Origin of the sequence: Streptomyces sp. NPDC007157 (assembly GCF_040634235.1) — a bacterium.
Lineage (GTDB): Bacteria > Actinomycetota > Actinomycetes > Streptomycetales > Streptomycetaceae > Streptomyces.
The window spans coordinates 234,330-289,592 of record NZ_JBEYFE010000010.1 but is presented as its reverse complement, the minus strand read 5'-3'; the positions used below and the strand labels follow the sequence as shown (position 1 = coordinate 289,592).

General features: G+C 71.0%; 52 protein-coding genes, 1 tRNA gene, 1 pseudogene and 1 riboswitch (2 of these 55 running past the window's edge). Of the genes and pseudogenes, 29 read left to right on the top strand and 25 right to left on the bottom strand.

Going from position 1 to position 55,263, the window contains the following annotated elements:
- Together ABZ642_RS20950 and ABZ642_RS20945 are read left to right on the top strand one after the other, a co-directional pair.
- Positions 1–241: the 3' portion of an ATP-binding protein gene (locus tag ABZ642_RS20950; protein ID WP_360485858.1), read on the top strand. Its footprint begins 1,016 nt before the window's first position; 241 of the gene's 1,257 nt are visible here — the last part of the coding sequence; its start codon lies off the left edge, out of view; its stop codon occupies positions 239–241.
- Positions 238–918, top strand: a complete 681-nt coding sequence (locus ABZ642_RS20945) for a response regulator transcription factor (RefSeq protein ID WP_010358452.1) — start codon at positions 238–240, stop codon at positions 916–918. Before ABZ642_RS20950 ends, ABZ642_RS20945 begins: the two co-directional genes overlap by 4 nt.
- 124 nt (positions 919–1,042) lie before the next feature.
- Here ABZ642_RS20945 and ABZ642_RS20940 read toward each other — a convergent pair whose 3' ends face one another.
- Positions 1,043–1,708, bottom strand: a complete 666-nt coding sequence (locus tag ABZ642_RS20940) for a DUF461 domain-containing protein (RefSeq protein WP_360485855.1) — start codon at positions 1,706–1,708, stop codon at positions 1,043–1,045.
- A 601-nt stretch (positions 1,709–2,309) separates the two neighbouring features.
- Between ABZ642_RS20940 and ABZ642_RS20935 the strand changes: the two genes are divergently transcribed.
- The 6 genes from ABZ642_RS20935 (at position 2,310) to ABZ642_RS20910 (ending at position 8,771) form a co-directional block, all read left to right on the top strand.
- The gene (locus ABZ642_RS20935; RefSeq protein WP_003953493.1) at positions 2,310–2,792 is read left to right on the top strand and encodes a CarD family transcriptional regulator; all 483 of its coding nucleotides are present in this window, start codon (positions 2,310–2,312) and stop codon (positions 2,790–2,792) included.
- 265 nt (positions 2,793–3,057) lie between these two features.
- Positions 3,058–3,810 carry a 2-C-methyl-D-erythritol 4-phosphate cytidylyltransferase gene (gene ispD, locus ABZ642_RS20930; RefSeq protein WP_360485852.1) on the top strand — a complete coding sequence of 251 codons (753 nt, stop codon included), beginning with the start codon at positions 3,058–3,060 and terminating at the stop codon, positions 3,808–3,810.
- Positions 3,800–4,294: a 2-C-methyl-D-erythritol 2,4-cyclodiphosphate synthase gene (gene ispF / locus ABZ642_RS20925; RefSeq protein ID WP_360485849.1), complete on the top strand. Its 495-nt coding sequence runs from the start codon at positions 3,800–3,802 to the stop codon at positions 4,292–4,294. The genes ispD and ispF overlap by 11 nt, the downstream gene beginning before the upstream one ends.
- Before the next feature lie 133 nt (positions 4,295–4,427).
- Complete coding sequence (cysS, locus tag ABZ642_RS20920; RefSeq protein ID WP_360485846.1) at positions 4,428–5,825, top strand: cysteine--tRNA ligase; 1,398 nt, start codon at positions 4,428–4,430, stop codon at positions 5,823–5,825.
- Positions 5,826–5,958: 133 nt separating this feature from the next.
- Complete coding sequence (rlmB, locus tag ABZ642_RS20915) at positions 5,959–6,900, top strand: 23S rRNA (guanosine(2251)-2'-O)-methyltransferase RlmB (RefSeq protein WP_360485843.1); 942 nt, start codon at positions 5,959–5,961, stop codon at positions 6,898–6,900.
- A 173-nt stretch (positions 6,901–7,073) separates the two neighbouring features.
- Positions 7,074–8,771 carry a DoxX family protein gene (locus ABZ642_RS20910; protein WP_360485841.1) on the top strand — a complete coding sequence of 566 codons (1,698 nt, stop codon included), beginning with the start codon at positions 7,074–7,076 and terminating at the stop codon, positions 8,769–8,771.
- A 120-nt stretch (positions 8,772–8,891) separates the two neighbouring features.
- Here ABZ642_RS20910 and ABZ642_RS20905 read toward each other — a convergent pair whose 3' ends face one another.
- The 3 genes from ABZ642_RS20905 to ugpC all read right to left on the bottom strand — a co-directional run bounded on the left by ABZ642_RS20905 (position 8,892) and on the right by ugpC (position 11,532).
- Entirely contained in the window at positions 8,892–9,623 is a 732-nt protein-coding gene (locus ABZ642_RS20905) for a nucleotidyltransferase family protein (protein WP_360485838.1), read from the bottom strand.
- An 86-nt stretch (positions 9,624–9,709) separates the two neighbouring features.
- A complete protein-coding gene (locus ABZ642_RS20900) occupies positions 9,710–10,171 on the bottom strand; it encodes a hypothetical protein (RefSeq protein WP_360485835.1) in 462 nt (153 codons plus the stop codon).
- Positions 10,172–10,395: 224 nt separating this feature from the next.
- Positions 10,396–11,532: a sn-glycerol-3-phosphate ABC transporter ATP-binding protein UgpC gene (gene ugpC, locus ABZ642_RS20895; RefSeq protein ID WP_360485832.1), complete on the bottom strand. Its 1,137-nt coding sequence runs from the start codon at positions 11,530–11,532 to the stop codon at positions 10,396–10,398.
- Between the two features lie 219 nt (positions 11,533–11,751).
- Here ugpC and ABZ642_RS20890 point away from each other — a divergent pair.
- Both ABZ642_RS20890 and ABZ642_RS20885 read left to right on the top strand, forming a co-directional pair.
- Positions 11,752–11,825 (top strand) — tRNA-Thr (locus ABZ642_RS20890).
- Positions 11,826–12,046: 221 nt separating this feature from the next.
- On the top strand, positions 12,047–12,859 hold the full coding sequence (locus ABZ642_RS20885; protein WP_360485829.1) for a Crp/Fnr family transcriptional regulator: 813 nt from the start codon (positions 12,047–12,049) through the stop codon (positions 12,857–12,859).
- A gap of 190 nt (positions 12,860–13,049) precedes the next feature.
- Here ABZ642_RS20885 and ABZ642_RS20880 read toward each other — a convergent pair whose 3' ends face one another.
- The 3 genes from ABZ642_RS20880 to ABZ642_RS20870 form a co-directional block, all read right to left on the bottom strand.
- Complete coding sequence (locus tag ABZ642_RS20880; RefSeq protein ID WP_360485826.1) at positions 13,050–14,456, bottom strand: FAD-dependent oxidoreductase; 1,407 nt, start codon at positions 14,454–14,456, stop codon at positions 13,050–13,052.
- 9 nt (positions 14,457–14,465) lie between these two features.
- The gene (locus ABZ642_RS20875) at positions 14,466–15,122 is read right to left on the bottom strand and encodes a rhomboid-like protein (RefSeq protein ID WP_360485823.1); all 657 of its coding nucleotides are present in this window, start codon (positions 15,120–15,122) and stop codon (positions 14,466–14,468) included.
- Positions 15,123–15,223: 101 nt separating this feature from the next.
- Entirely contained in the window at positions 15,224–16,738 is a 1,515-nt protein-coding gene (locus ABZ642_RS20870) for an MFS transporter (protein ID WP_360485820.1), read from the bottom strand.
- A 107-nt stretch (positions 16,739–16,845) separates the two neighbouring features.
- Between ABZ642_RS20870 and ABZ642_RS20865 the strand changes: the two genes are divergently transcribed.
- On the top strand, positions 16,846–17,532 hold the full coding sequence (locus ABZ642_RS20865) for a pentapeptide repeat-containing protein (protein WP_360485817.1): 687 nt from the start codon (positions 16,846–16,848) through the stop codon (positions 17,530–17,532).
- Positions 17,533–17,547: 15 nt separating this feature from the next.
- Here ABZ642_RS20865 and ABZ642_RS20860 read toward each other — a convergent pair whose 3' ends face one another.
- Both ABZ642_RS20860 and ABZ642_RS20855 read right to left on the bottom strand, forming a co-directional pair.
- Entirely contained in the window at positions 17,548–22,605 is a 5,058-nt protein-coding gene (locus ABZ642_RS20860; RefSeq protein WP_360485813.1) for a hypothetical protein, read from the bottom strand.
- Positions 22,606–22,857: 252 nt separating this feature from the next.
- Positions 22,858–23,358, bottom strand: a complete 501-nt coding sequence (locus ABZ642_RS20855) for a hypothetical protein (RefSeq protein ID WP_360485998.1) — start codon at positions 23,356–23,358, stop codon at positions 22,858–22,860.
- A gap of 37 nt (positions 23,359–23,395) precedes the next feature.
- Here ABZ642_RS20855 and ABZ642_RS20850 point away from each other — a divergent pair, with 37 nt between their 5' ends.
- A complete protein-coding gene (locus tag ABZ642_RS20850; RefSeq protein WP_360485810.1) occupies positions 23,396–24,790 on the top strand; it encodes a M1 family metallopeptidase in 1,395 nt (464 codons plus the stop codon).
- Here the strand turns inward: ABZ642_RS20850 and ABZ642_RS20845 are convergent.
- The 3 genes and pseudogenes from ABZ642_RS20845 to ABZ642_RS20835 all read right to left on the bottom strand — a co-directional run bounded on the left by ABZ642_RS20845 (position 24,787) and on the right by ABZ642_RS20835 (position 26,035).
- On the bottom strand, positions 24,787–25,311 hold the full coding sequence (locus ABZ642_RS20845) for a GNAT family N-acetyltransferase (RefSeq protein ID WP_360485808.1): 525 nt from the start codon (positions 25,309–25,311) through the stop codon (positions 24,787–24,789). The two genes, ABZ642_RS20850 and ABZ642_RS20845, sit on opposite strands and share 4 nt — an antisense overlap.
- Before the next feature lie 19 nt (positions 25,312–25,330).
- Positions 25,331–25,582 (bottom strand): annotated as a pseudogene (locus ABZ642_RS20840) (Uma2 family endonuclease); the annotation flags it as partial.
- A gap of 78 nt (positions 25,583–25,660) precedes the next feature.
- The gene (locus tag ABZ642_RS20835; RefSeq protein WP_360485995.1) at positions 25,661–26,035 is read right to left on the bottom strand and encodes an ATP-binding protein; all 375 of its coding nucleotides are present in this window, start codon (positions 26,033–26,035) and stop codon (positions 25,661–25,663) included.
- Positions 26,036–26,227: 192 nt separating this feature from the next.
- Between ABZ642_RS20835 and ABZ642_RS20830 the strand changes: the two genes are divergently transcribed.
- Positions 26,228–27,085: a helix-turn-helix transcriptional regulator gene (locus ABZ642_RS20830; RefSeq protein WP_360485805.1), complete on the top strand. Its 858-nt coding sequence runs from the start codon at positions 26,228–26,230 to the stop codon at positions 27,083–27,085.
- A complete protein-coding gene (locus tag ABZ642_RS20825; protein ID WP_360485802.1) occupies positions 27,082–27,366 on the top strand; it encodes a DUF397 domain-containing protein in 285 nt (94 codons plus the stop codon). The genes ABZ642_RS20830 and ABZ642_RS20825 overlap by 4 nt, the downstream gene beginning before the upstream one ends.
- A 64-nt stretch (positions 27,367–27,430) precedes the next feature.
- Here the strand turns inward: ABZ642_RS20825 and ABZ642_RS20820 are convergent, their stop codons facing one another.
- Positions 27,431–28,006, bottom strand: coding sequence for a TerD family protein (locus tag ABZ642_RS20820; protein WP_351484356.1), 576 nt, complete (start codon positions 28,004–28,006; stop codon positions 27,431–27,433).
- Between the two features lie 181 nt (positions 28,007–28,187).
- Here ABZ642_RS20820 and arfB point away from each other — a divergent pair, with 181 nt between their 5' ends.
- Positions 28,188–28,616 carry an alternative ribosome rescue aminoacyl-tRNA hydrolase ArfB gene (gene arfB / locus ABZ642_RS20815; RefSeq protein ID WP_360485799.1) on the top strand — a complete coding sequence of 143 codons (429 nt, stop codon included), beginning with the start codon at positions 28,188–28,190 and terminating at the stop codon, positions 28,614–28,616.
- Between the two features lie 247 nt (positions 28,617–28,863).
- Here the strand turns inward: arfB and ABZ642_RS20810 are convergent, their stop codons facing one another.
- Positions 28,864–29,436 carry a flavin reductase family protein gene (locus ABZ642_RS20810; RefSeq protein WP_360485796.1) on the bottom strand — a complete coding sequence of 191 codons (573 nt, stop codon included), beginning with the start codon at positions 29,434–29,436 and terminating at the stop codon, positions 28,864–28,866.
- Positions 29,437–29,755: 319 nt separating this feature from the next.
- On the opposite strand from ABZ642_RS20810, the gene cdgB reads away from it, so the two are divergent.
- Positions 29,756–31,405 (top strand): diguanylate cyclase CdgB, encoded by a 1,650-nt coding sequence (gene cdgB / locus ABZ642_RS20805; RefSeq protein ID WP_360485794.1) that lies wholly within the window; start codon positions 29,756–29,758, stop codon positions 31,403–31,405.
- Positions 31,406–31,523: 118 nt separating this feature from the next.
- Complete coding sequence (locus ABZ642_RS20800; protein ID WP_360485791.1) at positions 31,524–32,468, top strand: carbohydrate-binding protein; 945 nt, start codon at positions 31,524–31,526, stop codon at positions 32,466–32,468.
- On the opposite strand, the gene ABZ642_RS20795 is transcribed toward ABZ642_RS20800, so the two are convergent.
- Both ABZ642_RS20795 and ABZ642_RS20790 read right to left on the bottom strand, forming a co-directional pair.
- Positions 32,461–33,396: a 1-phosphofructokinase family hexose kinase gene (locus ABZ642_RS20795; RefSeq protein ID WP_360485788.1), complete on the bottom strand. Its 936-nt coding sequence runs from the start codon at positions 33,394–33,396 to the stop codon at positions 32,461–32,463. The two genes, ABZ642_RS20800 and ABZ642_RS20795, sit on opposite strands and share 8 nt — an antisense overlap.
- A 74-nt stretch (positions 33,397–33,470) precedes the next feature.
- Positions 33,471–34,211, bottom strand: coding sequence for a helix-turn-helix domain-containing protein (locus ABZ642_RS20790; protein WP_360485785.1), 741 nt, complete (start codon positions 34,209–34,211; stop codon positions 33,471–33,473).
- Between the two features lie 231 nt (positions 34,212–34,442).
- Between ABZ642_RS20790 and ABZ642_RS20785 the strand changes: the two genes are divergently transcribed.
- Positions 34,443–35,108, top strand: coding sequence for a DUF4097 family beta strand repeat-containing protein (locus ABZ642_RS20785; protein WP_360485782.1), 666 nt, complete (start codon positions 34,443–34,445; stop codon positions 35,106–35,108).
- 59 nt (positions 35,109–35,167) lie between these two features.
- Entirely contained in the window at positions 35,168–35,986 is an 819-nt protein-coding gene (locus tag ABZ642_RS20780) for an alpha/beta hydrolase (protein ID WP_360485780.1), read from the top strand.
- 61 nt (positions 35,987–36,047) lie between these two features.
- Here the strand turns inward: ABZ642_RS20780 and nagA are convergent, their stop codons facing one another.
- Entirely contained in the window at positions 36,048–37,289 is a 1,242-nt protein-coding gene (gene nagA / locus ABZ642_RS20775) for an N-acetylglucosamine-6-phosphate deacetylase (protein ID WP_360485777.1), read from the bottom strand.
- Positions 37,289–38,230: an ROK family protein gene (locus ABZ642_RS20770; RefSeq protein ID WP_360485774.1), complete on the bottom strand. Its 942-nt coding sequence runs from the start codon at positions 38,228–38,230 to the stop codon at positions 37,289–37,291. Before ABZ642_RS20770 ends, nagA begins: the two co-directional genes overlap by 1 nt.
- 129 nt (positions 38,231–38,359) lie before the next feature.
- On the opposite strand from ABZ642_RS20770, the gene ABZ642_RS20765 reads away from it, so the two are divergent.
- The 3 genes from ABZ642_RS20765 (at position 38,360) to otsB (ending at position 40,855) form a co-directional block, all read left to right on the top strand.
- Positions 38,360–39,622, top strand: a complete 1,263-nt coding sequence (locus tag ABZ642_RS20765; protein ID WP_360485992.1) for an extracellular solute-binding protein — start codon at positions 38,360–38,362, stop codon at positions 39,620–39,622.
- A gap of 17 nt (positions 39,623–39,639) precedes the next feature.
- Entirely contained in the window at positions 39,640–39,873 is a 234-nt protein-coding gene (locus ABZ642_RS20760) for a DUF3263 domain-containing protein (protein WP_360485771.1), read from the top strand.
- A gap of 130 nt (positions 39,874–40,003) precedes the next feature.
- On the top strand, positions 40,004–40,855 hold the full coding sequence (gene otsB, locus ABZ642_RS20755; RefSeq protein WP_360485768.1) for a trehalose-phosphatase: 852 nt from the start codon (positions 40,004–40,006) through the stop codon (positions 40,853–40,855).
- 50 nt (positions 40,856–40,905) lie between these two features.
- On the opposite strand, the gene ABZ642_RS20750 is transcribed toward otsB, so the two are convergent.
- A complete protein-coding gene (locus tag ABZ642_RS20750; RefSeq protein ID WP_360485765.1) occupies positions 40,906–42,330 on the bottom strand; it encodes a trehalose-6-phosphate synthase in 1,425 nt (474 codons plus the stop codon).
- Positions 42,331–42,412: 82 nt separating this feature from the next.
- Positions 42,413–43,357 carry a glucosyl-3-phosphoglycerate synthase gene (locus tag ABZ642_RS20745; RefSeq protein WP_360485762.1) on the bottom strand — a complete coding sequence of 315 codons (945 nt, stop codon included), beginning with the start codon at positions 43,355–43,357 and terminating at the stop codon, positions 42,413–42,415.
- A gap of 157 nt (positions 43,358–43,514) precedes the next feature.
- Positions 43,515–43,677, top strand: a riboswitch (SAM riboswitch).
- An 18-nt stretch (positions 43,678–43,695) separates the two neighbouring features.
- Between ABZ642_RS20745 and thrC the strand changes: the two genes are divergently transcribed.
- The 4 genes from thrC to groL all read left to right on the top strand — a co-directional run bounded on the left by thrC (position 43,696) and on the right by groL (position 47,963).
- Positions 43,696–44,982 carry a threonine synthase gene (thrC, locus tag ABZ642_RS20740; RefSeq protein ID WP_360485759.1) on the top strand — a complete coding sequence of 429 codons (1,287 nt, stop codon included), beginning with the start codon at positions 43,696–43,698 and terminating at the stop codon, positions 44,980–44,982.
- Positions 44,983–45,029: 47 nt separating this feature from the next.
- Entirely contained in the window at positions 45,030–45,305 is a 276-nt protein-coding gene (locus ABZ642_RS20735) for a MoaD/ThiS family protein (RefSeq protein ID WP_351737079.1), read from the top strand.
- Positions 45,306–45,764: 459 nt separating this feature from the next.
- Positions 45,765–45,971 carry a cold-shock protein gene (locus tag ABZ642_RS20730; protein ID WP_019057200.1) on the top strand — a complete coding sequence of 69 codons (207 nt, stop codon included), beginning with the start codon at positions 45,765–45,767 and terminating at the stop codon, positions 45,969–45,971.
- 369 nt (positions 45,972–46,340) lie between these two features.
- The gene (gene groL / locus ABZ642_RS20725) at positions 46,341–47,963 is read left to right on the top strand and encodes a chaperonin GroEL (protein WP_351711336.1); all 1,623 of its coding nucleotides are present in this window, start codon (positions 46,341–46,343) and stop codon (positions 47,961–47,963) included.
- Between the two features lie 113 nt (positions 47,964–48,076).
- Here groL and ABZ642_RS20720 read toward each other — a convergent pair whose 3' ends face one another.
- Positions 48,077–48,202, bottom strand: coding sequence for a hypothetical protein (locus tag ABZ642_RS20720; RefSeq protein WP_360485754.1), 126 nt, complete (start codon positions 48,200–48,202; stop codon positions 48,077–48,079).
- Positions 48,203–48,506: 304 nt separating this feature from the next.
- Here ABZ642_RS20720 and ABZ642_RS20715 point away from each other — a divergent pair, with 304 nt between their 5' ends.
- From ABZ642_RS20715 to ABZ642_RS20705, 3 genes are all read left to right on the top strand, one after another.
- Positions 48,507–49,634, top strand: coding sequence for an NADH:flavin oxidoreductase (locus ABZ642_RS20715; RefSeq protein ID WP_360485751.1), 1,128 nt, complete (start codon positions 48,507–48,509; stop codon positions 49,632–49,634).
- 197 nt (positions 49,635–49,831) lie between these two features.
- A complete protein-coding gene (locus tag ABZ642_RS20710) occupies positions 49,832–50,701 on the top strand; it encodes a metallophosphoesterase (RefSeq protein WP_360485749.1) in 870 nt (289 codons plus the stop codon).
- A 109-nt stretch (positions 50,702–50,810) separates the two neighbouring features.
- Positions 50,811–52,364 carry a carboxylesterase family protein gene (locus ABZ642_RS20705; RefSeq protein WP_360485746.1) on the top strand — a complete coding sequence of 518 codons (1,554 nt, stop codon included), beginning with the start codon at positions 50,811–50,813 and terminating at the stop codon, positions 52,362–52,364.
- Positions 52,365–52,380: 16 nt separating this feature from the next.
- On the opposite strand, the gene ABZ642_RS20700 is transcribed toward ABZ642_RS20705, so the two are convergent.
- The 4 genes from ABZ642_RS20700 to ABZ642_RS20685 all read right to left on the bottom strand — a co-directional run.
- Positions 52,381–52,959: a hypothetical protein gene (locus tag ABZ642_RS20700; RefSeq protein ID WP_360485743.1), complete on the bottom strand. Its 579-nt coding sequence runs from the start codon at positions 52,957–52,959 to the stop codon at positions 52,381–52,383.
- 44 nt (positions 52,960–53,003) lie between these two features.
- The gene (locus tag ABZ642_RS20695) at positions 53,004–53,867 is read right to left on the bottom strand and encodes a helix-turn-helix transcriptional regulator (RefSeq protein WP_360485740.1); all 864 of its coding nucleotides are present in this window, start codon (positions 53,865–53,867) and stop codon (positions 53,004–53,006) included.
- A 75-nt stretch (positions 53,868–53,942) separates the two neighbouring features.
- The gene (locus ABZ642_RS20690) at positions 53,943–54,884 is read right to left on the bottom strand and encodes an alpha/beta hydrolase (RefSeq protein WP_360485737.1); all 942 of its coding nucleotides are present in this window, start codon (positions 54,882–54,884) and stop codon (positions 53,943–53,945) included.
- Between the two features lie 43 nt (positions 54,885–54,927).
- Positions 54,928–55,263 carry the 3' portion of a cupin domain-containing protein gene (locus ABZ642_RS20685; protein ID WP_360485989.1) on the bottom strand. Its footprint extends 126 nt past the window's final position, so the window shows 336 of its 462 coding nt (coding positions 127–462); its start codon lies beyond the right edge, outside the window; it ends in the stop codon at positions 54,928–54,930.

The following is a 55,263-nucleotide window of genomic DNA, read 5'->3' as shown; positions in this document are numbered from 1 at the left end:
GGCCACCGGCGGTACCGGTCTCGGTCTCGCCATCGTCAAACACGTGGTCGCCTCGCACGGCGGGGAGGTCACGGTGTGGAGCGCCGAAGGTCAGGGCTCCACGTTCACCCTCAGGTTGCCGGAGGCGGGCGCGGCTCGTGACCGCGCCTCGCAGCACCCCGACCCCGACCTCGATGACGAGGCCGGTACCACCGAGTCATCCCCGTACGAACCGCTTCCCGCCCCGGAGGTCCTTCCGTGACCCGAGTGCTCGTCGTCGAGGACGAGGAGTCCTTCTCCGACGCCCTGTCGTACATGCTCCGCAAGGAGGGCTTCGAGGTCGCAGTGGCGGCCACGGGTCCCGACGGTCTCGACGAGTTCGAGCGCAACGGCGCCGACCTCGTCCTCCTCGACCTGATGCTGCCCGGCCTGCCGGGCACCGAGGTCTGCCGTCAGCTGCGCGGCCGGTCCAACGTCCCCGTCATCATGGTGACGGCCAAGGACAGTGAGATCGACAAGGTTGTCGGGCTGGAAATAGGAGCCGACGACTATGTCACCAAACCCTTCTCCTCCCGCGAACTGGTCGCCCGTATCCGGGCCGTCCTGCGCCGTCGCGGGGAGCCGGAGGAGGTCACCCCGGCCGCCCTCGAGGCCGGTCCGGTCCGCATGGACGTCGACCGCCACGTGGTGACGGTCTCCGGCTCCAAGGTCGACCTCCCCCTCAAGGAGTTCGACCTGCTGGAGATGCTGCTCCGCAACGCGGGCCGCGTCCTCACCCGGATGCAGCTCATCGACCGGGTCTGGGGTGCCGACTACGTCGGTGACACCAAGACCCTCGACGTCCACGTCAAGCGCCTGCGCGCCAAGATCGAGCCGGACCCGGGCGCGCCCAGGTACCTGGTGACGGTCCGCGGCCTCGGCTACAAGTTCGAGCCGTAAACCGCTGACCTGGTCCTACGACCGCACGGCTGAGCCACGGTCGTGACCGTACGGCCGACGCGAGAAGGGCGGCCCCCTCGGGGGTACCGCCCTTCTCGCGTTCGCCGTACGGCCGTACGACTGCTCAGCCCGCGTTCGCCGACTCCGACGCCGAGTCGCTCGGGGTGGCGCTCTCGGACGCCTTGTTCTTGCCCTTGGCGCTCTCGCTCGCCGTGGCGCCCGCCGCCGGGGAGCCGGAGGTCGAGGAGGAGGCGGACGAGGACGCGGAGGCCGACGGGACCGCGCTCGGGCCCCAGCCCGTGAAGAAGCTCTCGGCGGGCACGACGAACGCGCGCAGGCTCACGTCACCCGCCTTGCTGAAGGTGAACGTGACCTTCTGCGCGTTGCCGTCCTTCACCGCCTCGCGGCTGCTGGCCAGCACCGCGGAGGCGTTGCCCTTGCCGCCCAGGATCAGCCGGCCGCCGCCCGGGATGGTCAGCGGCTGGGACTTGGTGGCGTGCAGTTCGGCGGTCTTGTTGGTGCCGGCGACGACGATCGACTGCAGCGTCTCGGGCTCGGTGCCGGTGTTGAAGATGGTCGCGGTGACCACGGCCGGGCCGGTCGAGGTGAGGTCGGGCTGGGTGATCACGGTCGCGTTCTGGACCTTGATGTCGCCGACACTCGTCGCGGCGTTGTCCGGCTTGATCTCCAGCGTCTGGGAGTTGTTGCCGGCACCGCATGCGGCGAGCGAGGCGACGGAGACGGCGATGGCGGAGGCGGCGAGGGCGCCGCGTCGAAGGCTGCTGCTCACGGCGGCGGCTACTCCTTGAACGCACGGGCGGCTCCTATAAAGCCGCCCTAAGTGTCTGTCAGCGGCCTTAGGTTACCGAGCCGTTCCCGCGTGGCCGCACCCGACCCTCCCCAAGCCCCTCGCTTCTCTTGAGCAGCTGCGTCCCCAGGCCCCCACAAGTGACTCCTCGGTCACTTTGGGGGGCGCTCGTCAGGCATTCACATAACTGGCTCGCAACACCGCGCGCAAAATTTCCGTGAAGGAATGCGCGACCGTCGGGGAAATTGATCACGTACCGTTCGGTCGGACGCCCGTGATCAATTCCGGAAACGCCTCCGATCCGGCATCGGCAGCCGAACGGAGTAGCGGAAGTCGTACACTTGGAAGTGGACATATGGGGACGTTCAGCCACTTGGGCGGCCGTCCGGAGGTGTGTAACGTACGCGTTTCACCTCGCCCGAAGAGCCGCTCCGACCTGCGAATACCTGGTTCCGGACGGCCCGCGCAGCACGTTCCTGTTGCTGTTGTCAACCCCCGAGATATGCTCTGACCTGCGAAAACGCCATTCAGAACCGCCGGTTTCCGTGTTACCCTGGATAGCCACGGAAGGGGTACCTGTCACATGACGTTCAAGGTTGGCGACACCGTGGTCTATCCCCATCACGGGGCCGCGCTGATCGAGGCTATCGAAACTCGCCAGATCAAAGGCGTGGACAAGACCTACTTGGTGCTGAAGGTCGCCCAGGGTGACCTGACGGTACGTGTGCCAGCGGACAATGCGGAGTTCGTCGGCGTGCGTGATGTGGTCGGTCAGGACGGGCTGGACCGGGTCTTCGAGGTGCTGCGCGCGCCGTACGCCGAGGAGCCCACGAACTGGTCCCGTCGTTACAAGGCAAACCTGGAGAAGCTCGCCTCCGGCGATGTCATCAAGGTCGCGGAAGTCGTGCGTGACCTGTGGCGTCGTGAGCGCGAGCGCGGACTCTCCGCCGGCGAGAAGCGGATGCTCGCCAAGGCCCGCCAGATCCTGGTGAGCGAGCTCGCCCTCGCGGAGAACACGAACGAGGACAAGGCCGAGGCTCTGCTCGACGAGGTCCTCGCGTCCTGACGCCGTCCAGCTCGGCACACCGAAACTCCGCACACTGAAATGCCGCGGTGCCCGATGACACACCTGTCGCCGGGCGCTGCGGCATGTCCGTGCCCGGAACTCGCGCTCTCGGAGCCCCGCCCCGGCGGAAACCCCCGATACTAGGCGTGCCGGGCCCGGGCTGCTGGCTCGACCAGTGTCACGGAAGGGTCCGGTCAAGGCGTCGCGCCCGGCACTTCCCAGGCCATACCCACGCCAGGCCCGCACACAAACCTGACAGGAACCGATGTCTGACGATTCGCGTCCTTCGCGTACGGAACTGCGTACCGCCGCCGTGATTCCCGCCGCCGGCCGGGGCGTACGGCTCGGTCCGGGCGCCCCCAAGGCGCTGCGCACGCTGAACGGCACACCCATGCTCATCCACGCGGTGCGCGCGCTGGCCGCCTCCCGCGCGGTCTCCCTGGTCGTCGTCGTGGCCCCGTCCGACGGCGCGCCCGAGGTCAAGTCACTCCTCGACGCGCACGCGCTGCCCGACCGCACCGACTTCCTCGTCGTCCCGGGCGGCGACTCCCGCCAGGAGTCCGTCAAGCTCGGCCTGGACGCGCTGCCCCCCGACTACGACATCGTCCTCGTCCACGACGCGGCCCGCCCGCTGGTCCCCGTCGACACGGTCGACGCCGTGATCCAGGCGGTCCGCGACGGCGCCCACGCGGTCGTCCCCGCCCTTCCGCTCGCCGACACGGTCAAGGAGGTCGAGCCGGCGACGGTCCAGGGCGACCCCGAGCCGGTCGTCGCCACCCCGCAGCGCGCCCGCCTGCGCGCGGTCCAGACCCCCCAGGGCTTCGACCGGACGACGCTGGTCCGCGCCCACGAGACGGTCACCGACAACGTCACCGACGACGCCAGCATGGTCGAACAACTCGGCGAAAGGGTCGTGGTCGTCCCCGGCCACGAGGAGGCCTTCAAGGTCACCCGCCCCCTCGACCTGGTCCTCGCGGAGGCGGTCCTGGCCCGCAGGAGGCTCAACGATGGCTTCTGAGCCGCCGCTGCTTCCCCGGGTGGGGATCGGCACCGACATCCACGCCTTCGAGGAGGGCCGCGAGCTGTGGTGCGCCGGCCTGAAGTGGGAGGGCGAGGGCCCGGGCCTGGCCGGCCACTCGGACGCGGACGTGGTCGCGCACGCCGCGTGCAACGCGCTGTTCTCGGCGGCGGGCCTGGGCGACCTCGGTCAGCACTTCGGCACGGGGCGCCCGGAGTGGTCGGGCGCGTCGGGCATCACGCTGTTGACCGAGGCGGCCCGGATCGTCCGCGACGCCGGATTCCTGATCGGGAACATCGCTGTACAGGTGGTAGGACCGCGCCCGAAGATCGGCAAGCGCCGCGACGAGGCGGAGAAGATCCTCTCGGCCGCGGCCGGGGCTCCGGTTTCGGTTTCGGGGGCCACAACGGACGGCCTGGGATTTCCGGGCAGAGGAGAAGGGCTCATGGCGGTGGCAACGGCCTTGGTGGTCCAGTCGGCGTGACCGGACCGACCTTCTCTCAGGGGCGCGGGGCGGTATCTCCTGTGCGGCTCCGCCGCGGGGCACGACAAGCCCCAACGCACCCGCACCGGACAACGGTCCCACCCAGTCCCGTCGGCCCACTACCCTAGGTCCCGTGACAATTCGCCTGTACGACACCAACGCCCGGCAGATCCGTGACTTCGCCCCGCTCGCGCCGGGCTGTGTCTCGATCTACCTCTGTGGTGCCACCGTGCAGGCGGCACCGCACATCGGCCATATCCGCTCCGGCCTGAACTTCGACATCATGCGCCGCTGGTTCGAATACCGCGGCTACGCCGTGACGTTCATCCGGAACGTCACGGACATCGACGACAAGATCATCACCAAGTCCGCCGACCAGGGCCGCCCCTGGTGGGCGATCGGCTACGAGAACGAGCGCGCGTTCAACGACGGCTACACCGCGCTCGGCTGCCTCCCGCCGACGTACGAGCCCCGCGCGACCGGGCACGTGCCGGAGATGATCGAGATGATGCGCGGGCTGATCGAGCGCGGGCACGCCTACGAGGCCGACGGCAACGTCTACTTCGACGTGCGCTCCTACCCGGACTACCTCCAGCTCTCCAACCAGGAGCTGGACAACCTCCGCCAGCCGGAGGGCGAGGGCGAGACCGGTAAGCGGGACCAGCGGGACTTCGCGCTGTGGAAGGCCGTGAAGCCGGGCGAGCCCAGCTGGGAGACGCCGTGGGGCCGCGGCCGGCCCGGCTGGCACCTGGAGTGCTCGGCGATGGCCCACAAGTACCTGGGCGAGGCCTTCGACATCCACGGCGGCGGCCTCGACCTGATCTTCCCGCACCACGAGAACGAGATCGCCCAGGCCAAGGCCTACGGCGACGAATTCGCCCAGTACTGGGTGCACAACGCCTGGGTCACCATGAGCGGCGAGAAGATGTCGAAGTCCCTCGGGAACTCGGTCCTCGTCTCCGAGATGGTCAAGGCGTGGCGCCCGATCGTGCTCCGCTACTACCTCGGCACCCCGCACTACCGCTCGATGATCGAGTACAGCGAGGAGTCGCTGCGCGAGGCCGAGGCGGCGTTCGGGCGGATCGAGGGGTTCGTGCAGCGCGTGGTGGAGCTGGCCGGGGGAGCCGTCGAGCCCTCGTCCGAGGTCCCGCCGGCCTTCGCCGAGGCCATGGACGACGACCTGGGCGTCCCGCAGGCACTGGCCGTCGTGCACACCACCGTCCGGCAGGGCAACAGCGCGCTGGCCGCCGACGACAAGGAAGCCGCCGTCGCCCGGCTCGCCGAGGTCCGCGCCATGCTCGGCGTGCTCGGCCTCGACCCGCTCGACGCGCACTGGTCCGGCGGGGCCGAGAAGGGCGAGGACCTGCACGGGGTCGTCGACAGTCTCGTACGACTCGTCCTCGACCAGCGTGAGTCGGCCCGCGGCCGCAAGGACTGGGCGACCGCCGACGCCATCCGTGACCAGCTCAACCAGTCCGGTCTCGCGATCGAGGACAGCCCCCAGGGCCCCCGCTGGACCCTCAAGTCCTGACCACCGGTCAATCAAGATCGACTGTGCCGCCCGGCCCCCCGGGCGGCACACTGCATAAGACGTACGACACCGCATCAGTACGACGCCGAATGAGACGTACGTACGAAACGAAGCTTACGGAGACGGGTAACCCATGGCAGCCAACAACCGCCGCATGTCCGGCAAGAAGGGCGCGCAGATCGGCAGTGGCGGCCAGCGGCGCCGAGGCCTGGAGGGCAAGGGTCCGACCCCGCCCGCCGAGATGCGCAAGGGACACAAGAAGAACCGCGTCGCCAACGCCAAGACGAAGCAGACGGTACGCCGTCCCACGCCGCGCGGCCGGGGCGGCAAGGGCACCTCCGAGCTGGTCGTCGGCCGCAACCCGGTCGTCGAGGCGCTGCGCGAGGGCGTTCCCGCGTCCACCCTCTACGTCCAGCAGTTCATCGACAACGACGAGCGCGTCCGCGAGGCCCTCCAGCTCGCCGCCGAGCGCGGTGGCATCAACCTCATGGAGGCGCCACGCCCCGAGCTGGACCGTATGACGAACGGCCTGAACCACCAGGGCCTGGTACTCCAGGTCCCGCCGTACGAGTACGCGCACCCCGAGGACCTGGCGGAGGCCGCGTACGACGGGGGCGAGGACCCGCTGATCGTCGCCCTGGACGGGGTCACCGACCCGCGCAACCTCGGCGCGGTCGTCCGCTCCGTCTCCGCCTTCGGCGGCCACGGCGTGGTCGTGCCCGAGCGGCGCGCGGCCGGTATGACGGCGGGCGCCTGGAAGACGTCGGCCGGTGCGGCGGCCCGCACGCCGGTGGCCCGTGCCACGAACCTCACCCGGGCCCTGGAGGCGTACAAGAAGGCCGGCATCGTGATCGTCGGCCTGGCGGCCGACGGCGAGCACGCGATCGGCGACCTGGAGGCGCTCTCCGGTCCCGTCGTCATCGTCGTGGGCAGCGAGGGCAAGGGCCTGTCCCGGCTGGTCGGCGAGACCTGCGACTACCGGGTGCGGATCCCGATGCCGGGCGGCGCCGAGTCGCTCAACGCCGGTGTGGCGGCCGGGATCGTCCTGTACGAGGCGGCCCGGCGGCGGGGCTGACCGTGCGGTAAGGGGTGTTCCGGCGGCGGTACGGGATGGCGTGCCGCCGGGGGCGAACAGACGTCCGCGGCCTCACCTGTGCGGGGTAATTCCGGCGTCCTGCACATCCTTGACGGGGTCCGGACACTTCGGGGCGGTCAAAGCAGTGTCCTAACTCCACGTCACTCGGTTAGATGAGTGTGGACACCAGAACACCCCGCACACCCACGGGGGACCGCTCGCCGGGATTCCGCTCCGGATTCACTTCCGGGCCCGACGACGCTCCCGCGCTGAGCATGGTGAAGGTGCCGAGCGATCCGGCGCAGGTCATCGTCAACCACGCGAGTTTCCGCGTGCAGTTGGGCGTATCGACACGGCGTGCCCAATCTCCCCGGGTCGCACGGCACCTGAGCGCCACCGAGGACACCGCGCGCATCCCGGTCGCCGGCACGGCGGGCAGAGCGGGGGCGGCGACCGGCCGCCGCCGCCCGGTCGTGTGGAGCGGCAAGTCCGCGCCCGACGACACCGGAGCCCACCGGCTGCTCCAGGCCGTTCGCGGCGGCAGCGTCCGGTACGCCGAGGAGCCCGTCGAACCGGCCGGCGCGACCCAGGTCATCCCGCGCGTCGACGACGGCTACGCCCATCTCGATCAGACCGTCGAGACCCCGATGGTCGGCCATCCGCGCTCCCCGGTCTCGGGCGAGACCCGGCTGCTGCCGCCCATGCGGTCAGCGGGCAGCGCCTACGACGAACCGGGTTACGGCGGACCGGCCTACGGCGAGCAGACCTACGACGAGCAGGCCTACGGCGAACGGGCCTACGCCGACGACGAGTTCGAGGACTTCGAGGAGCCGCCGTCGACCAGGCGGCACGGCGACGACCCGTCCCGGCACGCCTACTACCCCGGCCGCCGGATGAACCTGGGCGTGGTCCTGCTCCCGCTGCGGATCTTCCTCGGCTTCATCTCCATCTACGCCGGCATGGGCAAGCTGTGCGACCCCGTCTACTTCGACGGCGGCAAACGCGGCTCCATGGTCACCTGGCTCAACACGCTGCATCCCTGGGACGTCGCCGAGCCGCTGCGCCAGTTCGCCCTCCAGCATCCGGTCGGCTCCGGCCTGGTCATCGCCTTCTTCCAGGTGATCGTCGGCGTGCTGACCGTCCTCGGCTGCTGGCAGCGGGTGGCCGCGGTCGTCGGCGCCCTGCTCTCCGCCGCGCTCATCGTCACCGTCAGCTGGAAGACCGTCCCGGCGTACGACGCCCCCGACATCATCTATCTCGCCGCCTGGTCGCCGCTGATCATCGCCGGCGCCCCCGTCTACTCCGTCGACGGCCGCCTCGCGGGCAGCGCCTGGCGACGCCTGGGCCCGCACTCCGACATCTGGGACCTGCGTGCCTTCGTGCTCCGCCGCGGCGCCCTGGTCACGGCCGTCACCATCGGTCTCACCCTCCTTGTCGGCTCCCTGCTGGGCGGCGCGGTCCGCGACTCCAGCCGCGTGGTGGTCCCCGGCCCCGGTGAGGCCCCCCGCAACAACCTCCCGGGCTCCCCGATGCCGGGCGAGTCGGCCAAGCACGACGCGAAGACCCCGTCGGCCCCCACGTCCCCCTCCGGGGGCGCCACGGCGAGCCCTTCGCACGCGGCGACCACTCCGGGCGCCGACCACACCACGAGCGGCGCCACCACCACGACCCCCAGCCAGACCCAGGGCACCACGGGCCAGGCCCCGCCGCATCACACCGCGCCCGCACCGACGACCGCGGGCCCCACGTCCGGCGGCAGCACCTCGGGCGGCACGTCCCCGACGGGCGGCACGGGCACCGGCACCGGAAGCTCCGGCGGCGGCTCGACGTCCACGGGTCAGCCGGGCCTGGTGGGCGGCCTGCTGGGCTAGTACGGCCGCTAGTACGGCCACTTCACGGCCATGGGCCCCACGCCTTGCGGCGTGGGGCCCATGGCCGTTAGAAGAAGAAAGAAGGAGGGCACGGGGCCTCAGCGCGCCCCGAACCGGCCGTCACCGCCCCAGCGCCGCCAGTTCCTTCGCCGCCTCCGTCAGGTCCTTCGCGGTGTCGATCGCCCGCCAGTACGCCCCCTGCGGAATCGGGAACCCGGCCAGCCGCCGGCTCCGCGCAAGGTGCGGGAACGTCGTCCGCTCGTGGTCCCCCCGCTCCGGAAGCATCTCGGCGAACTCCGGCGAGAAGACGTACACACCCGCGTTGATCTCGAACGTCGACGGCGGTGCCTCGATGAAGTCCGTGATGTGCCCGAAGCCGTCCGTCTGCACCGCGCCCCAGGGGATCCGCGGCCGGGCGAGCGCGAGCGTCGCCACCGCGTCCCGCTCCGTGTGGAAGTCGGCCATGTCGCGCAGCGAGAACCGCGTCCAGATGTCGCCGTTCGTGGCGTACCAGGGCCGGTCGCTGTGCGGCAGACGCGCGGCGGCGTACTTGAGGCCGCCGCCCCGGCCCAGCGGCTCGCTCTCCACCACGGTCGTGACGGAGAGGGGCAGGTCGGCCGAGTCCAGCCACTTCTGCAGGACGTCCGCGAGGTGGCCGCAGGAGATCACCACGTCGGTGACGCCCTCCTCGGCGAGCCAGGTCAGCTGGTGGCCGATGATCGGCGTACCCGTACCCGGGATCTCGACCATCGGCTTGGGCCGGTTGTCGGTGTACGGGCGAAGCCGTGAGCCCTGGCCACCGGCCAGGACCACGGCTTGAGTGGGGCGCAACGCGGCGTTCGGATGGGTCATGCCCCGAACTGTACGACGCGCCCCCGGGTCGGCTTCCCGCCGCGGGGCGGCCCTTGGGAACCCCTTACCTGCTTACCGAACGGTGTTCAGCTGTGTGCCGCCAGCACGCCGGAGGCGAAGGACGTGTCACAGACCGGGCGGGCGTACGACTGGGCGCGCGAGGCGCCGTAGATGCGCACCGCGGCCCGGCCCAGCGCACGCGCGATGGACGAGCAGTGCTGGGCCAGCGACGGGTGGCCGTTGACCGCCTGCTGGAGGTGGGTGAGGACCTGGCCCGGGTTCTTGTCCTGGAGCTCGGTCATCAACTGGTCGCGCAGGACGTCCTGGGGGGCCCGCGAGACGGCCTTGGAGGAGACGTCGGCGTCGGTCACGTCGGTCGCGGTGAGCACCGAGTTCCGCGGGCTTCCCGTCCAGTTGACGCGGGTGACGGCGAGGGTCCCGGAGAGCACCAGGACGACGGGCAGGACGAGGGCGAGAGTGCGGCCGATCCGGCGGGCAGGGCCGCCCCGATGGCCGCGTCGCGTCTGAGGGGTGGTGGAGTGCTTCACGCGTGTGAGGGTAGCGTGCGGTAATGATTTGGCGACATTTAGTCACCGGTTCGGGGGATGGAGAAGCGCCCTGTTTCGGGTACGGGGTTGACGTACACGGCTCGAAAACCACCTGCTTGCCGGGGTAAATCGGGACAACGAAAAGGGCCCCGCGGCAGGTCGCGGGGCCCTCGTCGTCAACCTGGGCAAGTTCACCCTGGTCAGAGGTTTCTCTGCTTGATCGGTCAGTCGGAGAGACGCTCGCCCGTGGAGGTCGAGAACACGTGGGTCTCGCCCGGCCGCGGCACGACGTGCAGCGTGGCGCCCTTCTCCGGGACCGCGCGGCCGCTGACGCGGACGACCAGGTCCTTGAGGTCGTCGCCGACCTTGGCGCTGCCGTAGACGTAGCCGTCGGCGCCGAGCTCCTCGACGACGTTCACGGAGACCGCGAGACCCGCCGGGGCGTCCTCGGAGTCCTTGGTGAGGGAGGCCGCGGCCTCGCCGTTGTGCTCGACGATGTCGAAGTGCTCGGGGCGGACGCCGACGGTGACCGTGCGGTCGCCCTTGTCGGCGGCGGCCTGGAGCGCCTCACGGTTGACCGGGACCACGCTGTTGCCGAACTTCACGCCGCCGTCGGTGATCGGGACCTCGACCAGGTTCATGGCGGGGGAGCCGATGAAGCCGGCGACGAAGAGGTTGGCCGGGCGGTCGTACATGTTGCGCGGCGAGTCGACCTGCTGGAGCAGACCGTCCTTGAGCACGGCGACCCGGTCGCCCATCGTCATGGCCTCGACCTGGTCGTGGGTGACGTAGACCGTGGTGATGCCGAGGCGGCGCTGGAGGGACGCGATCTGCGTACGGGTCGAGACACGGAGCTTGGCGTCGAGGTTCGACAGCGGCTCGTCCATGAGGAAGACCTGCGGCTCACGCACGATGGCGCGGCCCATCGCGACACGCTGGCGCTGACCGCCGGAGAGCGCCTTCGGCTTGCGGTCCAGGTACTCGGTGAGGTCGAGGATCTTCGCGGCCTCCTCGACCTTCTGCCGGATCTCCGCCTTGTTGACGCCGGCGATCTTGAGCGCGAAGCCCATGTTGTCGGCGACCGTCATGTGCGGGTAGAGGGCGTAGTTCTGGAACACCATGGCGATGTCCCGGTCCTTGGGCGGCAGGTGCGTGACGTCGCGGTCGCCGATGCGGATGGCGCCGGCGTTGACGTCCTCGAGCCCCGCGAGCATCCGGAGCGAGGTGGACTTGCCGCAACCGGACGGGCCGACCAGGACGAGGAACTCTCCGTCCTCGATCGCGATCTCGAGTCCGTCTACGGCGGGCTTGATGGAACCCGGGTAGATCCGGGTCGCCTTGTCGAACGTGACAGTGGCCATGGCTCAGAGGCCCCCTTCTACCGGCAGGAACGTGCCGGACGATCCGTTGTAGGAAGGTGGTGGTGTAGTCCACGAGAGTGAACTGGCTCAGGACGGTACCTGGCGTTCACCCCGTATGTCAGTACCTGGAGCCCTGTGAACTTCGCGGAAATTTTCGACGGGCACCAGCTGGGAGCTGGGTACACTGCACTGGCACGTGGGCTCTACGCCCGCGCGCAGGCCTCCTTAGCTCAGCCGGCCAGAGCAACGCACTTGTAATGCGTAGGTCGTCGGTTCGAATCCGACAGGGGGCTCCGCAGCAGGCACCGCCCGGTGGGCGGGTGACACATGTCGGCCCCCGCGATCCATGATCGCGGGGGCCGACATGTGCCGTGGGCGAGGTCGGGGTTCCTCCGGGGCACCACCCCCATGGGAACCCCGACAAGCTGTCGCTGGACCGACCAAGGCGCAACGTCAGCTCCACTGAATGTAACGGCCCAACCCGGAGATCCATTCCCTAGCGCTGGGGAATGTCGTGTCCTACCCGCGGGCCGCGCTGCAGCCCATGGTGCTGGGCAGCTCCGTGTATTCCTTCGACGAGGAGACGGGCCGGGTGGGGCACGGCCTGTCCGGTCCACGCGCGCTGCGCGCCCTCATCGACCTCAATCCGTTTCTGGCCGAGTTGTCCCGCACCACCCGGCACGAGTTCGCCGGCGGCCTGGCGACCCGGTCGAGCAGCCGGAACGCCCAGTTACGGGGCTCCGTGGGCGCGGTGGTCCACATCGTGCTGTCGGGCTGTGTGTACGAGGAGTCGTCGTACGGCGAGGACACGACGGTGCGGATCCACGGCACCGGTGCCGTGCTCGGCGTCGCGGAGGTCTTCAACCCCGAGCTGCACGCGCCCACGGCGCGCTGCCTCAACACCACGCTCTCGCTGGCGGTTCCGCTGGCCCGCATGCGCACCATGGCCGAGCACAACGGGCGTATCGCCTCCGCCCTGGGCAAGGTGCTGGCGGACCAACTCGCCGCGGGAGAGCGCGTCTACGGCCGTCGCACCCTGCTCCCCGAGCAACGGCTCGCCGGTCTCTTCGTGTACCTCCTGGACAAATGCGCGGTCCCCTGCGTGAGATACGGCCGGATGGTCGAGGGGCCGTCGCAGAGCGACCTCGCGGACGCCCTCTCGGTCAGCCGGGCCACCGTCGAGAGCGCGCTCAAGGTGCTGCGGGACCGCGAACTCGTGACCACCGGGTACCGCCAGTACCGGTTTCCGGACGAGCGGGAACTGGCCTCGTTCGGGAGGGTCAGGACCCCGTCCCAGACGGTCACGGGGTCGGTGGAGGGTCGCTGACCGACGTTCCTGCCATTTTTTCCGGGCGGGCGCTGATCGATAATTGACTCGGCATCGAGATAACCGCTCATGTAAATGGACTTAATCGAGTCCGACACCGCCTCGGGATATCCCCGAACTGGAAAAAGTTCAGTTCGGGGGGATTTCGAGGCGGCCGTGACTTCCGGCACCCGATTCTCGACACACTGGGTCAGTGCCGTCCCGCCACCCGGTCCGCGATGCGGGCCAGGCGGGACGACTCGGTGCTCGGACGGAGTCGTTCGCGCTGGTCGGCGGTGCGGTAGGTGGCGTACATGCCCTGTACGCCGAGCCAGCGGAAGGGCTCCGGCTCCCACTTGCGGACCTTGTGGTTCACCCACGGCAGCTCCGTCAGTTCGGTGCGGCCGGCCTGGCCGGAGTCGAGCTGGACGAGGTCCCGCAGCGTCCGTCCCGCGAGGTTGGTGGTGGCGACACCGGAGCCGACGTATCCGCCCGCCCAGCCGAGCCCCGTGGAGCGGTCGAGGGTGACGGTCGCGCACCAGTCGCGCGGGACTCCGAGCACCCCGGACCAGGCGTGCTCGATGCCCACCCCCGCGAGCGCGGGAAAGAACCGCACCAGGATCTCGCGGAGGGCCTCGATGGTCGCCTCCTGCGTCCGGCCGTCGTTGTCCGTCCGCGACCCGAAGCGGTACGGCACCCCGCGCCCGCCGAGCGCGATCCGCCCGTCGGCCGTGCGCTGGGCGTACATGTAGGCGTGCGCCATGTCGCCGAGGGTCTCCAGCCCCCGCCATCCCACCGACGCCCACTGCTCCTCGGTCAGCGGCTCGGTGGCGATCATCGAGGAGTTCATCGGCAGCCAGGTGCGTTTCTGCCCCTTGAGGTTCGCGGTGAAGCCCTCGGTGCAGCGCAGGACGTAAGGGGCGCGGACCGTGCCGTAGGGCGTGACGGCGTGCCGGGGCCGGATCTCGGTGACGGGGGTGGACTCGTGGATCCGTACCCCCAGCGCCTCCACGGCGGCCACCAGCCCCTTCACCAGCTTCACCGGGTGCAGCCGGGCCCCGTGCGGGGTCCAGGTCGAGCCGACCGCGTCGGCGACGCGGATCCGCTCCCGGGTCTGTCCGGCGCCGTACAGCTCGCGGTCCTGCTCGCCGTACGACAGCTCGTGCTCGTGGAAGGCCCTGAGCCGGGCCAGCTGGGCCGGGGTGGTGGCCACCTCCAGCACCCCGCCCTTGTGCAGATCGGCGTCGATGCCCTCGGCCGCGGCGACCGCCACCACCTCGTCGACGGTCTGGTTCATGGCCCGCTGCAGCCGTACGGCGGCCTCGTGGCCGTGCAGCGCGGCGTACCGGTCGCGGCCGGCGATGCCGTTGTAGAGCCAGCCGCCGTTGCGGCCGGAGGCGCCGTACCCGCAGAACTTCTGTTCCAGCACGGTGATCCGGAGGAAGGGGGCGGCCTTCTTCAGGTAGTACGCGGTCCACAGTCCGGTGTACCCGCCACCCACGACGACCACGTCCGCGGTGGCGTCACCGTCGAGCGGCTCCCGCACCGCCGGGAGACCGTCGTTCGCGTACCAGAAGGAGACGCCGCCGTTGACGACACTGCTAGCCGAGCTGCTCATGGGCGGACGTTAACCGTTGAGGGTGGCCAGTGTCTCCTTCGGATTCCATGCTTTTCCGCGGCCTCTGACCAGCGGATAGCAGGCGAGACCGATCAGTGTGGCGACGAAGTGGCCGAGGTCGGTGAAGGTGGGCGACTCGGTCAGCGGCAGGCCGTAGACGAGCAGGACGACCGCGACGTACGGATACCGCCAGGGCGTCGCGATCCGGTACGCGAGCACCGCGATCACCCCGGCCAGCGCGTAACTCACCCCGATGTCGAGGGTGTTGACCGCGGAGTGCGGGGCGATGCCGTCGTGGATGCCCTTCAGCAGCGCACCCTCGCTGATCAGCGTGGCCAGCACGTGCGCGGCCACGCACACCAGCAGCCAGCGGGCGGTACCGAGCCAGCGTTCCGCGGGTGCGTGGAAAACGCTGTAGAGGAAGGCGAACGGCACCCAGTGGCCGCCGTCGATCCACATCGCGCTGGCGACCAGCACCCGCACCGGGTTGTCCGACAGCTCGCGGAGGTTGGTGGACCGCTGCCGCAGGAACTGCTGCTCGAACTCCGGTGACATGTGGTGCAGCGCGACGGTCGTCACGAAGAGAATCGCCAGCCAGACGTACGTGCCGGGGGCGCTGCGGACGTACGCCCACGCCTGGCCGCCGAGACCCCGGAAAATTCGCATGAGGCGATTCATGCACGGTCGCGACGTCGTGCGGGTGATTGACATTCCGGCGGGCCGATCGCACGGGCCGCCCGCCGACCGCTCACCCGCCCGCCGACCGCTCACCTGACCGGTTCCGCCACCGGGGCCGGCGTCGCGGCGTCCTGCTTCGGGGGCTTCGCTGTCACCAGCAGGGCCGCGGACAGGCCGGCCAGGAGCATGATGCCGGTCGCCCACCAGATGGCGGTCGTGTAGCCGTGTACGACGGATTCCGGGACCACGGCGGCCCGCTGGGCCGGGCTGTGCAGGTGGGCGGCGAGGTAGGCCGCGCTGCTGCTGGTGGCGATCGTGTTGAGCAGGGCCGTACCGATGGACCCGCCGACCTGCTGCGAGGTGTTGACGGTGGCCGAGGTGACCCCGGAGTCGTGCGGGGCCACGCCCGCCGTCGCGGTGGCGAAGACCGGCATGAAGGTCAGGCCCATGCCGAGGCCTATCAGCACCAGGGCGGGCAGGATCTCGGTGGGGTAGGAGGAGCTGACCGTCATCCGGGTCAGGAGCAGCAGACCGCACGCGGCCAGCAGCATCCCGGGGACCATGAGCAGGCGCGGCGCCACCCGGTACAGCAGGCGCGCGGATATCTGGGTGGAGCCGGTGATGATCGCCAGGGTCAGCGGGAGGAAGCCGAGGCCCGCCCGGACCGGGGAGTAGCCGAGGACGACCTGGAGGTAGTAGGTCAGGAAGAGGAACAGTCCGAACAGGGCGATGGTGGCGAGCGCCATCGTCAGGAAGCAGCCCGCGCGGTTGCGGTCCCTGACGATGTGCGGGGGCAGGAGGGGGCTCGGGGCACGGTTCTGCCACCAGACGAACCCGGCGATCAGGACGACCCCGGCCGCGAACGGGCCGAGGACCAGCGGGTCGACCCAGCCGCGCGGCTCGGCCTCGCTGAAGCCGTAGACGATCGCCACCAGTCCGCCGCAGCCCAGCAGCGCGCCGGGTACGTCGAGCCGGGCGCCGGTGTGGCCCGGACGGTCGCGCAGCAGCGCGGAGGCGCCGAAGACGGCGAGGACGGCGATGGGCACGTTGACGTACAGGCACCAGCGCCAGTTCAGGTACTCGGTGAGCAGCCCGCCGACGACGAACCCGATGGCCGAGCCGCTGCCCGCGAGGGCGCCGTAGACGCCGAAGGCCTTGCCGCGCTCCCGGGGGTCGGTGAAGGTCGTCGTCAGCAGGCTCAGCGCGGAGGGCGCGAGGACGGCGGCGAAGACGCCCTGGAGGGCGCGGGCGCCGAAGAGCATTCCCGGGGTCTGCGCGGCGCCGCCGAACGCGGAGGCGACGGCGAAGCCGGCCAGCCCGACGACGAAGGTGCGTTTGCGGCCGACCAGGTCGGCGATCCGGCCGCCGAGCAGGAGCAGTCCGCCGAAGGCGAGGGTGTAGGCGGTGATCACCCACTGGCGGTTGCCGTCGGACATGCCGAGGGCGCGCTGTGCGGAGGGGAGCGCGATGTTCACGATCGTCGCGTCCAGGACGACCATGAGCTGGGCGAGCGCGATGATCACCAGGCCCCACCAGCGGTGGGGGTCGGCCGCGTCCCTGCCGGGGCTCGTGCCGGGCGTTTCACCCGTTCGGGCGCTGCTCATTCGGAAAGAAGACCATGAATCCGGATGTATCGCATCCCGGGGTGTGTCCAGGCCGGGCCGGTCCGGGCGCGCCCTCCGTTGTCGGTGGCGCCCGGCAAGATGGGGGCATGGCGAGGACAGCGGCCGGTGGGCCCGGCGGTGGCAAGGTGAAGGGCGCGCGGCGGCCGGAGGTACGGCTGCCCGAGCTGGAACCCTGGGGCGGCGGTGAGCTGGAGCCGGACGGGGACTACGACGGGCTGGAGTTCCGGGAGCTGGACTTCGTCGGGCAGGACGGCGCGGGCGCCCGGTTCATGGACTGCGCGCTGACGGGCTGCGCCTTCGACGAGACGGGGCTGCGCCACGCCCGTCTGCTGGACACGGTCCTCACGGGGCCGAGAGGCGTCGGCACCGACCTCGCCGACGCGACCCTGCGCGATGTGGAGCTGGTCGACGCCCGCCTGGGCGGTACCCAGCTGCACGGTTCCGTCCTGGAGCGCGTGGTGATCCGCGGCGGCAAGATCGACTACCTGAATCTGCGCACGGCCAGGCTCAGAGACGTGGTCTTCGAGGGCTGCGTCCTGGTGGAACCGGACTTCGGCGACGCCGTCCTGGAGCGGGTGGAGTTCGTCGACTGCACCCTCAAGGAGGCCGACTTCACGGGGGTGACGATGAAGGACGTCGACCTGCGGGGCGCCGCGTCCCTGGAGGTCGCCAGGGGAGTGGAGCGACTGGCCGGGGCGGTGATCAGCATGTCCCAACTGCTGGATCTGGCCCCGGTGCTGGCCGTGCAGCTGGGGATCCGCGTGGAGGGATGAGGCCGGCCGCCGCGGTCAGTCCGTGGGTGTGGCCGCGGCCGCCTTCCGCAGGCCCAGGTGGTCGTCCGGGTCCTGGAGCCGGTCCTGCTGGGTCGCCAGCATGCGGCGGACCACCGGTTCCGGCATGCGGATCACCACCGGCCGGGGCAGCGTCAGCTCCCGCACGGCGGTGCCGGCACGGCCGGGGCGCACCCGGTTGCTCACCCTGGCCACCACCCGCACGTCCAACGTGAACTGCACCAGGACCGACGCGGACTTGGGCTTGTGCAGCGGCATCGAACCCGACGCGTTCACCGCCGCGTCGGCCGCGCCGCCGCTGCCACCGGCGTTGCCCAGCAGCTGGTTGAGGCGGAACTCGTCGGCGTTGAGCAGTCCGGCGCCCACCAGGCCGCGGGCCGATCTGCCGTGGTCGGCGGAGCTCAGGCCGTCCGTCTGGGTGGGCCGGGGCGCGTCCAGGTGGCTCTGCCCCACCGTCTCGAAGGTCATCTTGTCGCCGACGCCCAGCACCCGCCCGTCCCGCAGCCGCGCGTGCAGGGACGCCCGCAGGTCCTGGCCCGCCGCTCCGGTGGCGTACACCGGCGGCAGCTCCGCCCCGGCGGAGGTCAGCAGCGGCAGCGCCGCGATCAGCCACTCGGTGGAGACCGCCTCGTTCAGGGTGTACGCGGCGGCCTGGCCCTTGGACCGGAAGCGGTCGCCACCGCCCGCCTCCCGGACCGCGGAGCCGACCAGCTCCCGTATCTGCGGGGCGCCTTGGAAGCCGTTCACCTGCGCCTCCATCGGCAGTCGCACGCCTCCGGAGCGCCAGGCGCCGAGCGCGGCCGGGCGCTCGCCGCGCGGGCCGGGAGCGGGCGCCACCGGCTGGTGGCGCGGCGCGCTCAGCCGGCCGAGGGCGGCCAGGTCCTTCTCCAGGACGCGGTGGGTCAGCGCCTGGCGGCCCAGGGAGACCAGCGCCACCCGGCGGTCGCCGCGGTGCAGTTCGAGGGTCGCCTCGATCGGCACCCGCATCTTCGACGACTTCGCGGTCTTCGCCTCCGCGACCGTCTTCATGCCGAGCTGGCCGCGGCCCGCCGTACCGGAACGCCGCGAGCCGCCCGAGCCGGCGCCGAGCCCCGCCGCACCGCCCATGCTCTTCAGCTGCCCGACGCCGCCGTCCGGTCTGCCGGAGCCGGCGAGGATCCCCTCCACGCCGGTCGCCACGCCCTCGTCGTGGGAGGTGGCCTGCTGGGCGGCGGCCGCGGTGATGTACTCCAGGTCCCGGCCGTCGTCCGCCGCACCGTCGTAACCGCCGTCGCCCAGGCGGTTGACCTTGAACACCGCCCAGTAGGGGGTCTTGCGGCCGTCGAACAGCTCGACGGTGACCCCGCCGTCCATGGCGCCGGAGAGCAGCCCGGCGCTGCCGTCGCGGTCCAGGACGCGCAGCAGCCGTTGCACGTTGTCGTTGCGGTCGGCCAGCTGCCGCCGGGGCAGGAGGTCGTCGGCCAGGCTCTGCTGTCCGCTCTCCGTGAGCCGGGTACGCAGCCGGGCCAGCAGCGGCACGAAGTTCGGCAGGTTCTCGATCATGCCGAAGCCGAGGGGCAGCGCGCGGTCGAAGGACGGGCCGGTGGTGCGCGGCGGCGCGGACGTGGAGGAGCCGGCCGTGTCCGTCGTCCCTGTGGCGCGGGTCCCTTCGCGGGCCTCGCGCTCGGCGCCCGCGCGGGAACTCTCCGCCGGTCGTCGCTCCTGCCGGGTGGACGGCGGTGTCGTCATCGGCGCCGGTTCGGCGTCGAGCCTCAGCTGTCTGCGGATCGATGCCGGCAGCTGCGCCTCCGTCAGCCACACCGCCGCCTCGGCCGGCAGGGTGCGGGCGGCCGTCGCCACGTAGGGGCCGCCGCCGGTCACCTTGACCTCGGCGACCATGGTGACGAGCAGGTCGCACCGGACCAGATAGAGCGGCGCCTTCTTCGGGGTGTGGGCGTTGCGCTCGACCGTGCCGGACAGTGCCGCGGACCGGGCGTCGCCCTCGCCGGTGGTGCGGCTCCCGGACAGGCCCTGGCCCAGGCGCCACTCGGGGCCGTTCTCCGAGCCGGTGGCGCCGACCTGCCAGGTGCTGGTGGTGCTCCGCCCCTCCTGGCCGGCGGCCTGGTGACCGCCGAGCACGAAGGTCTCCGTGCCGGGACCGGCGCCCCGGTGCAGGAACTTCGGGTTGGCCAGGGTGAGCCGGGTGCCCACGGCCCCGTTCAGCGCGGCGAGCCGTCGCGGATGGCGCAGGTTCTTCACCACCCACCCGGAGGACGCGGCCTGCCGCAGCGCCGCCGTGATGGCCTGCGGCCCGAACCGCTCCTCGATCGCCAGCCGCGGCGCCAGCCCCTCGGCCCGCAGCGCGGGATCCTCGCGGACGCCCTTGTTGCCGGCGGCGGCCCGGGACAGCAGCTGGAAGGCGAGGTCCCGGACGGCCTGTCCGTCGCCGACCGTCTCCACCAGCTGCCAGTCCCGCAGCGCCTGTCCGGTGGACGGCCGGGGCACGAGCGTGGCCAGGTCGCCGATGCCCTCGGCGGTGACGGCGTGGTCGGGCCGGGGGGCCTGCGCCCGCCGCCGGTCGCGCACCGCGTCCTGCCGCTGCCTGCCCTCCTCGTCGAGGGTGAACTCCGTCGGGGTGACCAGCCGTACGTCCTGCTCGTCCAGATGCAGTCCGCCCAGCTGTTTCGACTCGGGCGCGTCCCGGCCCGGGGAGCCGGGGGTGAGGGCGCGGCCCAGCTTGCGCTGCCGGGAGGTCATGGTGACGTCGACGTCCAGGCGCAGGGCCGCCCCGAAGGTGCTGGCCTTCTCGGAGCCGTTGGTGAGGACGTCCGTGCGGGTGGTGGGGCCGGCCTGGTTGCGGCGGGTGCCGGCGCGGTGCCTCTCGTAGCGGGCCGAGCCGGTCAGCATGCCGGGGACGATCCTGGCCTGCCCGAGCACGAGACCGCCGATCGAGCGTGAACTGCCGCGTCCGCTCTGCGCGTTGTTGGTGACACCGGAGTGGCTGCGCACCAGCCAGTCGTCGGTGTCGCCGAGGTAGCCGGTCTCGCGGAGCTGCCCCCGGACGCGGAGCTGCACGTCGTGCGCGTGCAGCGTGGTCTTGCGGCGCAGCCGCACCCGGATGCCGGTCGTGGTCAGCTGGTCCTTGTTGACCCGCAGGTTGGTCTCGGACAGGGCGGCCATCAGCTCGCGGTGGTTGCGCCGCTGGAGAGCGGCCTCCTCCTTGTTCGGTGTCGAAGCCACCGCGTCCGTACCGAAGGCGGGCAGGTAGCCGGCCAGCCGGGGGTCGGTCGCGAACAGCTCCTGTACGGCCCGGACCATGGGGCCGGTGTCGAGCCGGCTGAGGGTGACGCTGGAGCCCATGGCGCCGAACGGGAGATGCCGCTCGACGTCGACCTCGTTGCCGTTCTCGTCGGTCCGTCTGGGCTTCTCGATGAACTCCTTGGCCTCGGTGCCGGGCGGCAACGGCAGCCCGAGCGACTGCGCCTCGTCGGCCCGCAGGCTCATCCACACCCGCATCGAGTGGTGGGCGACCCGGGTGCCGGGCCGCAGGATGTTCCCGGCCGAGCGCGGGCCGGTGCCCTCCGCGGTGAACCGGACGGTCGCGAGGTAGAGCACCTTGTCGCCGCGCACCTCCGCGCCCTGGCGGCTGGACACGGTCTGTTCGGCCACCGTGAACCGCGCCTTGCGGGCCGCCGCGACCGGCATGGCCGTGGCTCGCACGACGGCGGCGTTGCCGGCCGCCCCGACGCCGATGGCCGGGCCCAGGCCGCCCATGACGGCCCGCCCCTTGCCCGCGCTCTCGGTGACCGTGTGCTGGGTCTGCTGATGGGTGCGCAGCTGGGTCCCGCCGGTGCCCCAGGCGGGTGACATGCCGGTGATCTCGGCGTGCAGGCGGTAGCTGCCGACGCTGCCGCCGTCCTTGGACGCCAGGTCCTCGCCGGTGACGCCGTCACGCAGCAGCCGGGGCATGTCCTCCAGGACGGTCGCCGTCGAGGTCGCCTCGTGGAGCCGGGCGCGGCCGGGTGCGCCGGGCGCGGTGAGCGAGGGGTGCAGGACGCCGGCGACCGTGTCGAAGAGCCCGCCGCCGCCCTGGTGCGGGGCCGCGCTGTCGGTCACCGCGACCGGGGCCATGGAGTCGGCGAGCGAGACCCGCCGGGCGGTGTCCGCCTGGAGGGGCCCCGGAGCGGCGGGCGCCGCGGTACCGGCCGGGACGAGGTGCTCGGTGGGCACGCGCTGGGTGAGGGTGCCCGAGCCGTGGAAGGTCTGCGCGTGCTGTGCCGCGTGCGGGGCGCCCTGCTTCTTGATCCGTACGCCGTACCGCACCTTGCGCGGTGCCTCCACCGAGCCCTTCTCGCTGCGCAGGACCCGCGGTTCGGCCACGTTGCGCTGGCTGCGGGACTCCCGTGAGGACTGCCAGGGCTGCGCGTTGGCCAGGCCGGCGCCGCCCAGCCACAGCCCCGGTACGACGGGCGCGAGCCCGAAGGCCATGCCGCCCAGGCCCTTGCTCGACCCGCCGCTCGCGGTGGCCGCGACGGTGGTGGCGGTGTTGTGCTGGACGTCGACCTTGGTGTCCTTGCCCTCGGCCTCGTCGATCGCGGCGAGCGGCGCTCCGTCCGGGTCCGGCACGGTGTTCGCGAGCAGGTCCGCGGGATGGAAGACCGGCGGCCGGTCGTCGGGGGCGCGGGAGACGGTGACGGTGACGTCGAACCACTCCTTGCCGGTCCTGCCCGGCACGGCGAAGGCGCGGCCCTGCCCGTAGAACGACTCGGGGCGCCCGGCGAGCTCGGCGGCGATGTCGGCGACCGTGCCGTCGCCGTGCCCGACCACGGCGGCCACCGCGTTCCGTACGAACTCGTGCCCGGTCAGCCCGTACGCCGTGGACAGCCCGGCGGCCTGGAAGTCCATCAGGTACGGCGGCAGCACCAGCCCCGACTCGGTGCGTTCCTCCTCGACGGTGGCCACCGGCGCCACCGGCCGGCTGCGTACCGCCGACGGCCGCAGGACGCCCTTCCCCTTCGCGTCCCGCAGCGCCTGCGTGGTGGCCGCGTTCCCCGCTTTCCCCTGGAGGGCGAGCATCGCGTGTTCCGTGGGTCCGACAGACGTGGTGGGCCCGGCAGGCACGGTCGAGCCGAGGGGCTTGGCGGTGACCGGTACCGGTGCCGGGGGAGAGGCGTTTTTTCCGCTGTCGCCTGCCTGTCGCTGCGTCCGCACGGAGTCAACGTAAAGGCGGCCGGGTCGGGCGGAACGCCTTCCGCCTCACTTGTCATTCCCGCCTGGCTGGTCGGTCAACTGCCGTACATCCGGACGTCGTTCAACCGTCAGGGAAGGCTACGACACCCGCGGGAAACGGGCCTGGAGCGTCCAGATCGCCGGGTTGTCGGCCAGCCCCTCGTGCATGTCGGTCAGGTCGGCGAGGAGATCGTGCAGGAAGTCCCGTGCCTCCCGGCGCAGTTCGGCGTGGGAGAAGGTGAGCGGAGGCTCCTCGGCCGGCATCCAGTCCGCCTCGACGTCCACCCAGCCGAAGCGGCGCTCGAAGAGCATGCGGTCGGTGGACTCGGTGAAGTCGAGTTCCGCGTGCTGGGGCCGGGCGGCCCGGGACCCCGCCGGGTCGCGGTCGATCCGCTCCACGATGTCGCACAGCGCCCACGCGAAGTCGAGCACCGGCACCCATCCCCAGGCTGTGGACAACTCCCGGTCCGCCTTGGTGTCCGCGAGGTAGACGTCCCCGCAGAACAGGTCGTGGCGCAGCGCGTGGACGTCCACCCGCCGATAGTCGGTCTGGGGCGGGTCCGGGAACCGGTTGGAGAGGGCATAGCCGATGTCGAGCACGTCGTCGATGGTGTCATGGCGTCCTACGATCACGTGCGTGCCCCGATCCGTGCCCGCGCTCCCCGCCGCCCTCCCCGCCGCACTGCTCTGCCTCGCGCTGACCGCGTGCGACGGCGGGGTGCACGGCACCCCGGGCGGCGCGGGCGTCCACGACCCGTACTTCCCGAGGGCGGGCAACGGCGGCTACGACGTGAGCCACTACGCCCTGGACCTCGGCTACGACCCCGGCACCGGCCGCCTCACCGGCACCGCCGTGATCACCGCCCGCGCCGGCCGGGACCTGTCCGCCTTCGACCTCGACCTCCGAGGACTGCACGTCGACAAGGTCACCGTCGAGGGCAAGGAGGCCCGCTGGAACCGGGCCGGGCAGGAGCTGACCGTCCGCCCGCACGACGACCTGGACAAGGGCGAGACCTTCGCCGCGACCGTGCGCTACTCGGGCCGCCCCGAGACGATCACCGACCCCGACGGCTCGAAGGAGGGCTGGCTGCGCACCGCGGACGGCGCGCTCGGCCTCGGCGAGCCGGTCGGCGCCATGGCCTGGTTCCCCGGCAACAACCACCCCTCCGACAAGGCGTCGTACGACATCACGGTCACCGTCCCGAAGGGCCTCCAGGCCGTCTCCAACGGGGAGTTGAAGAGCGAGACGACGAAGAACGGCCGTACGACCTTCGCCTGGCACACCGCCGAGCCGATGGCGAGCTACGTCGCCACGGTCGCCGTCGGCCACTACACGGTGACCCGCTCCACCCTCTCCGACGGCCTGCCGGTGTACACGGCCGTCGACCCGACGCAGGTGAAGGCGAGCCGGGCGGTGCTGGCGAAGCTCCCCGAGATCATCGAGTGGGAGGCGTACAACTTCGGCCCCTACCCCTTCTCCTCCACCGGCGCGATCGTGGACCGACCGGAGGACTCCGGGTACGCCCTGGAGACCCAGGACCGGCCCGTCTTCCCCGGCGCCCCGGACACCGCGACCCTCGTCCACGAACTCGCCCACCAGTGGTACGGCGACTCCGTCACCCCGAGGTCCTGGCGGGACATGTGGCTCAACGAGGGCTTCGCGACCTACGCGGAGTGGCTGTGGGACGAGGACCACGGCGGCCCGAGCGCCCAGCAGACCTTCGACAAGGTCTACGCGGGTTCCGGGGACAGCGGCCTGTGGGCGTTCCCGCCGGCCGATCCGTCGAGCGCCGCGCACATCTCGGGGCCGCCCGTGTACGACCGCGGCGCGATGGTCCTGCAGAAGATCCGCCAGAAGGTCGGCGACGACACGTTCTACGACATCATCCAGGGCTGGGCCGCCACCCGCCGCCACGGCAACGCGGACACGGCCGAGTTCACCGCGTACGTGGAGAAGAAAGCGCCCGGCAAGGACTTCTCCGCCATCTGGAAGGACTGGCTGTACGGCGACGGCAAGCCGGCCCGCCCCTAGGAACCCGGGCCCAGTTCCTTGCGCAGCACCGCGCAGGGCCGCCCGAGCTGCCGGTCCTGGCGATGCCCGATCACCTCGTAACCGAGGGCCGTCCAGAAGGCGAGCCCCTTCGGGTTGTTCTCCAGCACGGCGAGCCGTAGGGCGTCCCGCCCCGCCACCCGGAACCGCTCCTCGACGCCCTCCGCGATCCGCCGCCCGTACCCGCGCGCCCGCGCCCCCGCGTCGACCATCAGCAGTCCGATCCACGGATCCGGGTCGTCCGGATCAGGGTGCCGGGCCAGCGTGATCACCACTCCCACCAGCCGTCCTTCGGCCCGCGCCAGCAGCACCTCGACGTCCGGATTCACCAACTCGTCGGCCAGCGCACCGGCCACCTGCTCCGGCCGGATGTCGTCCGGATCCGGAAAGTCCCCGCTGAGCGCCTGGAACTCCCGGTCGGAGGCATACAGCGCGGTCAGCTCGGTGAGCAGCGGAGCCGGGATGTCGTGGTCGGGGGTGAGGGGGAGCGGGGCGAGGATCATGCGGGCAACCTATCCGGCCCTACCGGCCCCGAGGCGGGTAGCGGGGCAGGCCGTCCGTCGCGATGGTCCAGTCGCCGATCGTCACGTCCTCGCCGTAGACGAAGTCCTTGCGGGTCGCGTAGCGGGGGCCGTCGGGGGTGGGGTGGATGCCGGTGAGGACGGCGCCCGTGCCGGTGCGGGGGTCGAAGACGGCGTAGACGGGGATGCCGATCAGGGGATAGTCGCGCATCTTGGAGATTCAGTCGTTGTCCGGGTTGGAGCGTGAGACGACTGCTCCTCGTATGTGCCCAGGGGCAAGGATCGTCGCCTTCATGCTAGGTGTCCTCCGGGAGATCGGTTCGGCTCCGGGCTACGGCGGCACCCCGATCTCGGCCCACACCGTCTTGCGCGGCGACAGCCCGGGTGCCACGCCCCACTTGTCGGCCAGCGCCTCCACGAGGACGAGACCCCGGCCCGACTCGGCGTCCGGTGCGGGGAGTTGGGTGTGCGGCGTGTGGTCACCCCGCGTGTCCGTGACCTCGATCCGCAGGGTGTCCCCCACGACGTAGAGCGTGAGCCCGAAGTCGCGTCCCGATACCCGCCCGTGCGTCGCCGCGTTCGCCGCCAGCTCGGCCACGATCTGCCTCGCCGGATCCAACGGCAGCCCCCAGGCGCGCAGTTGCTCGGCGGCCAGCAGTCGCGCGAGACGGGCGCCCCGAGGCGTGGACGAGAGCCGCAGGCTCATGTTGCGGACGGGGGTGGAGATTTCATCGTTCACGTCACTCAGCGTGGCCGAGCACGCATACCGTGACCAGTGACGAAGCCCTTGCGTACGGTGACTGTCCGGTGCTTGTCCAGTGCTGTCCTGGCTGTCGGGGGCGGTCGTACGGGTAGGGGCGGTCGCGGGTACGGGCGTACGGCACAAAGGGGTTGAGGGATGAGCGTGGACAGCGGCGAGGTGACCGAGCCGGGCTGGGAGGTCGACCCGGACGACGACTGGGGTGTGGCGGTCATCGCCACGGTCGGGCGTCAGCTGAAGCTGCGGCGGGAGGCGGTGGGGATGCGCGCCGCCGAGTTCGGGGAGGTGGTCGGCTACGGCGAGGACATGGTCTACAAGGTCGAGGGCGGGAAGCGGATCCCCCGGCAGGAATACCTGAACCGGGCGGACGAGGTCCTGGACGCGGGTGGGCAGGTCTCCGCGATGTGGGAGGACGTGAAGAAGGTCCGGTACCCGAAGAAGGTACGGGAGCTGGCCAAGTTGGAGGGGCAGGCTGTTGAGATCGGGGTGTATGTGTGCCACAGCATCAGCGGGCTGCTGCAGACTCCTGAGCATGCGCGAGCTGTCATCTCGGCCGCCCAGCCGCCCTATTCACCGGACGACGTGGAGCGGATGGTGACTGCCCGTCTGGCTCGGCAGTCGGTCTTCGAACGCGAACCGGCTCCGTCCATCCACTTCGTGCTGGAAGAGGCGCCGCTGCGTCGTCCCATCGGAGGCACAATGGTGTGGCGACGGCAGCTAGAACATCTGTTGGAGGTGGCTCGGCTGCACAACGTCATGCTTCAGGTGATGCCGTTGAAGTCCGAGGTCCACTCCGGTCTGGACGGACGGATCGAACTGCTGAAGTTCCCGGATGGTACGGCGGTGGGACGCTCCGACGGCGCCTTCAACGGCCGTCCGACATCGGACCCGAAAGAGCTCCGCGTCCTTGAGCTGCAATATGGCACCATCCGGGCACAGGCTCTCTCACCAGGGGAGTCGCTGGCCCTGATCAAGCAACTGCTGGGAGAAACATGACTCGCAAGGCCCCCTTCGGGGACGCCTCCGAACTGGCGTGGTTCAAGAGCAGCTACAGCGACGGCAACAACGGTGAGTCCTGCGTCGAAGTCGCCCTGGCCTGGTTCAAGAGCAGCTACAGCAGCGGCAATGACGGCGAATCCTGCCTCGAAATAGCCCCCACCCCCACCACCATCCACATCCGCGACTCCAAGTACCGCACCACCCCCGGCCCCCGGCTCGCCCTCGCCCCCTCCGCCTGGGCGGCCTTCGTGTCGTACGCGTCAGCGCCTGTGAAGTGAGCGAAAGCCGGGAGCCCCCGGCCGCAACCAGACGGCCAGGGGCTCCCGCACAGCGCAGCGTCGGTCAGACGTTGACGCCGAAGTCCTGGGCGATACCGACCAGGCCGGACGCGTAGCCCTGGCCCACCGCGCGGAACTTCCACTCCGCGCCGTTGCGGTACAGCTCGCCGAAGACCATCGCCGTCTCGGTGGCCGCGTCCTCGGAGAGGTCGTAGCGGGCGATCTCGGCGCCGCCGGCCTGGTTGACGATGCGGATGTAGGCGTTGCGGACCTGGCCGAAGTTCTGCGAGCGGGTCTCCGCGTCGTAGATCGAGACCGGGAAGACGATCTTGTCGATGTCGGCCGGGAGGGCCGCCAGGTTGACGTTGATCGCCTCGTCGTCGCCGGCGCCCTCACCCGTGCGGTTGTCGCCCGTGTGGACGATCGTGTTGTCCGGGGTCTGCTTGTTGTTGAAGAAGACGAAGTGGGCGTCGGAGTAGACCTTGCCCTGCGTGTTGACCGCGATCGCCGAGGCGTCGAGGTCGAAGTCCGTGCCGGTGGTGGTGCGGACGTCCCAGCCGAGGCCCACGGTGACGGCGGTCAGGCCTGGAGCCTCCTTGGTGAGCGAGACGTTGCCACCCTTGGACAGGCTTACAGCCATGGTCGGGAGTCCTTTCCCTCGTTTGCGTACGGCCGTGCGGCGTACGGGCTTGAAGCTACAGCTACCCGTATGAACGCCACGAGGGGTACCGAAGGTTCCAGCTCGCTTTACTTTCTTTGCCAAACGGGTGATGGGCGATATTCGGGTGACGTGTGCCGGTCAGGCGCGCGACCATGGGGGCATGTCCGGTCCGTATGTCATCCGTGGCTCCGTCTCGCTCCCCGAGGCCGAGCTCAACTGGCGTTTCTCGCGGTCGTCCGGGCCGGGCGGCCAGCACGTCAACACCAGTGACTCACAGGTGGAGCTGCGCTTCGACCTCGCGAACACCGCGGCGCTGCCGCCGGTGTGGAAGGAGCGGGCGCTGGCGCGGCTGGCCGGGCGGCTCGTCGACGGCGTGGTCGTCGTACGGGCGTCCGAGCACCGTTCCCAGTGGCGCAACCGCGAGACCGCCGCCGTACGCCTCGCCGCCCTCCTCGCCGAGGCCACCGCGCCCCCGCCCAAGCCCCGCACCCCGACCCGCATCCCACGCGGTATCAACGAACGCCGGCTGCGGGAGAAGAAGCAGCGGTCGGACACCAAACGGGGCCGCACGGGCCGCGACTGGTCCTGACGGCCGTCCTCGGATCTTCCAGGTCTTCCGCACGGCGAGATCGCCGGAGGTCCTCCCCTCGGTGAGATCACCGGGATTCCGAGTTCACCGGGATTCTCGGTCGCGACCGGTCGGGCGTCGCCCGGCACGGGTCATGTCTTTCCCGTTCGTTCGCGATCGCATCGCATGTCTCGCGTCCCGGAAACGGCCTTTCGGTCCGCGCCCGAGGAAAGCGTGCTCGCGGAAATGAAAAACAGACCGCGCGGTTTCATTCCAGCTGCCGGTACCGACCCCGGAAATACATCAGCGGTCCGCCTTCCGCGCTCGGGAGTTCGGCGGTGAGGACGCGGCCGATCACCAGGGTGTGGTCGCCGGCCGTCAGCCGCTGCTCGGTGCGGCACTCCAGGGTCGCGAGGGCGCCGCCGACCAGCGGCGCGCCCGAGGCCTCGCCGCGCACGTACGGGATGTCCTCGAAGAGCAGGCGGTCGCTGATGCGGCCCTTCATCGCGAAGCGGCCGGCGATGTGGCGCTGGCTCTCGGTGAGCACGGAGACCGCCCACCGTGGCTGTTCGTCGAGCAGGTCGTCCATCCGGGAGCCCTCACGCAGGCTGACCAGCACCAATGGCGGATCCAGCGATACCGACATGAACGCGGTGGCGGTCATGCCGACGTCCTCGCCCGTCGGCGCCAGCGGGTCGTCCGGGTCCAGCGACGGCTCCTGCGCGGTCACCAGGACCACGCCGGCGGCGAGCCGGGTCAGGGCCGCCTTGAACGCTTCGTTGCTCACCCCCACAGCATGCCCGGTGGTTTCTGCGGCGGCGGGGGAGGGAGTCTTCAGCACGCCGGAAACGCTAGTGTCGGCCCCTGCGTGTGCGCATCGGCCATCGGCCCGAGCCGGGTCCTAGGACCAAGGGCGGGGTGGTGAAAGGTCGTAACGTGCATCATGTGCACACACCTACAAAGGCTGTGTTCGGTAAACGCACAGGGAAAACGCAGAAACTCCACGCAATTGCTCATGTTCTACTGTGACTTGAGTCACAAGGGGCATTAATTGTTGACCCTGTGTACCGAGTGGGCAGCGCACTGTGATTCAGTGGCGGGGAAAAGTAGCGCCGAAGCAGACCCTTGATTCGCTGCGAGGTCTCGGGGGGAGGGCGAACATGGAGACCGAGTCGGAACCCTACGTCCGTCTTGCGTCCCTGCGACAACTGCACCAGGTCATGGCCGACATGAACACGGCCCGCAGTCTGGCGGACACCCTGCAGACCGTCGCCGACGGTGTGATCACCGCCCTCGGGTTCGAGATGGCGTGCGTGAACCTCGTACGCCCCGACGGCGATCTCGTGGTCGCGGCCCTGTCCGGCAACTCCGCCGCCGAGGCCCTGATCACCGGCCGGGTCGGCTCCCGGGACTCCTGGGACCGGCGGCTGAACATGGGCGAGAAGTGGGGCGACCTCGTCTTCATACCGCACACCGAGGGCTGGGTCCTCGACGACGACGACGTCCCGCAGTGGTACACCGACGGCCCCGCGCCCCGCTTCGAGGACGAATGGCACCCCTCGGACCGCCTCTTCGCCCCCATGTACACGCCCGGTATATCGGGCAGCTCCTGCGGTGAACTGCTCGGCGTGATCTCCGTGGACCGCCCGCGCAACGGCCGCCACCCCGGCGCCTGGGGCCGCGAGGCCCTGCAGATGTACGCCTTCCAGGCCGCGATCGCCATCAGCAACGCGCGTCTACGTGCGAACATGCAGCGGGCGCTGGTCAGGCTGGAGCGCGAGCAGCAGGCCCTGCGCGCCAGCGAGGAGTCCTTCCGGCAGGCCTTCGAGTACGCCCCCTCCGGCATGGCGATAGCCGAGATGGGCGGCGACCAGCACGGCCGAATACTGCGCACCAACGACGCCCTGTGCCGCCTGCTGGGCCGCCCCGCCTCCGCGATGCGCCGCTACTCCTTCTCCGACCTGGTCCACCCCGAGGACATCGGCACCCTGCTCCGCACCTCCGCCGAGGGCGGGCGCGCCGAGCTCCGCCTCGGCCGCCGTGACGGCACGTACGTCTGGGTCTCGCTCCGCAACTCCGTCGTCGCCGACGCGGCCGACGGCCCCCGCTTCCTCCTCACCCACGTCGAGGACATAGAGGAGCGCAAGCGCCGCGAGCTCCAGCTCGCCCACCGCGCCTCCCACGACTCCCTCACCGGCCTGCCGAACTCCGCCGAACTGCGCTCCCGGCTCGCCTCCCGGCTCTGCCGGCGTGCCGACACCGACGGCCTGGAGTCCCTGGACGCGGCCTACGGCCACCCCGCCTACGACGTCAACGGCCACGGCTTCGACTTCGCCGGCACGTCGCAGTCGTACGACGGCTACGACCACCATGTGCACACCGTCGCCCCCGAGGAGGGCCGCGACGACGGCGCCAAGGGGCTCGCGGTGCTCTTCTGCGACCTCGACGGCTTCAAGTCGATCAACGACCGGTTCGGGCACAACGCGGGCGACGCGGTCCTCATCGAGGTCGCCCGGCGGCTCAGCCGGGGGGTGCGCGACGGGGACACGGTGGCCCGCCTCGGCGGCGACGAGTTCGTGATCCTCGCCGACGGGCTCGGCAAGGCCGACGCCCAGGACCTGGCCGTACGCCTGCGCAACGAGATCATCCAGCCGATCCGCGCCGAGGGCCGGGCGGTCCGGGTGGGCGCCAGTTTCGGCATCGGGTGGGCGCACTGCGGCATGTCGGCGGACGAAGTCCTGAAATCCGCCGACGAGCGGATGTACGTAGAGAAACGATCTCGTCCCAAACAACATCGCCGCGCCGGATGATCCGCAGGTCACTGCATTGATGCGGTCTGAGTCACCCGTTTGGCTCAGTCAGACCGGGTAGGCTCGACTCTCAATACCTGTACCGCATCCGCCCGCACCTGTTGAGGAGTACCAAGGGATGACGCCCGGCGACAACGGCGCGAGCACGCCCGAGGACGACGACCCGTTCGGCTACCTGTACGCCGACGGCCAGGCCAGAGGAGCCCAGCCGCCGTCCGGCTCCGGTGGCTACGGCTACCCGAACGCCGTCAGCAGGGTGCGCTCGGTCGGCGAGCGCAGCTACGGCGGACAGCAGCAGGCACCGCAGGCACCGCAGTACGGCGGCCAGACCATCCCGCAGCAGCAGCAGCCCGGCTACGGCCAGCCGCCGAGCGCGGCCTACCAGGCCCCGGAGACCTTCCCGGGCGGCGCGCCGACCACCCGCCAGCAGACGCCGCCGTCGGGCCGTGGCCGGGGCCCGAACACCAAGGGCCTCCTCATCGGCGCCATCGCGGTGGTCGCGGCGGTCGTCATAGGCATCAGCGTCGCGATGATGAACGGCAACGGCGACGACGACAAGGCGAGCGGCGGCGCCTCCACGTCCCCGTCCCAGTCCCAGAGCGCCTCCCCGAGCCCGTCGAGCACCAGCTCGGTGTCGGCCTCGGGTGAACTGCCGAAGACCGACGCGAAGGCGCTGCGGCTGGACGGCGGGACCACCACGGCGTCCGAGTTCAAGGGCGCCAAGGCCGACGGCGGCATCTATGTGACGGGCTTCAACCAGGTCGGGGCGAAGGTCACCTGGACGGTCGACGGCATCGAGAAGGCCGGCACCTACCGGCTCTACGTGCGCTACGGCGTCCCCGGCGCGGACGCCAACGCGACCCTGCTGGTCGACGACAAGGCCAATTCCCAGCCGCTGAACATGAAGAACTTCGGCAACACTCCCGCAGGCGACTGGGAGAAGGGCTGGAAGACCACGTGGGCCAACGTCACCCTGAACAAGGGCACCAACACGATCGTGATCGCCTGCAACGACGGCAACCAGTGCAACGCCGTCCTGGACCAGGTCTACCTCACTAAGTAGCGGCCTTGCTGGTCTCCCCCGTCACCGTGACCTGGCCGAGCAGCTTCTCGTAGGTCGGGCCGTCGAACTCGCCGGCCACCGGGGACCGTACCGTCGCCGCCGACAGGGCCACCGCGCGGGACAGGCGGGCCGGCCAGGGGAGTTGGTCCACCAGGCCGGAGAGCAGGCCGGCGACCGCCGAGTCGCCGGCGCCGGTCGGGTTGCCGCGTACCGGTGCCGGAGGCGTCGCGCGCCAGTGGCCCTCCGGGGTGCGGGCCAGCAGGCCCTGTGAGCCCAGGGAGGCGACCACCGTGCGGGCGCCGCGTCGTCGGGCGTCCTGCGTGGCGCGCAACGGCTCGTGGGAGCCGGTGAGTTCGGCCAGTTCGTCGGCGTTCGGTTTGACCAGGTCCGGCCGCGCGGCGACTCCGCGCCGCAGCGGCTCCCCGCTGGTGTCGAGGAGGACGGGGACACCGACGGAACGGGCCGCCTTTATCAGTCCGGCGTACGCCCCCACCGGTACCCCCGGCGGCAGACTCCCGCACAGTGCCACTGCCGAGGCTCCGGTGAGCAGTTCCTCGTAGTGGTCGAGGAAGGCACCCCACTCGGCCGGTGTTATCTGCGGGCCCGGCTCGTTCAACTGGGTCGTGTCACCCGTCAGTTCGTCCACGACCGCGACCGTCCGGCGGGTCGCCCCGGCGACCGGCAGCAGCGCGTCCCGCACCCCCGGCACCTCGGCGAGCCGCTCCCGTACCGCGCGCCCGGTCGCGCCGCCCGCGAAGCCGGTCACCGTCGTCCCGTGCCCGAGCGCGGCGAGCACCCGGGCCACGTTCACCCCCTTGCCGCCCGGCCGTTCGGTCACGTCCGAGACGCGGTGCGAGGCGTGCGGGCGCAGTGCGCCGACCCGGTAGGTGATGTCGAGAGCGGTGTTCAGCGTGACCGTGAGGATCACCGGGCGACCTCCCTCGTGCATGCCCGTGCCGTCCGTCGGGAGGCCTCGATCATGCCAAAGAGACGGCGACCGGCCTAGAGTCGCGGTTCGTCCGAGGAGGCTGCCTCGGGCCTGGTGTGGAGGACCTCGCGGGCCTGTTCCGCGGCGCGGGCGATGCTCTCGCTGACGAAGTCGAGGAAGCGGGCGATGTTCTCCAGGCGGGTGGCGGCCGGGGTGCCGGGGACGAGGACGCCGACGCCCTGCCGGGCGATCTCGACGATCTTGGCGGTGGACCGGGCGCTGGCCATCATCGACTGGTACCAGATGTCGTCGTCGACGACGTAGCGCTCGCGGCGGCCTTCGCCCTGTTCCCGGCGGGCGAGTCCCTGGCTCTCCAGGAACGCGATCGCCTTGGAGACGGACGCCGGGCTGACCTTCAGGCGCTCGACGAGTTCGGCCGCGGTGAGGCTGCCGGTGTCGGTGAGGGTGAGGGAGGCCATGACGCGGGCGGGCATCGTCGTCATGCCCGAAGCCATCATGACGGTGGTCAGGGTCTCCTCGTACTCCCGTACGGCCTCGGGGTCGCGTCCGTGGGCCGGCGCCGGAGCCCCGGCGACTCTGGGCGCGGTCTGCCTGGTCCGGTGGGCGCGGTGTTCGGTGGCGCGATGGGCCAGGTCGGCGCGGTAGGCGGTGGGGCCGCCGTTGCGCATGACCTCGCGTGTGACCGTCGAGGTCGGGCGGTCGAGGCGGCGCGCGATCTCGGCGTAGGCGAGGCCGTCGGCCAGTCCCAGCGCGATCTGCTGGCGTTCCTGCTGGGTGAGCCTGCCTCCCGGCATCGGCGGTCTCCTTCGTGTCCTCGGCGGTCCTGCCGGACCCAGCATAGCGTTCACTTCCAATCCATTGCAACGAACGTGCAATCGTCGTTGCATTCATCTCTAAAGTCAATGCAACACTTTCTTGGCTGTGACCTGCGTTAATGGTTATTTGATGCAACGGGACTGTTGCTGGATCGATGAACGCAACGTAGCTTTTCCTTCATCGGAAACAGCGAGTCACAGGAGAAGACGATGCAGAAGTTCGACACCACCGCCCCGGTCTCCGTCGTCCTGGAGATCCCCGCCGGACGCGTCCAGCTCATCGCCGCGGACCGCGCCGACACCACCGTCGAGGTGCTGCCCGCCAACCCCGCCAAGAGCCGGGACGTCGAGGCCGCCAAGCAGGCCACCGTCGTCTACGCCGACGGCGTCCTGCGGATCACCGCCGCGGCCTCCGGCAACCAGCTCTTCGGGCCGTCCGGATCCGTGGAGGTCACCGTCCAGCTGCCCGCCGGCTCCCGCGTCGAGGCCCGCACCAGCGGTGCCGAGCTGCGCGGTGTCGGACGCCTCGGTGACGTCGTGTTCGAAGGCGCCTACCGCCAGATCAAGATCGACGAGGCCGCGGGCGTCCGCCTCACCGCACTCGACGGCGACGTCGAGATCGGCCGGCTGGGCGGCCCCGCGGAGATCAGCACCACCAGGGGCGACATCCGGATCACCGAGGCCGTGCGCGGCGCGGTCGTGCTCCGCACCCAGGACGGCGACATCTCGGTCGGCGCCGCCGCCGGCGTCTCGGCCGCCCTGGAGGCCGAAACCGGCTACGGCCGCGTCGGCAACGCCCTCAAGAACGACGGCACCACCGGACTCGACATCCGCGCCACCACCTCACGCGGCGACATCACCGCCCGCAGCCTCTGAAGAAGCAGCGGCACCGGACACGTTCACACCATCAGGATTCACACCATCAGGGGGAACAGATGACGAAGGACAGCATTTCACCGGCCGGTTCGCAGTGGACCGGCATGGTGCCGGTCGACGACACCGCCCTGGCCGTCACCGACAGCGGCGGCAGCGGCATCCCGGTGGTCTACCTCAACGGCCAGTTCGCCACGCAGGGGTACTGGGGGCGGGTCGTCGCCGAACTGGGGCCGCAGTGGCGGCACATCACCTACGACGAACGGGCCCGCGGCAGGAAGTCGGGGCGCTCGGCGGACTACTCCTTCGAGGCCGCCGTGCGGGATGTCGACGCCGTTCTCGCGGCCAGAGGTGTGGACCGGGCGCTGGTGGTGGGCTGGTCCTACGGGGCGGTCGTCGGGGCCCACTGGGCCGCCCGGAACCCGGGACGTGCCCTGGGCGCGGTCCTGGTCGACGGCGCCGCACCGCACGACTGGCTGGACGAGGCCATGGAGCAGCGGATCCGGAAGCTGTTCCGGCGGATGGGCTGGTTCATGCCGCTGCTGCGCCCGACCGGCCTGACCCCGCGACTGACCCCCGCCCAGATGGCGGACTCCAACATCGAGCTCGGCAGGCTCTCCCGCGCAAGCGAACTGGGCCCCGTGCTGGACGGCATCACCGTCCCGGTGCGGTACGTGCTCGCCTCCGGGACCTCCCTCGGCAGCAAGGGCGACGAGCAGGAAGAGATCCGCGCCAGTCTCGACGAGGTGTTTGAGCGCAACCCGAACGTCCGGCTCAGCGCGAAGGTCGCCAGCAATCACGGCGCGATCCTGAAGAAGGACTTCCGGGCCGTCGCCGACGCGGTACGCGAGGTCGCCGCCCTCGACCACGGGCGGCGCTGAGGACGCGCCCAGTGGTCCGGCCGGGCCCCGCCACCGCATCGAGGTGGCGGGGCCCGCCGTCTCAGCGCGGGGCGGGCGACGGCAGCTCCGGTGCGACCACCCACGCGCCCTGCCGCATCACGCCCTTGAGCGTGAAGTCGGCGTCCAGGACGAGCAGGTCGGCGTCCTTGCCGGGCTCCAGGGAGCCGACGCGGTCGTAACGGCCCAGCAACCGCGCCGGGTTGGCGGACAGCGCGGCGACGGCGTGCTCCACGGGCAGCCGGTCGATCGTCACCGCCCGCCGCAGCGCGCGGTCCAGGGTGAGCGTGGAGCCGGCGATGGAACCGCCCTCCACCAGCCGGGCGACCCCGTCGGTGACCTCGACCTCCAGCGGGCCCAGGAGGTAGCGGCCGTCACCGCTGCCGGCCGCGTCCATGGCGTCCGTGATGAACGCGACCCGGTCGGGGCCCGCGTGATGGAAGGCCAACTGCAGGGCGGCCGGGTGGAGATGGGTGCCGTCGTTGATCAGCTCGACGGTCACCCGCTCGTCCTCCAGGAGGGCGGCGATCGGGCCGGGGGCGCGGTGGCCGATCTGCGGCATCGCGTTGAAGAGGTGGGTGGCGACCGTGGCGCCCGCGTCGATCGCCTCCAGCGTCTGCTCGTACGACGCGTCGGTGTGGCCGACGGCGGCGATCACGCCGTGCTCGGCGAGCAGCCGTACGGACTCGATGCCGCCCGGGAGTTCGGTGGCGAGCGTGACCATCGCGGCGTGACCGCGCGCCGCGTCGACCAGCTTGCGGACCTCCGCCGGGTCCGGGTCGCGCAGCAGCGCCTCGGAGTGCGCGCCCTTGCGGCACGGGGAGATGAACGGGCCCTCGAAGTGGATACCGGCGATCTCCCCCTGCTCGGCCAGCTCCGAGAGCAGGCCGGCCTGGCGGGCGAGGACGTCCATGTCGTCGGTGACGGTGGAGACGACGAGGGTGGTCGTGCCGTGCACGCGGTGCGTGTGGACGCCGGTGAGGACCTCCTCCGCGGTGCCGGAGCTGAAGGAGGCGCCGCCGCCGCCGTGGTTGTGGATGTCCACGAAGCCGGGCAGGAGCCAGTGGCCGGTGACATCGACGACCTGGGCGTTCTCCGGGGCGGTGGCGGCGATCTTCGTGCCGTCGACGACCACTTGGCCCTTGTCGACGACTCCGGTCGGGAGGACTACCCGGGCGCCGTCGAGGACCAGACCGTGCGTCCCGGGGTGCGGGTGCGTGGGGGCTGGTCGCGCAGTTCCCCGCGCCCCTGACGGGGCGCTGTCATTGCGCTCATTGGCAGCCATCAGGGCATTACCTCCGCAGTAGTAGTCGTAGTCAACAGGTCCTGGGCGAGGAGCCCGGCCCCCAGACACCCCGCCGTGTCCCCCAGGGCCGCCGGGACGATGGTCGGCAGCTTCTGGAAGGTCACCCGGCTCTGTACGGCCTCCCTCAGGGGCCGGAACAGCACGTCACCGGCCTCCGCCAGGCCGCCGCCGATGATCAGGACGCGCGGGTCCAGCAGGGTGAGGGCGGTGACCAGGCCGTCGGCCAGGGCGGCCACCGCCTCCTCCCAGACCCGGACGGCGTTCGGGTCGCCGGACATGACGGACTTCGCGCAGCCCGCCGCGTCCGCGTCCGGATCACCGGTGGCCTTCGCCCACGCCTCGCTCACCGCGGCCGCCGACGCGTACCGCTCCAGACAGCCGCGCTGCCCGCACGGACACGGCACCCCCTGCGGTCGTACGACGATGTGGCCGATCTCGCCCGCGAAGCCGTGCGCTCCCGACTCCACCCGGCCGTCCAGGCCGAAGCCGCCCGCGATACCGGTGCCGAGCGCCACGAAGAAGAAGCGGTCCGCGCCCTTGCCCGCACCGATCCGGCCCTCGGCCAGGCCGCCGGCGCGCACGTCGTGGCCGAGGGCGACCGGGATGCCGAGGCGGTCGGCGAGGAGGGCGCGCAGGGGTACGTCGCGCCAGCCGAGGTTGGCCGAGAAGACCGCGATGCCGTTCGGCTCGTCGACTATGCCGGGTACGGCGAGACCGGCCGCGGCCGCACCCTCGCCGAAGTGCTTCTCGCCGTACGCGTACAGGTCGGCGGCGAAGTCGAGGATGGCGGCGACGACGGACTCGGGACCGCGGTCGCGTCCGGTCACCCGGCGGTCCTGGTGGAGCAGCTCGCCGTCCGGCCCGACCAGCGCGGCCTTCATTCCGGTGCCGCCCACGTCCAGGGCGATGACATGTCTCACGGGAACAGTGTGGCCCTCCGACCCGCAAGAGGTCTAGTCCACTTACGTGGTGTAGACCTTATGGGTCCACATGTTGAACAGCGAGACAGTTAGACAGGGGCAGTACACGTGCGGCGGCGTAGGGCAGGAATGATCGCGGTGGTGTCCGCAACGGGCATGACGGCGGTCCTTGGTGGCTGTGGGACGACCGGATCCTCGGACGTCACCCTCAGACTCGTCGCCGCCGACTACGGAGACTCCGCCGCCAACAGCTCCCAGAAGTACTGGGACCGGCTGGCCAGGGCGTACGAGGCCAAGCACGCCGACGTGAAGGTCGACGTCACCGTCTACTCGTGGAACGACGTCGACCGCAAGGTCAAGGAGATGGTCGCCGACGGCCAGGCGCCCGACCTCGCCCAGATCGGCTCGTACGCCGACTACGCGGCCGCCGGCGAGCTGTACGAGGCCGGGGACCTGCTCTCCATCCCGGTCCAGGCCGACTTCCCCTCCCAGCTCGCCGAGGCGGGCCAGTGGAGCCACGCGCAGTACGGCATACCTTTCGCCGGGTCCACGCGCGTCCTCTTCTACAACAAGACCCTCTTCAGCGAGGCCGGCATCACCCCGCCGACCACCTGGAAGGAGCTGGCAGCCGACGCGGAGGCGCTCAAGGCGCACGGGGTGAAGTACCCGTACGCGCTGCCGCTCGGCCCCGAGGAGGCGCAGGCGGAGACCATGCAGTGGCTGCTCAGCGGCGGCAGCGGCTACACCGACGACATCGGCACCTACACGATCGACTCCCCGCAGAACGTCGACACCTTCACCTGGCTCAAGGACGAGCTGGTGGGCAAGGGCCTGACCGGGCCGACGGCGCCCGGAAAGCTGAACCGCGCGACGGCGTTCGCCGCGTTCGCCGACGGCCAGGTCGGCATGCTCAACGGCCACCCCACGCTCATCAAGCAGGCCGAGAAGAAGGGCGTGAAGTTCGGCACGGTCCCGATGCCGGCCCGCGCCGGCCAGACCACCACCACCGCCTCCATGGGCGTCACCGACTGGATGGCCGCGTTCAAGCAGAACGGTCACGCGGAGCAGGTCGGCGACTTCCTCGACTACGTCTACAGCGAGAAGAACGTCCTCGACTTCTCCCGCGAGTACGGCCTGCTGCCGGTCACCACGTCCGCGTCCCAGACGATGACCGACTCCCCGCAGGGCCAGGACAAGCAGCTGCTCCCCTTCCTGGAGCAGCTGCCGACCTCCGAGCTGTACCCGGCCGGAAAGACCTCCTGGGCCGCGGTCAGCGCCGACGTCAAGAAGCAGATAGGCACGGCGGTCACGTCCACGGGCGACCCGACCGCGGTGCTCACCCGGCTCCAGGCCGAGGCGACGGCGGCGGACAGCCGTACGAAGACGGGCTGAGCGTTACGGTTCTCGGCATGGACCGGCAAGAACTGGGCGCACGCGAACAGGCGATCCTCGCCCTGGAACGCCGGGGCTTTGCGAGCCCCGGCGCGAAGGAACGGGCGATCCGCGAGGAACTGGACCTGGCGCCGGTGCGCTACTACCAGCTCCTCAACGCCCTGCTCGACGACGAGCGGGCGCTGGCCCATGACCCGGTGACGGTGAACAGGCTGCGAAGGGTGCGGGACGCGCGGCGGTCGGACCGCTGAGGGGGCTTGCGGCAGGGGGCACCTGCGGGCCGGTGGGGGCCGGTCGCGCCCACGCGGCGGAGCCGCATATGGATACAGCCCCGCGCCCCTTGGGGCGCGCTGTCCTGGGCGTCGCCGATAGGGTCGCCGTATGGGTACGCATCCGACGGACAACCCTCTGCCTTCGCCTCGCACCCCCGCCGGTCGCGACGGCCTCGCCGCTCTCCTCTCGCAGCCCCGCTCCGCCCTCGTCGGCCTCGACTTCGACGGCACGCTCGCGCCGATCGTCGCCGACCCCGAGCAGGCGCGGGCTCACCCGGGCGCCGTACCGGCCCTGGCCGCCCTCGCGCCGAAGGTGGCCGCCGTCGCCGTCATCACCGGTCGCCCGGCCGAGATCGCCGTCCGCTACGGCGGTTTCGCCGGCGTCCCCGGCCTGGACCACCTCGTCGTCCTCGGCCACTACGGCGCCGAACGCTGGGACGCCGCGACGGGCGAGATCACCGCGCCCCCGCCGCACCCCGGCATCGCCGCCGTCCGCGCCGAACTCCCGGCCGTCATCGACGGCGCGGGGGCGCAGGGCACCTGGATCGAGGACAAGGGCCATGCCGTGGCCGTCCACACCCGCCGGGCCGACGACCCCCAGGCCACCTTCGAGTCCCTCCGCGCCCCCCTGACCGACCTGGCCACCCGCCACGCCCTGATCGTCGAACCGGGCCGCATGGTCCTGGAACTGCGGCCCCCGGGCATGGACAAGGGCGTGGCACTGCGCGAGTACGCGCGGGAGATCGGCGCGGGCGCGGTCCTCTACGCCGGCGACGACCTCGGCGACATCCCGGCCTTCGCGGCAGTGGAGAAACTCCGCACGGAAGGCGTCCCGGGCCTGTTGGTATGCAGCGGCAGCGAGGAGGTCACAGAGCTCGCGGAGCGGTCGGACCTGGTGGTCGACGGCCCGGAGGAAGTCGTACGGCTACTGCGAACCCTGGCCGAGCTGAGCGCCCCTTAGGGGCGCGGGGAACTGCGCGACCAGCCCCCACCGGCCCGCAGCCGGGAAACTCACCCGCCCAACGCCCCCAACTGCTCGAGAAACCAAGCCGCAGGCGGCAACGCGGTGGCCGCCGCGGCCAACCGCTTCGTCCGCTCCGCCCGCTCCTCCACCCCCATGGTCAACGCCTGCTGCAGAGCCGCGGCCGTCCCCCCGATGTCGTACGGGTTCACGACCATCGCGTCCTCGCCCAGCTCCTCGTACGCCCCCGCCTCCCGCGAGAGCACCAGCACGCACCCCTCGTCCGAGACCACCGGGATCTCCTTGGCGACCAGGTTCATGCCGTCCCGGATCGGGTTCACCAGGGCCACGTCGGCCAACCGGTAGGCCGCCAGCGAGCGGGCGAAGTCGTCCTTCACGTGCAGCACCACCGGCGTCCAACCCGCCGTACCGTACGTCGAGTTGATGTCGTCCGCGACCCGCTGCACCTCGGCCGTGTAGTCGCGGTACACGGCGAGGTCCTGCCGCGACGGATACGCGAACGCGACATGCACCACCCGCTCCCGCCACTCGGGGTGGTCGTCGAGCAGCTCCCGGTACGCCAGCAGCCCCCGCACGATGTTCTTCGACAGCTCGGTCCGGTCCACCCGGACGATCGTCCTGCGGCCCTCCCCGATCTCCTCCCGCAGCGCCCGCATCCGCTCGTCCACGTCCGGCTGGTGGGACCGCTTCCGCAGGAACTCCGCGTCGGCCCCCAGCCCGTGCACCCCGATCCGGGTCTCCCCGGCCGCCGGGATCCCCGGGCCCAGCACCGCATGACAGCAGGCCACGAACGCGTCCGCCCACCGCCGGGTCAGGAACGCCGCGTGATCGGCGCCCAGGATCCCGCTCAGCAGCTCCGCCGCGATGTCGTCGGGGAGCAGCCGGAAGTAGTCCGGCGGTGCCCACGGAGTGTGGGAGAAATGGCCGATACGGAGATCCGGCCGCAGCCGGCGCAGCATCCGCGGGGCCAGCGCCAGGTGGTAGTCCTGGATGACGACCACCGCACCCTGGCCCGCCTCCTGCGCCAGCGCCTCCGCGAACGCCTGGTTGTAGGCCTGGTACGACGCCCACCGCCGCCGGAACTCCGCGTCGAAGACCGGCTCCAGGGGGGTCTGGTAGAGCATGTGGTGGACGAACCAGAGCACCGAGTTCGCGATGCCGTTGTACGCGTCCGAGAACACGTCCGGGTCGATGTCGAGCATCCGGACCTGCTGCCCGCCGGTGTCCCCGGCCGGCAGCCGGCCGCCCTCGGCCCGCCGTACCGCCTCCCGGTCGCCGTCGCTCAGCGCCGCGCACACCCACACCGCGTTCGCGTCCGGCCCGATCGCCGACAGACCCGAGACGAGCCCGCCGCCGCCCCGCTTGGCGTGCAGCGCACCGCCTTCGCCCACTTCATACGAAACCGGGCCGCGGTTGGACGCGACCAGCACCTCAGCACCGCTGGTGGAAGCCATACGCCACAACCTAGCCCGGCCCGGAAACGCTCAAACGTACGGCCGTGCCCGACGCGCCGCCGTATACGGCCGTACGTAGAAGTCACGCCACCCGGCGCTCGGCGTACTCGGCGATCTCCGCCATCGGCGGCCGTTCCTCGGTGTCCACGGAGTAGGTGCGCGGTTCGAAGCCGTCCTCACCGCGTTCGAACTGGGTGAGGGAGGGGCGGATCAGGTGGCCGCGGGCCAGCCGCAGCTGGGCCGTGCGGTAGATCGCGGCGGACATCCGGCCGAGGGCCTGGCCGTCCTGGTGACGGTGTTTGCGGACCCCCACGTCGACCTGGGCGAGGGCGTCCAGGCCCACCAGGTGCAGGGCGTCGACCAGCATGCCCAGCTCCACGCCGTAGCCGACCGGGAAGGGAAGCTGTTCGAGGAGCGAGCGGCGGGCCGCGTACTCGCCGCCGAGCGGCTGGACGAACCCGGCCAGCTGCGGCCAGTGCATGTTCAGCAGCGGGCGGGCCATCAGTTCGGTGACCCGGCCGCCCTGTCCGGCCGAGCCGGCGAGCGGACGGTCGTACATCGCCTTGACCAGGTCCACGTCCGGGTCGGTCAGCAGCGGGCCGACGATCCCGGTGACGAAGTCGGAGGAGAAGTCACGCAGGTCGGCGTCGATGAAGCAGACGATGTCGCCGGTGGTGACCAGGAGGGAGCGCCAGAGCACCTCGCCCTTGCCGGGGACGGCGGGGATGCGCGGCAGGATCGTGTCGCGGTGCACGACCCGGGCGCCGGCCGCCGCGGCCACCGCCGCCGTACGGTCGGTGGAACCGGAGTCGACGACCACGATCTCGTCGACGAGCGGCGCCTGCCGCATCAGGTCGTGACGGATGATCGCGACGATGTCGCCGACGGTCGCCTCCTCGTTGAGCGCGGGCAGCACCACGGAGACGGACTGCCCGGTGCGCTGCTTGGCGGCGAGTATCCGGTGCAGCGGGCGATCGTTCATGGACCAGGAGCGGGTGGCCAGCCAGCGCTCGACTTCTTCCAGCACAGTCAGCGGCTCCTCACTGTCACGATCACACTGCGAGGTGTGATCCATCTCGCGGTTCGGACGACACTCTCAACTGTCCTGGCCTTCGGTTACAGTCTTGAACAACGCCGATGACCATCGCATGTCCTGGGGTCACCGGTCGTTGACAACCGCATACCGCTCATCCAGAGGGGCAGAGGGATACGGCCCGATGAAGCCCCGGCAACCCTCCAGTCGGTTACTCGTGGATCGCTGATCACTGTCGATCACTCGCGAGGCTCCCGGCTAGGGAAGGTGCCAAATCCGTCTCACGGCGAGATGCGTCGTGAGGAAGATGAGGAGAAAGGGCCTCGCCTCACATGGCTGTGCAGACTGCTGCGACCACCACCGACTCCACGACCGTCGACCTCGGTCCCGCCACTGCCCTGAGCTGCCGCGAGTGCGGCCACCGGGTGCCGCTCGGCCCGGTGTTCGCCTGCGAGGAGTGTTTCGGCCCGCTCGAGATCGCGTACGACTTCTCGGCCTACGACACCGAGGAGCTGCGGAAGCGGATCGAAGCGGGTCCCGCGAACATCTGGCGTTACGCGCCGCTGCTGCCCGTCCCCGCGGACGTGGCGACCAAGCCGAACATCAACCCGGGCTGGACCAAGCTCGTCCAGGCCGACAACCTGGCGAAGGAACTGGGCGTCACCGGCGGCCTGTACGTCAAGGACGACTCCGGCAACCCGACGCACTCCTTCAAGGACCGGGTCGTCGCCCAGGCCGTCGAGGCCGCGCGCGCCTTCGGCTACACCACCCTCTCCTGCTCCTCCACCGGCAACCTGGCCGGCGCGGTCGGTGCCGCCGCCGCCCGGGCCGGCTTCCGCTCCTGTGTGTTCATCCCGCACGACCTGGAGCAGGGCAAGATCGTCATGGCCGCGATCTACGGCGGCGAGCTCGTCGGCATCGAGGGCAACTACGACGATGTGAACCGTTTCTGCTCCGAGCTGATCGGTGACTCGGCCGGCGAGGGCTGGGGCTTCGTCAACGTCAACCTGCGGCCGTACTACGCGGAGGGCTCCAAGACCCTGGCGTACGAGATCTGCGAGCAGCTCGGCTGGCGGCTCCCGGACCAGCTGGTCGTTCCGATCGCCTCCGGCTCGCAGCTCACGAAGATCGACAAGGGGCTGCAGGAGCTGATCAAGCTCGGGCTCGTCGAGGACAAGCCGTACAAGATCTTCGGCGCGCAGGCCGAGGGGTGCTCGCCGGTGTCGGTGGCGTACAAGGCGGGCCACGACGTGGTGCGGCCGCAGAAGCCGAACACCATCGCCAAGTCGCTGGCCATCGGCAACCCGGCCGACGGGCCGTACGTCCTGGACATCGCGCGCCGTACCGGCGGTGCGGTGGAGGACGTCACCGACGAGCAGGTCGTCGACGCGATCAAGCTGCTCGCGCGGACCGAGGGAATCTTCGCGGAGACCGCGGGCGGGGTGACGGTCGGAGTCACCAGGAAGCTCATCGAGAATGGGCTGATCGATCCGGCGAAGTCGATCGTTGTACTCAACACGGGTGATGGACTGAAGACGCTGGACGCCGTGGCCGGGACGGGGCTCACGGCGACCATCCGTCCGAATCTCGAGTCTTTCCGCGAGGCCGGGCTCGCCTGAGTCAGCCGTAGAAAAACAGGGCGTTGCCCCCGATCGGAGGTTCAAACGTGAGCGTCACCGTTCGCATCCCCACCATCCTGCGCACCTACACCGGTGGTCAGGCAGAAGTCAGCGCCGAAGGCGGCACCCTCGGCGAGGTCATCTCCGACCTGGAGAAGAACCACACCGGGATCGCCGCCCGTGTTCTCGACGACGAGGGCAAGCTGCGCCGGTTCGTGAATGTGTACGTCAATGACGACGACGTGCGGTTCGAGCAGGGACTGGAGACGGCCACCCCGGACGGTGCCGGCGTCTCCATCATCCCGGCCGTGGCCGGCGGCTGACCTGCTGACAGGCTGATCGAATGACCGAACATTACCTTCGGTAACGCCGATCACCCACTGTTCATTGGATTGCCCCCTCCGTGAGAGAAGCGGAGGGGGCAATTCTGTGTGGTTGAGCGCGGTACAGTTGGGGAACGCGGTCCCGATCTCCAGGTCGGGAGCCCCGTATTCGATACCGCTGACCCGACAAGAAGTAGCCAAAGTGCGCGGGTTATATGCGGCTTTCGCGGCTTTTATGGGGCCCGACTTGCCCTGAATTCGGCCGAATTCTTGCTACATTCCGGACCCTTCCCGTCCAGAATTCTCGTCCGATTGACCTGTTGCAGACGGCAGTTGGACAGATACATTCAGCCGCGGTCGACGCGTTCCGGCGCACGCCCCCAACCATTGGGGGGTGAGGTCTGACCCGGATCCGCGAAGTGTGGATCTGTGCAAGGGCCAGTAATAGGGGAGTTAGGCATGGCTCAGGGCACCGTCAAGTGGTTCAACGCGGAGAAGGGGTACGGCTTCATCGCGGTCGACGGTGGTGCGGATGTTTTCGTCCACTACAGTGCGATTCAGATGGACGGCTACCGCACCCTGGAGGAAGGTCAGCGGGTCGATTTCGAGATCTCGCAGGGCCAGAAGGGGCCGCAGGCGGACATGGTCCGGCTCGCGACCAGCTGAAGCACGCGCCGACTGACAGCGTCGTTCTTCTTTCTTTGTCGGAGGGCTCGTATCCCATGGGGAGTCATGGGTTACGAGCCCTTTGGCATGCCCGGGACGAGAGGGGCGGCGCATGCCCTGGGTGCGGCCCGATGCGGCGCCCCGCGCCCGGCCCCGGCGCGGCCCAGTCTCCCGGAGGCGCTTGCACTCGGCATGGGCGAGTGCTAATCATTGGCGTTAGCACTCTGAAGGTGAGAGTGACAAAAATGGACCGGGTCGGTGAGGCCCGCAGGCCGGGTGGGGCAAGGAACCCACGGGTCGGCGAGCCGTCCGTCGCGGGCGCGGGCGCGGTCCGAAGACTCACCCCCAGTCCTGGAGGGACCACTTCACATGGCCAAGATCATCGCGTTCGACGAGGAGGCGCGGCGCGGCCTTGAGCGCGGTATGAACCAGCTCGCCGACGCCGTCAAGGTCACCCTCGGCCCCAAGGGCCGCAACGTCGTCCTTGAGAAGAAGTGGGGCGCCCCCACGATCACCAACGATGGTGTGTCCATCGCCAAGGAGATCGAGCTGGAGGACCCGTACGAGAAGATCGGCGCCGAGCTGGTCAAGGAAGTCGCCAAGAAGACGGACGACGTCGCCGGTGACGGTACGACCACCGCGACCGTGCTCGCCCAGGCCCTGGTCAAGGAAGGCCTGCGCAACGTCGCCGCCGGCGCCAACCCGATGGCCCTGAAGCGCGGTATCGAGAAGGCCGTCGAGGCCGTCTCCGGTGCCCTGCTCGAGCAGGCGAAGGATGTCGAGACCAAGGAGCAGATCGCCTCCACGGCCTCCATCTCCGCCGCCGACACCCAGATCGGCGAGCTCATCGCCGAGGCCATGGACAAGGTCGGCAAGGAAGGCGTCATCACCGTCGAGGAGTCCCAGACCTTCGGTCTGGAGCTGGAGCTCACCGAGGGTATGCGCTTCGACAAGGGCTACATCTCGGCGTACTTCGCCACCGACATGGAGCGTATGGAGGCGTCCCTCGACGACCCGTACATCCTGATCGCCAACTCGAAGATCGGCTCCGTCAAGGACCTGCTCCCGCTCCTGGAGAAGGTCATGCAGTCGGGCAAGCCGCTGCTGATCATCGCCGAGGACGTCGAGGGCGAGGCCCTGTCGACCCTGGTCGTCAACAAGATCCGCGGCACCTTCAAGTCCGTCGCGGTCAAGGCCCCGGGCTTCGGTGACCGCCGCAAGGCGATGCTGAACGACATCGCCATCCTCACCGGCGGCGAGGTCATCTCCGAGGAGGTCGGTCTCAAGCTGGAGAACACGACCCTCGACCTGCTGGGCCGCGCCCGCAAGGTGGTCATCACCAAGGACGAGACCACCATCGTCGACGGCGCCGGCTCCACCGAGCAGGTCCAGGGCCGGGTCAACCAGATCCGCGCCGAGATCGAGCAGTCCGACTCGGACTACGACCGCGAGAAGCTCCAGGAGCGCCTGGCCAAGCTCGCCGGTGGCGTCGCCGTCATCAAGGCCGGTGCCGCGACCGAGGTCGAGCTCAAGGAGCGCAAGCACCGCATCGAGGACGCCGTTCGCAACGCGAAGGCGGCCGTCGAGGAGGGCATCGTCGCCGGTGGTGGCGTGGCCCTGCTCCAGGCCTCCCAGGTGTTCGAGAAGCTGGAGCTCGAGGGTGACGAGGCGACCGGCGCCAACGCCGTGAAGCTCGCCCTGGAGGCCCCGCTCAAGCAGATCGCCGTCAACGGTGGTCTCGAGGGTGGCGTCGTCGTCGAGAAGGTGCGCAACCTTCAGGTCGGCCACGGCCTGAACGCCGCGACCGGCGAGTACGTCGACATGATCGCCGAGGGCATCATCGACCCGGCGAAGGTGACCCGCTCTGCGCTGCAGAACGCCGCCTCCATCGCCGCGCTGTTCCTCACCACCGAGGCCGTCATCGCCGACAAGCCGGAGAAGGCCGCCGCGGCCGCTCCGGGCGGCATGCCGGGCGGTGACATGGACTTCTGATCGACCTCTGGCCGATCGCTCGTCCTGACCGAGGGCGGCACTCCCTGTTCGACAGGGGGTGCCGCCCTCGGGCGTCTGCGCGTGACGCGCGGTGAGTGCCGGCCCCCGCGGGGTCATCCGGTCGCGTTGAGCACGTTCCGGTGCCGCCGCAGAATCTCCAGGTCGGAGACGTCGGGGTCGGCTCCGTCGGAGACGCCGAGGAAGGCCGCGTCCTCGGAGTCCGGGTCGGTGTTCCGCATGGCGAAGGCGGAACCGACGGCGGCGGCCGCCCAGCCATGGATGACCTCGTTTCGAATCGCCGGCCGTCTCAGCAGGACTTTTCCGCACTCCTCGGGCGGTAAATCCCGGAACGCGCCCCTCCGTAACGCCGGTCCGGCACACCGCCGCCGACACCCCCGGCCGCCCCGCCCGTGTCCGGAGTCACACGGCTTTCGGGCGGGGGCGGGAATGGGTACGTCCGGGTCGGTCGTTGTGCACGTGTGTGCACTCGATGCGTGTGCACATACCGTCCGGTCTACCGCACACCCACGAGGAGCCCCCCACGTGACCGTCACCACGCCTCCCGCCTCCCGCGCGGCCGAGATCCTCTCCCGTCCGATCGCCCTGAACGGGCTCACGGTCCCCAACCGGATCGTGATGGCGCCGATGACCCGCCAGTTCAGCCCGGGGGGCGTCCCCGGCGAGGACGTGGTCTCGTACTACGCCCGCCGGGCCGCCGCCGGTGTCGGCCTGATCGTCACCGAGGGCACGTACGTCGGTCACGACTCGGCCGGGCAGAGCAGCCGCATCCCGCGGTTCCACGGCGAGGAGCAGCTGGCGGGCTGGGCGAAGGTCGCCGAGGGCGTGCACGCGGCCGGCGGCACCATCGTCCCGCAGCTGTGGCACATCGGCATGGTGCGCACGCAGGGCCAGCCGCCGTTCGCGGACGCCCCCGCCGTCGGCCCCTCCGGCATCCGCCTGGACGGCACCGAGGGCGAGGGCAAGGCCATGACCCGCCAGGACCTGGACGACGTCATCCGCGCGTTCGCCGAGGCCGCGGCCGCCGCCGAGCGCATCGGCTTCGACGGGGTCGAGCTGCACGGCGCCCACGGCTACCTCCTCGACCAGTTCCTGTGGGCGGGCACCAACCGCCGTACCGACGCCTACGGCGGCGACCCGGTCGCCCGTACCAGGTTCGCCGCCGAGATCGTGGCCGCCGTCCGCGCGTCGGTCTCCCCGGAGTTCCCGGTGATCTTCCGCTACTCGCAGTGGAAGTCGGACAACTACGACGCCCGTCTCGCCGAGTCCCCGGAGGAGCTGGAGGCGATCCTCACCCCGCTGGCGGCGGCCGGTGTCGACGTCTTCCACGCCTCCACCCGGCGCTACTGGCTCCCCGAGTTCGACGACTCCGACCTCAACCTGGCCGGCTGGACCAAGAAGCTCACCGGGAAGCCGACCATCACCGTCGGCTCGGTCGGCCTCGACGGCGACTTCATCAAGGGCTTCGCGGGCGAGGGCTCCCCGGTCCGGGGCATCGAGGACCTCCTCGACAGCCTGGAGCGCGACGAGTACGACATGGTCGCCGTCGGCCGCGCCATCCTCCAGGACCCGGAGTGGGCGGCGAAGGTGCTGGCCGGTCGCACGCAGGAGCTGAAGTCGTACGACGCGGCGGCGCTCAAGAGCCTGAGCTGAGGGGGCTGAGCCGAGGGGCTGAGCCGAGGGGCTGAGCCGAGAGGCTGAGCCGAGGGGCTGAGCCGAACCGCCCCGTCCGCCCTCGGGCCGGCCCGCGACCAGCAGGCCGGACCCGAGGGCGGACGCGTACGCGCGAGCGGCTCCCGTATGGCGCGCGGGCCGGTGATGGCCGGGGAATTCACCGGTACCGTCCGAGCATGCGGATACTCCATCTCTCTGACACGCACCTGGACCGCACCGACGCCCCCAACAAGCGCGGCGTCAACGCCACCGCGTCGCTGCGGCTGATGCTCGACGAACTCCGCCACCTCTCCGGCTTCGACGCGGTCGTCGTCACCGGCGACCTGGCCGACGAGGGCGCGGTCGAGGCGTACGCCGCGCTGCGCACGCTGATCGGCGCGTACGCGCAGACCCGGAACATCCCCGTCCTCTGCACCACCGGCAACCACGACGAGCGCGAGGCCTTCGCCAAGGTGCTGGGCAGCGGGCACCTGGACGCCGACGGCACCGACCGCGCCGAGCAGGTGTTCGGCGGGGAGGAGCGGGCCGCCGTCAGCACGGTCGGCGGCTGGCGCTTCGTCACCCTGGACTCGCTGGTGCCGGGCAAGATCCACGGCCGGCTGGGCGCGCCCCAACTGGAGTGGCTGCGCGAGGTGCTGCGCACCCCGGCCGAGCACGGCACGGTCCTCGCCTTCCACCACCCGCCCTTCGCCCTGGACCTCTCGGTGACCCAGTCGGCCTTCGGGCTGCGCGACCCAGGCGAGCTGGCGGCGGCCATCCGGGGCGGCGACGTGCGGATGATCCTCAACGGCCACTACCACCTGCAGCTCTTCGGCCTGCTGGAGTCGGTGCCGGTGTGGGTGACGCCGGGGGTCGTCAACCGGATCGACCTGACCGTGGCGCCCGGTGAGCGGGCGGTGCGCGGGGCGTCCGCCTCGCTGGTGGAGCTGGGTGGACCGGCCGGTCCGCTGTGCCACACCTTCCATGCGCGCGATCCGCGGGCCCATGAGACGGTGTACGAGATCGATGAGGCGCAGGCCAGGGCGTTCGTCGCCCAGTACGGCTGACGGGTTCACCCATAAGGGTGAGTGGTGTTCGGCACTCGTGCGAAGTGCCGGACGTTCCATGAGTGACCGGCCGTGATGACGGCAGCGCCCCCACCGAAAGCGAGCGAGCATGACGACAAGTCAGTCTCCGGAGCCGCCCCACGCCGCCGAGGGACCGGTCGTACGCACCGCGTCGGGCGCCGTGCGCGGGTTGCGGGAGGACGGGCTGGCGGTCTTCCGGGGCATACCGTTCGCCGAGCCCCCGGTGGGGGAGGCGAGGTTCGCGGCGCCCCGCCGGGCACGCGCGTGGGAGGGGACGCGGGAGGCGTACGCCTTCGGGCCGCCGCCCCCGCAGGACCTGGGCATCCAGGGGCGCACCGGCGTCCTGGAGGCACCCGAGGGCGACGACTGGCTGACGGTGAACGTCTGGACACCCGACCCGGACCCGGCCGCCCGCCGCCCGGTGATGGTGTGGATCTACGGCGGCGCCTACAAGCTGGGCCACTCCGGCAGCCCCGGCTACGACGCCCAGCACATCGCCCGCGACGGCGACCTGGTCGTGGTCTCGCTCAACTACCGCGTCGGCATGGAGGGTTTCGCCCAGATCGAGGGGGCGCCCGCCAACCGGGGCCTGCTGGACCAGGTGGCGGCGCTGGAGTGGGTGCGGGAGAACATCACGGCTTTCGGCGGCGACCCCGACCAGGTCACGGTCTTCGGGGAGTCGGCGGGCGGCGGGTCGGTGGCCGCACTGCTGGCGATGCCCAGCGCGCGGGGTCTGTTCCGGCGGGCGATCGCCCAGAGCGTGCCCAGCACGTTCCTCTCCACCGAACTGGCCGGGGACATCGCCCAGGCTCTCGCGGCGGAGGCCGGCCTGCGCCCCACGTCGGCCGACCTGGCGACGACCGACCCGCGCCGGCTGCCGGACGTGGGGCAGTCGCTGGGCGTCAAGATGCCGCAGTACATGGGCCGTTGGGGCCAGATCGCGCCGACTATGACACCGTTCTCCCCGGTGGTCGACGGCGAGGTGCTGCCCACCACCCCCTGGCAGGCGCTGGCCTCCGGATCCGCCCGGGACGTGGACCTCCTGGTGGGCCACAACCGCGACGAGTACCGCCTCTTCCTGGTCATGGGCGGGATGTACGGCAAGATCACGGAGGAGCAGGCGACCGGCGCCCTGCGTCTGTTCGCACCGGGCGGCGAGGCGGGGGTGCAGGCCTACCGCGAGGCCTTCCCCGAGGCGTCGCCGGACGAGCTGTACGAACGGGTGCAGACCGACTGGCTCTTCGGCATACCGTCACTGCGCCTTGCGGAGGCGCAGACCGCGGCCGGCGGCCGGGCCCACCTGTACGAACTGACCTGGGGCGCCCCGGGCAACGGCGGTCTGCTGGGCGCCTGCCACGGCCTGGACATCCCGCTGCTGTTCGGCACGTTCGAGGCGGACCTCGCCAACCTCCTCTTCGCGGGCACGGGCGTCACCCCCGAGGCCGAGGCCCTCTCCGCCCGCTTCCGCACGGCATGGACGGCGTTCGCGAGGACGGGAGACCCGGGCTGGCCGGAGTTCGACCTCCAGGACCGCCTCACCCAGGTACTGGACACCACCCCGACGGTGATGTCGTACCCGGAGGAGCGGAGCCGGAAGCTCTGGGAGGGCCACGAGTTCACTCCCTCCCCGCTGCTCGGCTGACCGGCGGGAGCGGGGGTCAGAGGTTGCCGAGGGGCTCGATGTCCATGTGGACCGGGGTGCCCCAGACCCGCAGCACCTCGTAGTCGGTGAACTCGTGGACGAGCCGGTAGGCCATGGCCGGCCGGGATCCGCGGCGCTGGGCGTTGAGGTACAGCTCGGCCTCGCGCCGGTCGCGGCGGGGGGTGCCGCACAGCTCCCACTCCCGGCCGTTCCACGCCTCCGGCAGCCATCGCTGCTGGGCCTGCGGCCGGTCGGCCCGCACCCCGTACCGGGACATCGAGGGCCCCGCGGCCGTCTCGCCCTGCACTGGCCGGGGCCCGCCCGCGTACTCCGACCGCCGGGCGGCCCGCCGCCGGGTCTCGCAGAGCAGACACAGATCCGGGGCGCTCTCGTCCACGGGCCCCTGCGGATGCTCGGCACACCGGGTGGTGGGCGCGGCCGCGCTGACGCTCTCCTCCAGGAGGTCGAGAGCGCGCCGGATGTCGTCCTTGACCTCGTGCAGCTTGGCGTCGGGCGTACTGGCGGTCAGCGCCTCCCCGTGCTCGCCGAGCAGACGAAGGGCACGACCCAGGGCGGTGAGCTGGGAGTGGTTCATACGATCCAGCGTGGCACACGCCGCCGACAACGGACGGGGGGAGCTCAGTCGGCGTACCGGTGGGCGTCCGTGCGCAGAGTGTCCAGTTTTTCGGGAGTATCCGTTCCGGAGGCGGCGGCGTAGACGACGATGCGGAGGTCGGAGCCGGGGACCGTGAGGACGTCGAGGTCGAGGGTGAGGTCGCCGACCAGGGGGTGTTCGACGGTCTTGCGGTCGCCGGTGTGGAGGCCCGCGGTGCCGTTGGACCACAGCCGGGCGAAGCGGGGGCTGGTGTGCAGGAGCCGGTCGACGAGTAAGGAGAGGCGGGTGTCGTCGGGGTGGGCCACCGCCGTGACCCGCAGGTCGGCCACCAGGGACTCCTCCTCGGCCTCGTCGCCGGCCCAGGACCGTACCGGCCAGGCGGCGATGGCGTCGACCCGGTGGCCACCGGGGGAGCGGAACATCCCGGCGACGAGATTGTCCTGGTCCCAGCCGTAGGTACGGGGATCGCCTATGACGGCGGTCCACATCCGGTTCCAGCTGAGCAGCGTCCAGTCGGCTGCATAGACCGCGACCGGCGCGTCGCCCAGTTGCCGGACGAGCCGGTGGACCCTCGGCGGCACCTGCCGCGGCACGTCGCCGGAGGCGGGCGGGGTGAGCCTGGCGCACCGGAACAGGTGGTCGCGCTCCTCGGCGTCCAGGCGCAGCGCCCTGGACAGGGCGCCGACGACCTGGGCCGAGGGGTTGCGGGCACGGCCCTGTTCGAGCCGCACCACGTAGTCGACGGACAGCCCGGCCAGGCGGGCCAGTTCCTCGCGGCGCAGACCCGGGATGCGGCGGTCCGCGCCGGATTCCGGCTCGTCCGTCAGGGGTGAGCGGCGCTGCCGCCAACCTCGCAGGGCGCCGCCGAAGTTGTTGGTTGTTGCCATGCGGGCATCATCGTTCGGAATTGTTCGGATGAGCCGCCCGCAGTGGAACTCCTGTGCCACATCTGGGTAAAAGAGTCAGAGGGTTACGGGTGAGAGGCTCTGCGCGGCCTCGGCGGGGGGCCGGGACTTCGTCCAGTGGGCCCGGGTGAAGGCGGCGGCGGAGTTCAGCGCCTCGTCGGCCTCGTCGAGCATGACGGCGAACGACTGGAACACGTGCGGGACTTGAGGCCAGACCTGGAGTTCGACGCGGACGTCGTCGGCGGCGGCGCGGGCGGCCAGCCGTACGGCGTCGTCCAGCAGGATCTCGTGCGAGCCCACCTGGACGAGCAGCGGCGGCAGTCCCGTCAGGTCGGCGAAGACCGGGCTGGCCAGCGGATCGGTGCCCGGCGTCGTACCGAGGTAGTCGCGGGCCCGGATGCGCAGGGCCTGCGGGGTGAGCGCCGGGTCCAGGGCGGCCTTGCTCGTCGCGCTGGCGCCGGACACCGTGAGGTCGGCCCAGGGCGAGAACACCGCGGCCGACGACGGCTGGGGCAGTCCCGCCTCCTTGAGCGCGACCAGTGTGGCGACGGTCAGGCCACCGCCGGCGGACTCGCCGACGAAGGCGATCCGGGCCGCGGGGACACCCTGGTCGAGCAGCGCGCGGTATGCGGCCACCGCGTCCTCGACGGCCGCGGGGAACGGGTTCTCCGGCGCCAGCCGGTAGTCGACGCAGACGGCACGGGCCCCGACCCGCCGGGACACGTCGGCGGCCAGGCCCACCGCGTCGGCGGCGGAGCCGATGGCGTAGGCGCCGCCGTGGAAGTACAGCACCACGTCGGACTGATCCCCGCCGGGCGTCTCGACCGTGACGACGGGGACGCCGCCGAGCCGGCCGGGCGTGGTCGTGACCTCGGGAGGCAGCGGTATCGAGGTCATCATCGTGTGGAAGACCGCACGCGCTTCCGCCACGTCGCCTCCGACGTCGAGCGGGGCGTGCCGGAGCATCTCGTCGAGGTCGCGGCGTTGCTGCCCGGACATGGCTGTGCCTTTCGTAGGGGGGCGGACGTGGCGGTACCGACGTTCAGCGCGGCGGGCCGACGATGATCTGGCCGTACAGGTCGGCGGCCTCGGCCATCAGGTCCTTGGATATCTCGAACCCCTCCGGCCGGGCGGTCGACAGGTCGCGCCCCGCGTGCCGGAACATGCCCTCGATGCCGCCCGGAGTGCAGATCATCAGCAGGTCGGCGGTGTCGGAGGTGATCCGGTAGCCGTGTGGGACGTTCTTGGGCAGGTAGACGATCCCGCCCTCGGACAGCTCCAGCTCCTGGTCGTCCGACCACACCAGCGCGGTGCCCTTGATCAGCATGAAGATCTCGTCCTCGCGGGTGTGCACGTGGTACGGCGGCGCCTCCCCCTT

What these genes read in the sequence shown, in the direction of transcription:
- cdgB (WP_360485794.1), top strand. Translation starts at nt 29,756, where the DNA reads ATGGAGACCGAGTCGGAACCCTACGTCCGTCTTGCGTCCCTGCGACAA.
- ABZ642_RS20870 (WP_360485820.1), bottom strand. Translation starts at nt 16,738, where the DNA reads ATGAGCAGCGCCCGAACGGGTGAAACGCCCGGCACGAGCCCCGGCAGG.
- ABZ642_RS20780 (WP_360485780.1), top strand. Translation starts at nt 35,168, where the DNA reads ATGACGAAGGACAGCATTTCACCGGCCGGTTCGCAGTGGACCGGCATG.
- rlmB (WP_360485843.1), top strand. Translation starts at nt 5,959, where the DNA reads ATGGCAGCCAACAACCGCCGCATGTCCGGCAAGAAGGGCGCGCAGATC.
- ABZ642_RS20860 (WP_360485813.1), bottom strand. Translation starts at nt 22,605, where the DNA reads ATGCTCGCCCTCCAGGGGAAAGCGGGGAACGCGGCCACCACGCAGGCG.
- ABZ642_RS20790 (WP_360485785.1), bottom strand. Translation starts at nt 34,211, where the DNA reads ATGCCGGGAGGCAGGCTCACCCAGCAGGAACGCCAGCAGATCGCGCTG.
- ABZ642_RS20695 (WP_360485740.1), bottom strand. Translation starts at nt 53,867, where the DNA reads ATGGCAACAACCAACAACTTCGGCGGCGCCCTGCGAGGTTGGCGGCAG.
- ABZ642_RS20830 (WP_360485805.1), top strand. Translation starts at nt 26,228, where the DNA reads ATGAGCGTGGACAGCGGCGAGGTGACCGAGCCGGGCTGGGAGGTCGAC.
- nagA (WP_360485777.1), bottom strand. Translation starts at nt 37,289, where the DNA reads ATGGCTGCCAATGAGCGCAATGACAGCGCCCCGTCAGGGGCGCGGGGA.
- ugpC (WP_360485832.1), bottom strand. Translation starts at nt 11,532, where the DNA reads ATGGCCACTGTCACGTTCGACAAGGCGACCCGGATCTACCCGGGTTCC.
- ABZ642_RS20910 (WP_360485841.1), top strand. Translation starts at nt 7,074, where the DNA reads ATGAGTGTGGACACCAGAACACCCCGCACACCCACGGGGGACCGCTCG.
- ABZ642_RS20720 (WP_360485754.1), bottom strand. Translation starts at nt 48,202, where the DNA reads ATGCGGAACACCGACCCGGACTCCGAGGACGCGGCCTTCCTCGGCGTC.
- ABZ642_RS20820 (WP_351484356.1), bottom strand. Translation starts at nt 28,006, where the DNA reads ATGGCTGTAAGCCTGTCCAAGGGTGGCAACGTCTCGCTCACCAAGGAG.
- ABZ642_RS20935 (WP_003953493.1), top strand. Translation starts at nt 2,310, where the DNA reads ATGACGTTCAAGGTTGGCGACACCGTGGTCTATCCCCATCACGGGGCC.
- ABZ642_RS20765 (WP_360485992.1), top strand. Translation starts at nt 38,360, where the DNA reads ATGATCGCGGTGGTGTCCGCAACGGGCATGACGGCGGTCCTTGGTGGC.
- ABZ642_RS20835 (WP_360485995.1), bottom strand. Translation starts at nt 26,035, where the DNA reads ATGAGCCTGCGGCTCTCGTCCACGCCTCGGGGCGCCCGTCTCGCGCGA.
- ABZ642_RS20825 (WP_360485802.1), top strand. Translation starts at nt 27,082, where the DNA reads ATGACTCGCAAGGCCCCCTTCGGGGACGCCTCCGAACTGGCGTGGTTC.
- ABZ642_RS20865 (WP_360485817.1), top strand. Translation starts at nt 16,846, where the DNA reads ATGGCGAGGACAGCGGCCGGTGGGCCCGGCGGTGGCAAGGTGAAGGGC.
- arfB (WP_360485799.1), top strand. Translation starts at nt 28,188, where the DNA reads ATGTCCGGTCCGTATGTCATCCGTGGCTCCGTCTCGCTCCCCGAGGCC.
- ABZ642_RS20880 (WP_360485826.1), bottom strand. Translation starts at nt 14,456, where the DNA reads ATGAGCAGCTCGGCTAGCAGTGTCGTCAACGGCGGCGTCTCCTTCTGG.
- otsB (WP_360485768.1), top strand. Translation starts at nt 40,004, where the DNA reads ATGGGTACGCATCCGACGGACAACCCTCTGCCTTCGCCTCGCACCCCC.
- thrC (WP_360485759.1), top strand. Translation starts at nt 43,696, where the DNA reads ATGGCTGTGCAGACTGCTGCGACCACCACCGACTCCACGACCGTCGAC.
- ABZ642_RS20785 (WP_360485782.1), top strand. Translation starts at nt 34,443, where the DNA reads ATGCAGAAGTTCGACACCACCGCCCCGGTCTCCGTCGTCCTGGAGATC.
- ABZ642_RS20875 (WP_360485823.1), bottom strand. Translation starts at nt 15,122, where the DNA reads ATGCGAATTTTCCGGGGTCTCGGCGGCCAGGCGTGGGCGTACGTCCGC.
- ABZ642_RS20710 (WP_360485749.1), top strand. Translation starts at nt 49,832, where the DNA reads ATGCGGATACTCCATCTCTCTGACACGCACCTGGACCGCACCGACGCC.
- ABZ642_RS20800 (WP_360485791.1), top strand. Translation starts at nt 31,524, where the DNA reads ATGACGCCCGGCGACAACGGCGCGAGCACGCCCGAGGACGACGACCCG.
- ispD (WP_360485852.1), top strand. Translation starts at nt 3,058, where the DNA reads ATGTCTGACGATTCGCGTCCTTCGCGTACGGAACTGCGTACCGCCGCC.
- ABZ642_RS20705 (WP_360485746.1), top strand. Translation starts at nt 50,811, where the DNA reads ATGACGACAAGTCAGTCTCCGGAGCCGCCCCACGCCGCCGAGGGACCG.
- ABZ642_RS20700 (WP_360485743.1), bottom strand. Translation starts at nt 52,959, where the DNA reads ATGAACCACTCCCAGCTCACCGCCCTGGGTCGTGCCCTTCGTCTGCTC.
- ispF (WP_360485849.1), top strand. Translation starts at nt 3,800, where the DNA reads ATGGCTTCTGAGCCGCCGCTGCTTCCCCGGGTGGGGATCGGCACCGAC.
- ABZ642_RS20905 (WP_360485838.1), bottom strand. Translation starts at nt 9,623, where the DNA reads ATGACCCATCCGAACGCCGCGTTGCGCCCCACTCAAGCCGTGGTCCTG.
- ABZ642_RS20730 (WP_019057200.1), top strand. Translation starts at nt 45,765, where the DNA reads ATGGCTCAGGGCACCGTCAAGTGGTTCAACGCGGAGAAGGGGTACGGC.
- ABZ642_RS20845 (WP_360485808.1), bottom strand. Translation starts at nt 25,311, where the DNA reads ATGATCCTCGCCCCGCTCCCCCTCACCCCCGACCACGACATCCCGGCT.
- groL (WP_351711336.1), top strand. Translation starts at nt 46,341, where the DNA reads ATGGCCAAGATCATCGCGTTCGACGAGGAGGCGCGGCGCGGCCTTGAG.
- ABZ642_RS20750 (WP_360485765.1), bottom strand. Translation starts at nt 42,330, where the DNA reads ATGGCTTCCACCAGCGGTGCTGAGGTGCTGGTCGCGTCCAACCGCGGC.
- ABZ642_RS20760 (WP_360485771.1), top strand. Translation starts at nt 39,640, where the DNA reads ATGGACCGGCAAGAACTGGGCGCACGCGAACAGGCGATCCTCGCCCTG.
- ABZ642_RS20690 (WP_360485737.1), bottom strand. Translation starts at nt 54,884, where the DNA reads ATGTCCGGGCAGCAACGCCGCGACCTCGACGAGATGCTCCGGCACGCC.